Annotated in this window: 53 protein-coding genes and 2 tRNA genes (2 of these 55 cut by a window edge); 23 read left to right on the forward strand and 32 right to left on the reverse strand. The window is 58.5% G+C overall.

Features of this window, described 5'->3' with window-relative positions:
* Nucleotides 1-168, forward strand: the 3' end of a protein-coding gene (locus I9184_RS07390) for an AraC family transcriptional regulator (RefSeq protein ID WP_209833487.1). Its footprint begins 873 nt before the window's first position; 168 of the gene's 1,041 nt are visible here — the last part of the coding sequence; its start codon lies off the left edge, out of view; its stop codon occupies nt 166-168.
* Between the two features lie 161 nt (nt 169-329).
* Here I9184_RS07390 and rpoD read toward each other — a convergent pair whose 3' ends face one another.
* The 4 genes from rpoD to I9184_RS07410 all read right to left on the reverse strand — a co-directional run bounded on the left by rpoD (nt 330) and on the right by I9184_RS07410 (nt 6,305).
* The gene (gene rpoD, locus I9184_RS07395; RefSeq protein WP_171633431.1) at nt 330-2,318 is read right to left on the reverse strand and encodes an RNA polymerase sigma factor RpoD; all 1,989 of its coding nucleotides are present in this window, start codon (nt 2,316-2,318) and stop codon (nt 330-332) included.
* Between the two features lie 113 nt (nt 2,319-2,431).
* A complete protein-coding gene (gene dnaG, locus I9184_RS07400; RefSeq protein ID WP_209833489.1) occupies nt 2,432-4,378 on the reverse strand; it encodes a DNA primase in 1,947 nt (648 codons plus the stop codon).
* Between the two features lie 80 nt (nt 4,379-4,458).
* On the reverse strand, nt 4,459-4,755 hold the full coding sequence (locus I9184_RS07405) for a hypothetical protein (protein WP_152457544.1): 297 nt from the start codon (nt 4,753-4,755) through the stop codon (nt 4,459-4,461).
* Nucleotides 4,756-4,874: 119 nt separating this feature from the next.
* On the reverse strand, nt 4,875-6,305 hold the full coding sequence (locus I9184_RS07410) for a Glu/Leu/Phe/Val dehydrogenase (RefSeq protein ID WP_209833491.1): 1,431 nt from the start codon (nt 6,303-6,305) through the stop codon (nt 4,875-4,877).
* Nucleotides 6,306-6,640: 335 nt separating this feature from the next.
* Here I9184_RS07410 and I9184_RS07415 point away from each other — a divergent pair, with 335 nt between their 5' ends.
* The 3 genes from I9184_RS07415 to I9184_RS07425 are packed head-to-tail and all read left to right on the forward strand — an operon-like array spanning nt 6,641 to nt 9,406.
* Entirely contained in the window at nt 6,641-8,278 is a 1,638-nt protein-coding gene (locus tag I9184_RS07415) for a TadE/TadG family type IV pilus assembly protein (RefSeq protein ID WP_209833493.1), read from the forward strand.
* On the forward strand, nt 8,275-8,805 hold the full coding sequence (locus tag I9184_RS07420; protein WP_171723530.1) for a TadE/TadG family type IV pilus assembly protein: 531 nt from the start codon (nt 8,275-8,277) through the stop codon (nt 8,803-8,805). Before I9184_RS07415 ends, I9184_RS07420 begins: the two co-directional genes overlap by 4 nt.
* 4 nt (nt 8,806-8,809) lie before the next feature.
* Nucleotides 8,810-9,406 carry a pilus assembly protein gene (locus tag I9184_RS07425; RefSeq protein ID WP_171633443.1) on the forward strand — a complete coding sequence of 199 codons (597 nt, stop codon included), beginning with the start codon at nt 8,810-8,812 and terminating at the stop codon, nt 9,404-9,406.
* On the opposite strand, the gene I9184_RS07430 is transcribed toward I9184_RS07425, so the two are convergent.
* Nucleotides 9,368-9,847, reverse strand: a complete 480-nt coding sequence (locus tag I9184_RS07430; protein WP_171723532.1) for a hypothetical protein — start codon at nt 9,845-9,847, stop codon at nt 9,368-9,370. The genes I9184_RS07425 and I9184_RS07430 overlap by 39 nt on opposite strands.
* A 157-nt stretch (nt 9,848-10,004) precedes the next feature.
* Between I9184_RS07430 and I9184_RS07435 the strand changes: the two genes are divergently transcribed.
* Nucleotides 10,005-10,916, forward strand: coding sequence for a pirin family protein (locus I9184_RS07435; protein ID WP_209833495.1), 912 nt, complete (start codon nt 10,005-10,007; stop codon nt 10,914-10,916).
* A gap of 21 nt (nt 10,917-10,937) precedes the next feature.
* On the opposite strand, the gene I9184_RS07440 is transcribed toward I9184_RS07435, so the two are convergent.
* Nucleotides 10,938-11,525: a TetR/AcrR family transcriptional regulator gene (locus tag I9184_RS07440; RefSeq protein WP_171633449.1), complete on the reverse strand. Its 588-nt coding sequence runs from the start codon at nt 11,523-11,525 to the stop codon at nt 10,938-10,940.
* Between the two features lie 102 nt (nt 11,526-11,627).
* On the opposite strand from I9184_RS07440, the gene I9184_RS07445 reads away from it, so the two are divergent.
* The 6 genes from I9184_RS07445 (at nt 11,628) to I9184_RS07470 (ending at nt 16,451) form a co-directional block, all read left to right on the forward strand.
* Nucleotides 11,628-11,876, forward strand: coding sequence for a hypothetical protein (locus tag I9184_RS07445; RefSeq protein ID WP_171170524.1), 249 nt, complete (start codon nt 11,628-11,630; stop codon nt 11,874-11,876).
* Nucleotides 11,877-12,003: 127 nt separating this feature from the next.
* Entirely contained in the window at nt 12,004-13,290 is a 1,287-nt protein-coding gene (locus tag I9184_RS07450) for a homoserine dehydrogenase (protein WP_171633452.1), read from the forward strand.
* Between the two features lie 69 nt (nt 13,291-13,359).
* Nucleotides 13,360-14,343 (forward strand): class II fructose-bisphosphatase, encoded by a 984-nt coding sequence (gene glpX / locus I9184_RS07455; RefSeq protein WP_171633455.1) that lies wholly within the window; start codon nt 13,360-13,362, stop codon nt 14,341-14,343.
* 93 nt (nt 14,344-14,436) lie between these two features.
* Nucleotides 14,437-16,179: a single-stranded-DNA-specific exonuclease RecJ gene (gene recJ, locus I9184_RS07460; protein ID WP_209833497.1), complete on the forward strand. Its 1,743-nt coding sequence runs from the start codon at nt 14,437-14,439 to the stop codon at nt 16,177-16,179.
* Nucleotides 16,180-16,277: 98 nt separating this feature from the next.
* Nucleotides 16,278-16,352: transfer RNA gene (locus I9184_RS07465), tRNA-Glu, on the forward strand.
* A gap of 24 nt (nt 16,353-16,376) precedes the next feature.
* A tRNA-Glu gene (locus tag I9184_RS07470) sits at nt 16,377-16,451 on the forward strand.
* Between the two features lie 10 nt (nt 16,452-16,461).
* Here the strand turns inward: I9184_RS07470 and I9184_RS07475 are convergent.
* The 7 genes from I9184_RS07475 to I9184_RS07505 are packed head-to-tail and all read right to left on the reverse strand — an operon-like array spanning nt 16,462 to nt 23,848.
* Nucleotides 16,462-18,303, reverse strand: a complete 1,842-nt coding sequence (locus tag I9184_RS07475) for a V-type ATP synthase subunit A (protein ID WP_209833499.1) — start codon at nt 18,301-18,303, stop codon at nt 16,462-16,464.
* Complete coding sequence (locus I9184_RS07480) at nt 18,300-18,992, reverse strand: hypothetical protein (RefSeq protein ID WP_209833501.1); 693 nt, start codon at nt 18,990-18,992, stop codon at nt 18,300-18,302. Before I9184_RS07480 ends, I9184_RS07475 begins: the two co-directional genes overlap by 4 nt.
* Before the next feature lies 1 nt (nt 18,993).
* On the reverse strand, nt 18,994-19,671 hold the full coding sequence (locus I9184_RS07485; protein WP_209833503.1) for a hypothetical protein: 678 nt from the start codon (nt 19,669-19,671) through the stop codon (nt 18,994-18,996).
* Complete coding sequence (locus I9184_RS07490) at nt 19,671-20,114, reverse strand: ATP synthase subunit C (protein WP_152457528.1); 444 nt, start codon at nt 20,112-20,114, stop codon at nt 19,671-19,673. Before I9184_RS07490 ends, I9184_RS07485 begins: the two co-directional genes overlap by 1 nt.
* A complete protein-coding gene (locus I9184_RS07495; protein WP_209833505.1) occupies nt 20,111-21,907 on the reverse strand; it encodes a V-type ATP synthase subunit I in 1,797 nt (598 codons plus the stop codon). Before I9184_RS07495 ends, I9184_RS07490 begins: the two co-directional genes overlap by 4 nt.
* On the reverse strand, nt 21,904-22,509 hold the full coding sequence (locus I9184_RS07500) for a V-type ATP synthase subunit D (protein ID WP_209833507.1): 606 nt from the start codon (nt 22,507-22,509) through the stop codon (nt 21,904-21,906). The genes I9184_RS07495 and I9184_RS07500 overlap by 4 nt, the downstream gene beginning before the upstream one ends.
* On the reverse strand, nt 22,487-23,848 hold the full coding sequence (locus I9184_RS07505) for a V-type ATP synthase subunit B (protein WP_209833509.1): 1,362 nt from the start codon (nt 23,846-23,848) through the stop codon (nt 22,487-22,489). Before I9184_RS07505 ends, I9184_RS07500 begins: the two co-directional genes overlap by 23 nt.
* 245 nt (nt 23,849-24,093) lie before the next feature.
* Here I9184_RS07505 and I9184_RS07510 point away from each other — a divergent pair, with 245 nt between their 5' ends.
* From I9184_RS07510 to I9184_RS07545, 8 genes are all read left to right on the forward strand, one after another.
* On the forward strand, nt 24,094-25,833 hold the full coding sequence (locus I9184_RS07510; RefSeq protein ID WP_171633478.1) for an ABC transporter substrate-binding protein: 1,740 nt from the start codon (nt 24,094-24,096) through the stop codon (nt 25,831-25,833).
* Between the two features lie 82 nt (nt 25,834-25,915).
* On the forward strand, nt 25,916-26,965 hold the full coding sequence (locus I9184_RS07515; RefSeq protein WP_209833511.1) for an ABC transporter ATP-binding protein: 1,050 nt from the start codon (nt 25,916-25,918) through the stop codon (nt 26,963-26,965).
* Between the two features lies 1 nt (nt 26,966).
* Entirely contained in the window at nt 26,967-28,043 is a 1,077-nt protein-coding gene (locus tag I9184_RS07520) for an ABC transporter ATP-binding protein (protein ID WP_209833513.1), read from the forward strand.
* Nucleotides 28,040-28,903 carry a sugar ABC transporter permease gene (locus I9184_RS07525; RefSeq protein WP_152457521.1) on the forward strand — a complete coding sequence of 288 codons (864 nt, stop codon included), beginning with the start codon at nt 28,040-28,042 and terminating at the stop codon, nt 28,901-28,903. The genes I9184_RS07520 and I9184_RS07525 overlap by 4 nt, the downstream gene beginning before the upstream one ends.
* Nucleotides 28,900-29,697 (forward strand): carbohydrate ABC transporter permease, encoded by a 798-nt coding sequence (locus I9184_RS07530; protein ID WP_152457520.1) that lies wholly within the window; start codon nt 28,900-28,902, stop codon nt 29,695-29,697. Before I9184_RS07525 ends, I9184_RS07530 begins: the two co-directional genes overlap by 4 nt.
* A gap of 8 nt (nt 29,698-29,705) precedes the next feature.
* Nucleotides 29,706-30,107 carry a DUF2160 domain-containing protein gene (locus I9184_RS07535; RefSeq protein ID WP_171633483.1) on the forward strand — a complete coding sequence of 134 codons (402 nt, stop codon included), beginning with the start codon at nt 29,706-29,708 and terminating at the stop codon, nt 30,105-30,107.
* Nucleotides 30,108-30,172: 65 nt separating this feature from the next.
* Nucleotides 30,173-30,568 (forward strand): BlaI/MecI/CopY family transcriptional regulator, encoded by a 396-nt coding sequence (locus tag I9184_RS07540; protein WP_170346648.1) that lies wholly within the window; start codon nt 30,173-30,175, stop codon nt 30,566-30,568.
* Nucleotides 30,555-31,652, forward strand: a complete 1,098-nt coding sequence (locus tag I9184_RS07545; protein ID WP_171633486.1) for a M56 family metallopeptidase — start codon at nt 30,555-30,557, stop codon at nt 31,650-31,652. Before I9184_RS07540 ends, I9184_RS07545 begins: the two co-directional genes overlap by 14 nt.
* Before the next feature lie 10 nt (nt 31,653-31,662).
* Here I9184_RS07545 and I9184_RS07550 read toward each other — a convergent pair whose 3' ends face one another.
* From I9184_RS07550 to xylF, 5 genes are all read right to left on the reverse strand, one after another.
* Entirely contained in the window at nt 31,663-33,066 is a 1,404-nt protein-coding gene (locus I9184_RS07550; RefSeq protein WP_348539511.1) for an MATE family efflux transporter, read from the reverse strand.
* A gap of 150 nt (nt 33,067-33,216) precedes the next feature.
* The gene (gene xylA / locus I9184_RS07555; protein WP_209833515.1) at nt 33,217-34,524 is read right to left on the reverse strand and encodes a xylose isomerase; all 1,308 of its coding nucleotides are present in this window, start codon (nt 34,522-34,524) and stop codon (nt 33,217-33,219) included.
* A gap of 10 nt (nt 34,525-34,534) precedes the next feature.
* On the reverse strand, nt 34,535-35,332 hold the full coding sequence (locus I9184_RS07560; RefSeq protein ID WP_209833736.1) for an ATP-binding cassette domain-containing protein: 798 nt from the start codon (nt 35,330-35,332) through the stop codon (nt 34,535-34,537).
* The gene (locus tag I9184_RS07565) at nt 35,332-36,630 is read right to left on the reverse strand and encodes a sugar ABC transporter permease (protein ID WP_171633491.1); all 1,299 of its coding nucleotides are present in this window, start codon (nt 36,628-36,630) and stop codon (nt 35,332-35,334) included. The genes I9184_RS07560 and I9184_RS07565 overlap by 1 nt, the downstream gene beginning before the upstream one ends.
* 75 nt (nt 36,631-36,705) lie before the next feature.
* Nucleotides 36,706-37,725, reverse strand: coding sequence for a D-xylose ABC transporter substrate-binding protein (xylF, locus tag I9184_RS07570; protein ID WP_209833517.1), 1,020 nt, complete (start codon nt 37,723-37,725; stop codon nt 36,706-36,708).
* Between the two features lie 153 nt (nt 37,726-37,878).
* On the opposite strand from xylF, the gene I9184_RS07575 reads away from it, so the two are divergent.
* Complete coding sequence (locus I9184_RS07575) at nt 37,879-39,096, forward strand: ROK family transcriptional regulator (protein ID WP_209833519.1); 1,218 nt, start codon at nt 37,879-37,881, stop codon at nt 39,094-39,096.
* Between the two features lies 1 nt (nt 39,097).
* Complete coding sequence (locus I9184_RS07580) at nt 39,098-40,597, forward strand: CRTAC1 family protein (RefSeq protein WP_245217985.1); 1,500 nt, start codon at nt 39,098-39,100, stop codon at nt 40,595-40,597.
* Here the strand turns inward: I9184_RS07580 and I9184_RS07585 are convergent, their stop codons facing one another.
* The 3 genes from I9184_RS07585 to xylB are packed head-to-tail and all read right to left on the reverse strand — an operon-like array spanning nt 40,598 to nt 44,297.
* The gene (locus I9184_RS07585; RefSeq protein WP_209833738.1) at nt 40,598-41,857 is read right to left on the reverse strand and encodes a cytochrome c peroxidase; all 1,260 of its coding nucleotides are present in this window, start codon (nt 41,855-41,857) and stop codon (nt 40,598-40,600) included.
* Nucleotides 41,858-41,892: 35 nt separating this feature from the next.
* Complete coding sequence (locus tag I9184_RS07590; RefSeq protein ID WP_209833523.1) at nt 41,893-42,840, reverse strand: aldose epimerase family protein; 948 nt, start codon at nt 42,838-42,840, stop codon at nt 41,893-41,895.
* Entirely contained in the window at nt 42,840-44,297 is a 1,458-nt protein-coding gene (xylB, locus tag I9184_RS07595; RefSeq protein ID WP_171633504.1) for a xylulokinase, read from the reverse strand. Before xylB ends, I9184_RS07590 begins: the two co-directional genes overlap by 1 nt.
* A 323-nt stretch (nt 44,298-44,620) precedes the next feature.
* Here xylB and I9184_RS07600 point away from each other — a divergent pair, with 323 nt between their 5' ends.
* Entirely contained in the window at nt 44,621-47,050 is a 2,430-nt protein-coding gene (locus tag I9184_RS07600; RefSeq protein WP_209833525.1) for an FAD-dependent oxidoreductase, read from the forward strand.
* Between the two features lie 30 nt (nt 47,051-47,080).
* A complete protein-coding gene (locus I9184_RS07605; RefSeq protein ID WP_209833526.1) occupies nt 47,081-48,085 on the forward strand; it encodes an Ldh family oxidoreductase in 1,005 nt (334 codons plus the stop codon).
* 62 nt (nt 48,086-48,147) lie between these two features.
* Here I9184_RS07605 and I9184_RS07610 read toward each other — a convergent pair whose 3' ends face one another.
* The 11 genes from I9184_RS07610 to I9184_RS07660 form a co-directional block, all read right to left on the reverse strand.
* A complete protein-coding gene (locus I9184_RS07610; RefSeq protein WP_209833529.1) occupies nt 48,148-48,855 on the reverse strand; it encodes an ABC transporter ATP-binding protein in 708 nt (235 codons plus the stop codon).
* Nucleotides 48,855-49,586: an ATP-binding cassette domain-containing protein gene (locus I9184_RS07615; RefSeq protein WP_171119617.1), complete on the reverse strand. Its 732-nt coding sequence runs from the start codon at nt 49,584-49,586 to the stop codon at nt 48,855-48,857. Before I9184_RS07615 ends, I9184_RS07610 begins: the two co-directional genes overlap by 1 nt.
* Nucleotides 49,583-50,530: a branched-chain amino acid ABC transporter permease gene (locus I9184_RS07620; protein ID WP_171119494.1), complete on the reverse strand. Its 948-nt coding sequence runs from the start codon at nt 50,528-50,530 to the stop codon at nt 49,583-49,585. The genes I9184_RS07615 and I9184_RS07620 overlap by 4 nt, the downstream gene beginning before the upstream one ends.
* 1 nt (nt 50,531) lies before the next feature.
* Nucleotides 50,532-51,383 (reverse strand): branched-chain amino acid ABC transporter permease, encoded by an 852-nt coding sequence (locus tag I9184_RS07625; RefSeq protein ID WP_171633515.1) that lies wholly within the window; start codon nt 51,381-51,383, stop codon nt 50,532-50,534.
* 65 nt (nt 51,384-51,448) lie between these two features.
* Complete coding sequence (locus I9184_RS07630; protein ID WP_209833531.1) at nt 51,449-52,729, reverse strand: ABC transporter substrate-binding protein; 1,281 nt, start codon at nt 52,727-52,729, stop codon at nt 51,449-51,451.
* Between the two features lie 95 nt (nt 52,730-52,824).
* Nucleotides 52,825-53,235, reverse strand: coding sequence for a Rid family hydrolase (locus I9184_RS07635; RefSeq protein WP_171633517.1), 411 nt, complete (start codon nt 53,233-53,235; stop codon nt 52,825-52,827).
* Nucleotides 53,232-54,413 (reverse strand): malate dehydrogenase, encoded by a 1,182-nt coding sequence (locus I9184_RS07640; protein WP_209833533.1) that lies wholly within the window; start codon nt 54,411-54,413, stop codon nt 53,232-53,234. The genes I9184_RS07635 and I9184_RS07640 overlap by 4 nt, the downstream gene beginning before the upstream one ends.
* Entirely contained in the window at nt 54,413-55,036 is a 624-nt protein-coding gene (locus tag I9184_RS07645) for a BMC domain-containing protein (protein WP_152457501.1), read from the reverse strand. Before I9184_RS07645 ends, I9184_RS07640 begins: the two co-directional genes overlap by 1 nt.
* On the reverse strand, nt 55,033-56,412 hold the full coding sequence (locus I9184_RS07650; protein WP_209833535.1) for an aldehyde dehydrogenase family protein: 1,380 nt from the start codon (nt 56,410-56,412) through the stop codon (nt 55,033-55,035). The genes I9184_RS07645 and I9184_RS07650 overlap by 4 nt, the downstream gene beginning before the upstream one ends.
* A complete protein-coding gene (locus I9184_RS07655) occupies nt 56,412-57,596 on the reverse strand; it encodes a hypothetical protein (RefSeq protein WP_209833536.1) in 1,185 nt (394 codons plus the stop codon). Before I9184_RS07655 ends, I9184_RS07650 begins: the two co-directional genes overlap by 1 nt.
* A 22-nt stretch (nt 57,597-57,618) precedes the next feature.
* Nucleotides 57,619-57,671 carry the 3' portion of a BMC domain-containing protein gene (locus tag I9184_RS07660; protein ID WP_117869464.1) on the reverse strand. 256 nt of this gene lie beyond the right edge of the window, so the window shows 53 of its 309 coding nt (coding positions 257-309); its start codon lies beyond the right edge, outside the window; it ends in the stop codon at nt 57,619-57,621.

The following is a 57,671-nucleotide window of genomic DNA, read 5'->3' on the forward strand; positions in this document are numbered from 1 at the left end:
TTCATCACAAATGGCATGACTCTGTCTGAAATCTCATACGCGCTGGGGTATGCCGATCAGGCTGCTTTTTCGACCGCCTTCAAACGGTGGACAGGTCAGCCGCCCAGCGCCTTCAAGACCCGAGTGGAACATCCCATTCGGACAGCTGGCCGGGGGTCATCAGCCTGAAAAACCTCGCCCCGGCCTGTCCCATGAGTGGACAAGACCGATATAGAAAGGCACACCGCCACGGCCTTGTGCTATCGCGCCAACGTGATGCGAGAACCAGCCAATGTGAACAAAAAAAGGCGCCTCTGACGGGGCGCCTTTGTTCTGATAGATCTTTGTTCTTATTGATCCAGGAAAGACCGGAGTTTTCGTGAACGGCTGGGATGCTTCAGCTTCCGCAGCGCCTTGGCCTCGATCTGACGGATCCGTTCGCGGGTCACGCTGAACTGTTGGCCGACTTCTTCCAAAGTATGGTCGGTGTTCATACCGATGCCAAAACGCATCCGCAGAACCCGTTCTTCGCGCGGGGTGAGCGAGGCCAGAACCCTTGTGGTGGTTTCCTTGAGGTTTTCCTGAATGGCGCTGTCCAGGGGCAGCACGGCATTCTTGTCCTCGATGAAATCGCCCAGTTGGCTGTCTTCCTCGTCGCCGATGGGTGTTTCCAGAGAAATCGGCTCTTTGGCGATCTTCATCACCTTGCGCACCTTCTCGAGCGGCATCTGCAGCTTTTCGGCCAGTTCTTCCGGCGTCGGCTCGCGGCCGATTTCATGCAGCATCTGACGGCCCGTGCGCACCAGCTTGTTGATCGTTTCGATCATGTGAACCGGAATACGGATCGTGCGGGCCTGATCCGCGATCGAGCGGGTGATCGCCTGGCGGATCCACCAGGTCGCATAGGTCGAGAACTTATAGCCACGACGGTATTCGAACTTGTCCACCGCCTTCATCAGGCCGATGTTGCCTTCCTGAATAAGATCAAGGAATTGCAGGCCACGGTTGGTGTACTTTTTGGCGATCGAGATCACCAGGCGCAGGTTGGCTTCGACCATTTCCTTCTTGGCCTGCCGCGCCTCTTTCTCGCCCTTCTGAACCTGCTGCACGATACGGCGGAATTCCGAGATATCCAGACCGACATACTGGCCGACCTGAGCCATGTCGTTGCGCAGCTCTTCGACCTTCGCGGTCGAGCGTTCGATGAACATCTGCCATCCCCGGCCCGGCTTTTCGGCCATCTCGGCCAGCCAGTTCGGATCCAGTTCACGGCCCCGATACGCTTCGATGAACTCACGGCGGTTGATGCGTGCCTGATCGGCCAGCTTGACCATCGCGCTGTCCAGAGACATGACGCGGCGGTTGATGCCATAAAGCTGGTCGATCAGCGCCTCGATCCGGTTGTTGTGCAGGTGAAGGCCATTCACCAGTTCGACGATCTCAGCCCGCAGTTTCTGATAGGTTTCTTCATCCTTTTCACTGAACGTACCGTCTTCGTTCAGCGTGGCCGAAATCCGGCTGTCCTGCATTTCAGACAGCATCGAGAAGTCGGTCGAGATACGCTCCAACGTGGTCAAGACCTGATCCTTCAGCGCCGCTTCCATCGCGGCCAGCGACATGTTGGCCTGATCGTCGTCATCGTCATCGTCATCGTTGTTCAGCGGGTTGCCATCCGCATCCAGCTCGGGGCCGGTATCCTTGGCTGGCTTGTTCGCCTGCACGGCCGAGGTATCGACGACCGGCTCTTCAACGTCACCGTCTTCGTCCAACTGGTTTCCGAACGTGGTTTCCAGATCAATGACGTCCCGCAAAAGAATGTCTTCGGACAACAATTCGTCATGCCAGATTGTGATCGCCTGAAAGGTCAGCGGGCTTTCACACAGGCCCGCAATCATCGTGTTGCGACCGGCTTCGATCCGCTTGGCGATTGCGATCTCACCCTCGCGGCTCAGCAGTTCGACCGACCCCATCTCACGCAGATACATGCGCACAGGGTCGTCGGTGCGATCCAGCTTTTCTGTACCGGAACCGGCCAGCGCAACCTCACGGTTGCTTTCCGCGGCAACCAGTTCGGTCGATCCTTTGTTCTCTTCTTCTTCGGCCTCTTCATCTTCGATGATGTTGATGCCCATCTCGGACAGCATCGACATTACGTCTTCGATCTGTTCCGAACTGACCTGATCAGGCGGCAAGACCTGATTGAGCTGGTCGTAGGTAATGTAACCTTTCTCGCGAGCCTCGGCGATCATCTTCTTGACGTTCGCTTGGCTCATGTCCAGCGAGATTTCCTGTTCCTGCTCGTCGGATTTGCGGTCTTCGTTCGTATCCTTGGCGGCCATTCAATGCTCCTGCAGGGATGGGTGATTCGTCTCAGCCGAATCATTAGCGCGTATAAGTGATTCGGCCACCCGTTTACCCGTTTTTCTTTTCCAGTGCCTTACGAAAACACCACTTATCGGCGTTTCCGCTCGAATTTGATGCCAGACATGATCGCCGCAAACGCGTCTTTCTCGTCACGATTGATTCGCGCCCCATTGTCAGCAATGTCGAAAACGGCCCTATCCTCGTTCTGGCTTCGACTCGTGCGGTTGCGCTCTTCGGCGGCTTGCGCCAGCCGATATGTCAGCGCCTCATCGGCCAGATCAGACAACTCTTCTGCCGCTTCGGCAATCTCGGCATCCAACCCCCGGAGCGCTTTGATCTTTGCGAGTTCCTCGGCCAGTGTCATCTCGGCCTTTTCAACGTCGCCTGGCTTGGACACACAGGGGATGACTGCCACATGGCGAAGGGTCAGCAGGTTTTCAAGGGCGTCAGGCCCCATTGATGCGATAATGTGGTCTTTCAGGTTGTACGGGTCATCAATTGCGTGACGCAGGACAGCATCGCGCAATGCCGCATAGTCAGGATTGTGGCATTCCATTTCTTCCAACTGTTGCTCAAATTGGACAACAACCTTGGGATTCAGAATTGAGATCGCCAGAATAGCGGCTTCGCGCAGCTGGATATCCGCGTTTTCCGATGAGGCCAGAAACGAACTGCGCGCGCCCGGCGTCGCGGTCTGCTGCGGCTGCCATTTTCCCCGCGGTTGCCACGGACGGTTTTGAGGTTGTCGTCGCGGGCGGAACAGTTGCCAGCGCAGGTCTTTGATTTCCTGACCGTAATGCAAGCGGATCGAGGGATCTTGGATCAGCTTGATCTTGTCCCGCAGTGCCTTGTCCAGTGCTGCCTTGCGTTCCGGGCTGTCGAATACCTTTCCTTCGGTTTCGCGCTGCCACAACAGTTTGACCATCGGTATGGCCCCTTCCAGAACGGCCTGAACGGCGCCCGGGCCTTCTGTGCGCAACAGATCGTCCGGGTCCTTGCCTTCGGGCATCAAGGCAAAACGCAAGGATTTTCCGGCCTCCAGCAGCGGCAGTGCCAGATCAACCGCCCGCATGGCCGCCCGCAGACCCGCGGCATCCCCGTCTAGTGCAATGATCGGTTCATCCGCGATCCGCCAGAGCAGGAGCAACTGATGTTCAGTAATGGCCGTTCCCAAAGGTGCAACCGACGCGCTAAACCCCGCCTCGGCCAGCGCGATCACGTCCATATACCCTTCGGCAACGATCAGCGGCTGCCCTTTGCCCGCCGCCTGCCGCGCCGGACCTTGATTGTAAAGGCTGCGCCCCTTGTCGAACAACTCGGTCTCGGGCGAGTTAAGGTATTTCGCGTTGTCATTCGGATCCATCGCGCGGCCACCGAATGCAATGCAGCGCCCACGCGGATCCCGGATCGGGAACATGATCCGGTTGCGGAAGGTGTCATAGGGTTTTTTGCCTTTGTTTGAAGGCTTGGCCAGCCCGGCGCCAAGGATCAGTTCCTCTGGGATGCTCTTGCCGCGCAGGTGATCCCAAAGCGCCTGCCAACTGTCCGGCGCAAACCCGATCTCCCACCGATCCAGCGCGCTTTGATCCAAACCCCGGCGCGACAGGTAATCCCGTGCCTCTGCCCCCGCCGCTGTTTTCAGCTGCAAGCGGAAAAACTGCACCGCCTGTTCCATCACATCGGCAAGCTGACTGCGGCGATCCTGCTTTTCCTGTGCTTTCGGATCCCGCGCAGGCATCGGCATGCCAGCCTCTCGGGCGAGGATTTCAACCGCTTCGATGAACGAAACATTTTCCGTTTCTTTCACAAAGCTGATCGCGTCGCCCTTGGCGTGACAGCCGAAGCAGTAATAAAACCCCTTCTGATCATCGACATGGAATGAGGCCGTCTTTTCGTGATGAAACGGGCAAGGCGCCCACATGTCACCTTTGCCTTGATTGGATTTGCGCTGATCCCACATCACCTTGCGCCCGACGACCTGAGACAGGCTCAGGCGGGTGCGCAGTTCATCCAGAAATCCGGGGGGCAGTGACATATGTCAAACCTGACAGAAACAGGAACGCGCGCCAAGGGGATGGCGCGCGTTTGTCCACAGGGAAATGTCCGGGCTGTGGATTATTGCTGCAAACACAACTCAAGCCAAGCAGCGCCCAGATCCTTTTTGCGCACATCGCGCATCTTTTGTTCATAGACCCACGGCGTGATCAACGGAATCGCGGCATTGTAGTTCTCGGGCCATGTCGGGCCACTATCCGCCACGGCTTGCGCCACATCGCGTTCTTTCACGCGGTCCAGCCGCGCCTTTTGGATCGCGGCCACCACATCCGCCTGATATTTGCAGCTTTGTTCCTTAGTTTCCTGAGCGGCCAAAGGGGTGGCCAGTAGAGCCGCGACAATGGCTATACGCAACATGGAGGTCTCCGGGATTCGTTTCTCTGAGTGTCTACTATCCGTCAAACTAACGGGCCGCCATCGACATTCAAGCCGCAGCGCGAACCGGCGGGGCGAAATGATCACCCCGCCCGCCTGCTTTACAGCCCCTTGGCGCGATAGCTTTTGGCCACGCGGTCGATCGCCACGATATAGGCCGCAGTACGCAGGTCTTCGACATCGTCGCGGCTGTGCCACACTTCACGCATGGACTGGTAGGCGATCCGCATCGTGTCATCGAGGCCCGAGCGCACCAGTTCAAGCTCATCGGCACCCTTGAGGTATTTTGCTTTAAAGTCCGGAGACATCGACCACGCGTCACCCAGATACCTGTCCAGCCGCTCCAGTTCGCTGACGATCAGTTCATGTCGCGCCTCTTCCTGGCGGCGCTGCATCCGGCCGAAACGAATGTGGCTTAGATTCTTGACCCATTCAAAATAAGACACCGTCACACCACCCGCGTTGGCATACATATCCGGGATGATAACGGTGCCTTTCTTGCGAAGAATCTCATCCGCGCCAGCGGTGACCGGGCCATTCGCTGCCTCGATGATCAAAGGTGCCTTGATCCGCTCGGCGTTGGAAAGGTTGATGACACCCTCAAGGGCAGCCGGGATCAGAATGTCGCACTCAGCCTCCAGAACGCTTGCACCTTCCGCTGAATGAGTCGCGTCCGGATAATCCTTGACGCCGCCATGCTTGACGATCCACTGGCGGACGGCTTCGACGTCGATACCATCCGGGTTATAGAGCGCTCCGTCCCATTCAATGATACCTACAACGCGTGAACCGTCTTCCTCGCTCAGAAACTTCGCGGCGTGATACCCCACGTTGCCGAGCCCCTGCACCACAACACGCTTGCCGTCCAGCTTGCCCGACAGGCCGGCCGTCTTGACGTCTTCGGGGTGACGGAAAAATTCACGCAGAGCGTATTGAATGCCGCGTCCGGTCGCTTCGACCCGCCCGGCGATGCCACCTGCGTTCAATGGCTTGCCGGTCACACAGGCCCGTGCATTGATGTCGGTGGTGTTCATCCGCGCGTATTGGTCCGCCATCCAGGCCATCTCGCGTTCGCCCGTTCCCATGTCGGGCGCCGGAACGTTCTGCGACGGGTTGATCAGATCCCGCTTGGCAAGTTCATAGGCAAAGCGGCGCGTGATCTGTTCCAGTTCGTGTTCTTCGTATTTCCGCGGATCAATGCAAAGACCGCCTTTCGATCCGCCAAAAGGCGTTTCGACGAGGGCGCATTTGTACGTCATCAACGCAGCCAGCGCTTCGACCTCATCCTGATTCACCGCAGTGGCATAGCGAATGCCGCCTTTGACCGGCTCCATATGTTCGGAATGGACAGACCTGTACCCGGTGAAGGTGTGGATCTCACCGCGCAGACGCACACCGAACCGAACTGTGTAGGTCGCGTTGCAAACCCGGATTTTCTGCTCCAGCCCCGGCGGCAGTTCCATCAGGGCGGCCGCCCTGTTGAACATCAGGTCAACACTCTGGCGAAAGCTTGGTTCTTGGATGCCGGTCATAAAATCCTCCGTACCGCTGGATGACGAAACGTCATGACGTTTTGTCGCACCACTCAAGTCTGGCTGCAATCAAACAATGCACTTTTTTTCATCACCTACCTAACACAGACTTGAGTTTCTGATGGTGAGTCGCCCAATCCGGTCAATCGCTTAACGGATTGTTTTCATTTCATCGACAGACCATGGGAAAACGTGAAAATTATACCCCCTGAGCGCCCAAAAAGGCCAAAACCAAGCCTTTTTCGCCCAATTCACGCCACGTTTGAAAATTAACTTTGTCCCAAATCTCTTTTTCTTTGACGCACGAATTCGACGTGTGAAGCGGAGTAACCAGAATGCTGAATTCCTTGCTTTGTAACGACGGCTCGAAACCGAAGCGCAAAACGTTCAAATTAGAGCAGTTCGCTCGCAACGAAGATGGCGCCTTCACTATTTTCGTATTGTTTATGGTGGTCTTGATGCTGGCGATTACCGGCATGGCCATGGATGTCATGAAATATGAACGCGACCGTGCCAGCCTGCAATCCACACTGGATCGCGCTGTGCTTGCCGCCGCGGACCTCGACCAGGACCTTCCCGCCAAGGCGGTCGTCGATTCTTACATGGACAAGGCCGGGCTGGGCAATTTGAACGCCATTACGACGGTTGTTGAAGGTTTCGGCTCCAAAAAAGTAAGTGCTACAGCCGAAGCCGTTGTTCCAACCCGCTATCTGAGGTTCGGCAAAGTCACCGAACTGGGTCTCGTTGCGACCAGTGCAGCTGAAGAATCCATTGGCGCCGTTGAAATCTCATTGATTCTCGACATCTCCGGCTCAATGTCGCGCTCGTCTGCCACACCATCGAAGACAAAAATCGCAGTTTTGAGAGAAGCTGCGTCAGAATTTGTCAGGCTCATGCTGGACAAACCGAACGAAACGCAGATTTCAATCTCGATTGTTCCTTACGCAACGCAGGTCAACGCAGGAGCATCGATTCTGGACAAGTTCACGAATGTCACCCAAGAACACAGCTATTCGCACTGCGTAAACTTCATTCCAGAACAGTACAGCGATTCTGATCTGGAACGGGATGACACCCTCGAACGCACCGCGCACTTCGATCCTTTCACCTATTCTGAAGGGACTATCGACCTGCCCGTTTGTCCGGTCCGCGCAGGAAGTGCAATCACCCCTGTCACCGACAATATGAACAAACTGCTTGCCCAGATTGCGTCCCTCACCCCCGGTGGGAACACATCGATCGACATCGGGATGAAGTGGGGTACTGCCCTGCTGGACCCGAGCATGCGCGGAATTGTTCGCGACCTGTCGCTGGAACAGGATCCGTCCCATGCAGGTACAACAATTGTGCCATCAAAATTCTCGGTCCGTCCCTCGGACTATGGCACCGACGTTCTGAAGATCGCCATTGTTATGACCGATGGTCAGAACACCGATCAATACATGCTTAACCCATCGCTGCGCGAAGGTATGTCAGACGTCTGGTACAACCCGGAAGCTGATGAATACACCGTGTACCATTCTCAGGGTCGTCCGAATTTTTTCTGGCCTCAGCAAGACGTTTGGGCGGATCATCCCTACGGAAACCCGGAACCTGAGACGCAGCTGAACGAAGAACCTGGAACAGCCGTTAGGTTGTCATATCCTGAACTGTTTAACCGAGTATCTTTGGCATGGAACGCGCGGTACAACTATTACTGGCAGTCCAGCGGTTGGGCGGAATGGTATTCAAAGGCCTACGCGAAAGTTGAAACGTCGGCCAAGAACCAGCGCACCAAGCATATTTGTGATGCGGCCAAAGACCAGGGTATCATTGTTTACGGCATCGCTTTCGAAGCGCCCAGAAGCGGGTACAGGACCCTCAAAGACTGTGCCAGCTCTGACAGCCACGTCTATGACGTAAGTGGCCTGAACCTTGAAAAAGCCTTTGAATCCATCGCATCGTCGATCCGCAAACTGAGGCTAACCCAATGATCAGCGGAAAGCTGTCGCAACTCCGCCTGTTTCGGCAATCCGAGGCAGGGAATGCGACAATCGAGTTCATCATGCTCGTACCCTTCTTCCTGGCGCTTCTCGTGGCAGGAGCCGAACTGTCCATCATCACAATGCGGCATGCTGCTTTGGAGCGTGGGGTGGACCTGATCGTAAGGGATATTCGGCTGGGTACGGGTACGGACTGGAATCACGACGTGATCAGGGATCGGATTTGCGAAGTGTCCGGAATCAAGGATTGTACAGGGAATTTGCGACTACAAATGGTCAAGCAGGACGCGTTCGCTGGTATCGTGCTTTCAGACAGCATCCCCTGCACGGACAGTTCCGAAGATCCCAAGCCGGTTTTGGATTTCAAAAGCGGCCAATCCAATGAGTTGATGATCCTGCGAGCCTGCCTGCGCATAGATCCGGTTCTTGAGACCTCAGCCATTGCCAAGCTTGTCCCGGACGCTACCGGCCACTATGCGGTGACCGCAACAACGGCATTCGTACAGGAGCCAGAGTAAGATCATGTCTGTACTCCAATATCTGAAAAATCGCGTCAAAGTCTTCAAGAAAGACGAAAGCGGCATACTGACCGTTGAAGCCCTCATGATTTTTCCATTGATGTTATGGACGATCACGTTCACGTTCACTGCATTCGAGGGGTTTCGTCAAAGCGCCTCCAATCTAAAGGCAGCTTATACGATCAGCGATCTGATTTCGCGTGAAACGCGGGCCGTGACCGATGTGTATATCGACTCGCTGCACGATTTGGCAGGCAAGATGGTCAACAACCGGTCAGATGTGAAGATGCGTATTTCTCTGATTATTTACGATGAGGACGATGATCGCCACTACGTTCGCTGGTCGACCGTACGCGGCTTTGATCAGGAATGGGATGACAACAGGATCGATGAAATCGAAGACCGCCTGCCGCCAATGCCCAATCAGGACACCGTTATTCTGGTTGAAACGTCCAATGAATACATCCCCACGTTCAGACCGGGCTGGGATTTTGCGACAGGTATCACCTTTGAGAACTTCATCTTTACCCGTCCCCGCTTTACAAACGAAGTTGCTTGTAACTTAACTCAGACCCCGTTCGTCTGCACAAATAGCGGATAGAATTTCGGACATGAACTTGGCCTCGGCGGCAGATGTCATGCCGCCCACGCCAACCCGGCGACCGATCCGCCACCACAAGCCGGGGGCCCATTGGTTCGTATCTTTGAGCTTGGTGCGAACCAGAAAACCGTTTGACGGCTTGAACGCAAACACACCGCGATCCACCGATTCAATATCAGCCACCTTCGCGATCAATCGGCCTGACCCGGTACGCAACTCCGACTGTGTCAGTTCAATATGGTCCTGGGTCGCGTGCCATACACGATAGGCCAGCCAAAGCGACGCGCCCCCTACAGCAAAAAGAAATACTTGCCACGCCGGTTCGGGCGGCGATGCCAAAGCGACGTATGTGACCAGCATCCCAACCGTCGACAGCATCCCTACTCCGATCCACCGTCTGGGGGATGATGCCTGAATCGTTGCCAGCACTTCGTCCTGCATGGATGTCTCCTGTCCGTTCCGCTTCGACTTAGCGATTTTCCGGGGGAAACAACAGGGCTTTGGTTGCGCAGCAAATTTGCACAGCTCCGGTTAATTGACGCTGATTGACCGCATTCACGCAGGGGTTACATGCTGATCAAACGAACCGGAGGCGAATATGTCCCTTAGACCCACACTTGAAACACGCAGGGCCACCCCGACGATGGAAGGGGCTGGCGTGAAACTTCACCGCGCATTCGGGTTTCAGGACCCGTCCGAACTTGATCCATTCCTGCTGTTCGACGATTTCAGGAACGAACGCCCGCAGGACTATCAGGCCGGTTTTCCCTGGCATCCGCATCGCGGAATCGAGACGATCACCTATGTTCTGGCCGGATCGGTCGAGCACTCGGATTCGCTGGGCAACACCGGCACTTTGGGCGCGGGCGACGTGCAGTGGATGACGGCGGGGTCCGGAATCCTGCATCAGGAAATGCCGCAGGGAAACACCTCGGGGCAGATGCACGGGTTTCAGCTTTGGGGCAACCTGCCTTCGGATCAGAAGATGACTGCCCCGCGCTATCAGGATGTTCAAAGCAAGGATATCCCCGAAGTCACTGATGACGACGGCACCACCGTTCGGGTGATTGTCGGAGAGTTCTGGGGCAAAACCGGCCCCGTGGACGGCATCGCGGCAGATCCACAATATCTGGACATCTCGGTTCCCGCGGGTGTGAAGAAGACCTTCCGCATCGACACTTACCGCCGAGCCTTTGCCTATGTCTTTCAAGGTCAGGCAGCCTTTGCAGATGCGTCACGCCCGTCCGGTGTGCTGTTGGAAAAAGAGGTCGCCGGGCAAGAGGTGAATATCCGGGATATGTCGGGCGACCGCACGCTTGTCCGTTTCGGGACGGGGGACGAAATCACCGTTCAGGCTGGCCCCGAAGGCGTGCGGTTTCTGTTGATCTCGGGGGCTCCGATCAATGAGCCCGTCGCATGGCACGGGCCTATTGTGATGAACACGCGGGCCGAACTGGAACAAGCCTTTCGGGAGTTGCGTAACGGGACCTTCATTCGCCCTGCGCACTGACACAGTGACGGTCTGGCCCTGTCAGGCCGTCACCGCCTTATGCACCATGTTCCAATAAATCTGTTCGACCTCGTCCAGTGACAGTCGCCCTCCGGACCTGTACCAGGTCATCACACCGTTCAACATGGCAATCACCGCCAGCGTGGCGATCTTGGTGTCCGGTATCGCAAACTGACCAGCCTTCTGGCCAGAGTGAAGGATGTCTTCCAACGCGTTTTCATACTGACGCCGAAGATCTTCGATTTCGGCGAAGTTTTCGGGTGAGAGGTTGCGCAGTTCCATATAGGCGATGAACACCTCGTCCGGGCGTTGCAGGTGGAAACGTATGTGAAAACCGACAAATCGGCGCAACGCTTGCTGGCAGTCATCGCAGCGCTCCAGCGCGTTGAGCGCCGAAAGCAGATCCTGCATATGCTCTCGCATCAACCGATACAGCAAACTCTGCTTGTCCGGCGTGTAATTGTATAGCGCCCCCGCCTGAACGCCGACCTCTTTCGCGATCTGCCGCATCGAAACCGCCGCATAACCGTGGCGGGCAAACAGGTTCAGGGCCGCCTTTCGAATGCGCGGGCCTGTGATATCAGAGTGGGAGCCTTGAGTACGTGCCATCCGCCCACAGTATCTGAACAAATGTTCATATAGAACCCCGCTTGATCGGCGCCGGCAAAAGGTGCATCACGAAAGGACGAACGAAACCGAAAAGCGTGCCACATGAAACTGCTGCCTGTTCTGCCTATTATTCTTGTGTTTGCTGGGTGTTCAGACTTTCCCGAACTTGAAGGCAGTGAACCGGCCTCGGTCAAATCGGCCCCCTACCCGCGTCTTATTCCGGTGCAGGAAACGTTGGGGCCTTCGATTGATCCCGTCAGCCAGGCCGCAGAGGTGGAAGAAGACCTGACGCAGCGCAGCGAGGCGCTGGCGAAAAAGGCTCAGGCGTTGCAAAACGCGCAAACCAACTGAAGCGTGACATTTGACCTCGACAATCCCCCGGTGACGGATTGCACCCTTGGCCTGAACCCGATAAGGCAGCGCTGATCGGGCAGGCGTCCGAATTCAGACAAGTTTCGAGCGGAAAGGAACCCACGACATGACACAGGCACTGCGGCTGGGAATTGCGGGCTTGGGAACTGTCGGCGTGGGTGTCGTCAAGATTGTTCGCCGCCATGCAGATTTGCTGAAGGCGCGCACGGGCCGGTCGATTGAAATCGTGGCCGTATCGGCGCGGGATCCGAACAAGGACCGCGGTGTGAACCTGTCGGATTATGCCTGGGAAACCGACCCGGTTGCGCTGGCGAAACGTGACGATATCGATGTCTATGTCGAACTGATGGGCGGTGAAAACGGTCCGGCCAAGGCCTCGGTCGAAGCCGCGCTGGCCAGCGGCAAAGACGTCGTGACCGCCAACAAGGCATTGCTGGCCATTCACGGGCAGGAACTGGCCGAACAGGCCGAAGCTGCTGGCCGCGTCATCCGGTTTGAGGCCGCAGTCGCGGGCGGTATCCCCGTCATCAAATCCCTGACCGAGGGGCTGGCCGGAAACGAGATCACACGCGTGATGGGCGTGATGAACGGTACCTGCAACTACATTCTGACCCGGATGCAATCGCAGCGTCAGGGCTATAACGCCCTTTTCGATGAATGTGCAGAACTTGGGTATCTTGAGGCCGACCCCAATCTGGATGTCGGTGGCATCGACGCCGCGCACAAACTGGCTTTGCTGGCCTCGATCGCTTTTGGCACCAAGCCGAATTTTGACGGGATTGAGATCGAAGGCATTCAGCAAATCAGCCTCGACGATATCGACCAGGCCGAGGATATGGGCTTTCGCATCAAACTGCTGGGCGTGGCACAGCGCACCGCGCGCGGGCTGGAACAACGCATGCAGCCTTGCCTTGTGCCCAGCGACTCGCCCTTGGGGCAATTGGAAGGCGGCACCAACATGGTGGTGATCGAAGGCGACGCGGTTGAACAGGTTGTTCTGCGCGGCCCCGGTGCGGGTGAAGGCCCGACGGCCAGCGCCGTGATGGGCGACGTGTGCGATCTGGCACGCGGGCTGCAAATCCCGACCTTTGGCCGACCGGCCAAATCGCTTGAGGCTGCGGCGCCCGCCGTCACGGGCCTGCCAGCGCCTTATTATCTGCGGCTGGGTCTGCTGGATAAACCGGGCGCACTGGCCAAGGTTGCAGCCATTCTGGGCGATGCCGGTGTTTCCATAGACAGGATGCGCCAGTACGCCCATGCCGAAAGCACGGCGCCTGTGCTGATCGTTACCCACAAAACCACCCGCGCCGCGCTGGACGTTGCGCTGGACGGGTTCCTGGAAACGGATGTGGTTGCCGGTGCCCCCGTCGCGTTGCGGATTGAAGAGGTTTGAACTTGCGACCTGTACGAAACGCAAGCTATGCCGATAGAAACGGCTTAAATGACCAGAGGATACATGACAATGAGTGCTGCCAAAACCGATTTCAACGACCGCCTGCTGTCTCTGGGGCTGGCAAGGGTGGCGGAACAGGCTGCGCTGGCCTCGGCTTCGCTGGTGGGGCGTGGTGACGAGAAAGCCGCCGATCAGGCCGCCGTAAATGCGATGCGCGAACAGCTGAACCTGCTGGACATAGCTGGCGTCGTGGTGATCGGCGAAGGCGAACGCGACGAAGCTCCGATGCTTTATATTGGCGAAGAAGTCGGCACCGGAAACGGCCCCGGCGTAGACATCGCGCTGGATCCGCTGGAAGGCACAACACTGACCGCAAAGGATATGCCCAACGCGCTGACCGTGATTGCCATGGGCCCGCGCGGCTCGATGCTGCATGCGCCCGACGTCTACATGGACAAGCTGGCTGTTGGCCCGGGCCTGCCCGAGGGCGTCGTCAATCTGGACATGTCTCCTCGTGAACGGGTGGAAGCCTTGGCAAAGGCCAAGAACTGCAAGCCTGCGGACATCACCGTCTGCATTCTTGAACGTCCGCGTCACGAGGCGATGATCGCCGAAGTGCGCGAAACCGGAGCATCGATCCGCCTGATCACCGATGGTGACGTGGCAGGTGTCATGCATTGCGCAGAAAGCGAAGTGACCGGCATCGACATGTATATGGGCCAGGGTGGCGCCCCCGAAGGCGTGCTTGCCGCTGCCGCGCTGAAATGCATGGGCGGTCAGATCTTTGGTCGCCTGTTGTTCCGCAACGATGACGAGCGGGGCCGTGCTGCCAAGGCGGGCATCACCGATCTGGACCGGGTCTATTCGCGCGATGAAATGGTGACCGCGGATGTGATCTTTGCCGCAACGGGTGTAACCGGCGGCTCTCTGTTGCCGCGCATCAAGCGCGAGCCGGGTTGGGTGGAAACCACGACGTTGCTGATGCGTTCAAAGACCGGGTCCGTACGCCGCATGTCGTATCGCACCCCCACGTGGCCGCACGATAACGCCTAACGGCTTGCGCCGTTGCCTCCGGCGGGAGTATTTGGGAAAAGATGAAAAGGCCGGGTCCGAAAGGATCCGGCCTTGGTTCACAAGGGGCAGGCAATGGGTTTTCTTGGCGTAGAACAATCACTGACCGGGCGGCGCTGGGTTGGCCCGGAAGCCGAGCTGGAACGGGCTGCCGAGATGATGACACAACAGACCGACCTGCCGCGTGCGGTATGTCAGGTTCTGGCCCGTCGTGGCGTGCCGGTCATGGAGGCGCGCGGCTTTCTGGAGCCCAAGCTCAAAGAGCTGCTGCCAGATCCCCGCGATATGAAGGACATGGAAACGGCGGCGGCACGTTTTCTGGACGCCGTACGCCATCGCCAGAAAATCGCGGTGTTCGCGGATTACGATGTTGACGGCGGCTGTTCTGCCGCGCTGTTGCTGGTTTGGCTTCGGCAGATGGGGTTGCAGGCGACGCTTTATGTGCCGGATCGGATTGATGAGGGATATGGTCCGAATGTTCCGGCAATGCGGGAACTGGCAACCAGCCACGACCTGATCATTTGCGTCGATTGCGGCACGCTCAGCCATGAACCGATTGCCGCAGCCACGGGGGCGGACGTGATTGTTCTGGATCACCACCTCGGCGGCGAAACCCTGCCGGATTGCGTTGCAGTCGTGAATCCCAACCGGCAAGATGAAAGCGGTGATCTGGGCTATTTCTGCGCGGCGGGTGTCGTGTTTCTGATGCTGGTCGAAGCAGGCCGCCAGCTGCGCGCGGCAGGTGCAAAGGGGCCTGACCTGATATCGATGCTGGATCTGGTGGCCCTGGCAACCGTAGCTGACGTTGCGCCTTTGATCGGTGCCAATCGCGCCCTGGTTCGACAAGGCCTGAAAGTGATGGCGCAAAGGCTACGCCCCGGACTTGTCGCGTTGTCCGATGTCTCGCGCATGGACACGGCGCCCAACAGCTATCACCTGGGTTTTCTGCTTGGCCCCCGCGTGAACGCAGGTGGTCGCATCGGGCAGGCCGATCTGGGCGCCCGCCTGCTGAGCACGGATTCCCTGCACGAGGCACAGGCCCTGTCCGAACGTCTGGACGCGCTGAACACGGAACGCCGGGATATTGAAAACGCCGTGCGCGCCGCCGCGATGGAGCAGGCCGAGGGTCGCGGGCTCGACGCGCCCCTGGTCTGGGCCGCCGGTGAAGGCTGGCATCCGGGTGTGGTGGGCATCGTGGCGTCTCGTTTGAAGGAAACCGCCAACCGTCCGGCCATCGTGATCGGCTTTGACGGTGATGAGGGTAAAGGCTCGGGGCGTTCGGTCTCAGGCGTGGATCTGGGGGCGTCGATCCAGCGGCTCGCGGCCGAAGGGTTGCTGGTCAAGGGTGGCGGTCACAAGATGGCCGCTGGACTTACCGTCATGCGCGACAAACTGGAACCCGCCATGGAGCGCCTCAGCGAGCTGCTGGCAAAACAAGGCGCAGGTCAGGGCGGCCCTGCCGATATGAAGCTGGAAGGCGCCCTTATGCCGGGTGCCGCGACAGTGGACCTTGTCGAACAGATCGAACAGGCCGGACCGTTTGGCGCCGGAGCCCCTGCCCCGCGATACGCGCTTCCGGATCTTCAGGTGCGTTTTGCCAAACGTGTCGGGGAAACGCACCTGAAGTTGTCATTATCCGATGGCATGGGTGGTGGGCTGGATGCGATTGCCTTTGGTGCCTTTGACGGTCCGATGGGCGAGAGACTGTCAAATCATGGTGGCGCACGCTTTCATTTTGCAGGCCGGCTTGAGGTGAACACCTGGGGCGGGCGGCAATCCGTGCAGCTCAGGCTCGAGGACGCGGCAGAGGCAAATTGACGTCTCGCTCGGACGGCGTAAAAAACTTTCTCATCCCTGCGTTTTTCGGCTTGCGGGGGTCACGGTGAAACCGTAAAAGGCCCTCCACAAGCCAGCGTGGCCCGTTCGTCTATCGGTTAGGACGCCAGGTTTTCAACCTGGAAAGAGGGGTTCGATTCCCCTACGGGCTACCACTTGTGTTTGCGTCACTACCATGTGGCCCGTTCGTCTATCGGTTAGGACGCCAGGTTTTCAACCTGGAAAGAGGGGTTCGATTCCCCTACGGGCTACCATTTCTCCTGATCAAACCCCGAACTTTTCTCGGCACAGGTTCTCGATCTTTTGCCAGGTGGATTTGTATTCGGGTGTGTTTTCTGCCGCGTAGTGAAAGTTTTTCATCAGCCCGGTCAGTTGCGTAAACACCTGCCTTACCTCGGCCTTGTCGACAAAGACCGCCTTGGATTGCGTCACATCATACACAAGCTTGAACGTCTTTATCTGCCGTTCAAGCGGTACTGTCGCATCGACTGTGTCAAATGCGTCCTGCTGCAAGTAGACCATATCGACGAACAAGGCTTTCTGTTGGGTTACAAAGTCGTCATTTGTAACGCCCTCTTCCCCTGTGACCTGCATCATCTGATCGACCTGTTCGCCTTTTTTGATCAGGGTCAACAGGGTGCGCACTTTGGCTGTCCACCCCGGTTCGGCGTTCCTGTCATACCAGTCGGACAATTGGTCAGTATACCGAGACCAGCTGAGCATCGGATCGACCGCTGGATAAAATCGCTTGTAGGCGCGTTCGGATGACAACCCGAGGAAACACTTGACCGTCGACAAGGTCGACTGGGTTACCGGCTCGTCAAAATTGCCTCCAGCAGGCGAAACCGTTCCGATCAGCGTCAGGCTGCCAAGATCGCCGTCATTCGTTTTCAGCGCCCCGGCACGTTCATACAAACCCTTGATCGAGCTTTCCAGATAGGCCGGGAACCCCTCTTCGCCCGGGATCTCTTCGAGCTTGCCCGAGGTCTCGCGCATGGCTTGCGCCCACCGGCTGGTGCTGTCGGCGATCAACAAGACATCATAGCCCATCTGGCGGTAGTATTCCCCCAACGTGATCCCGGTGAAGATCGACGCCTCGCGCGCGGCAACCGGCATGGATGACGTGTTGCAGATGATGATCGTCCGATCCATCAGGCTGCCACCGGTGGTTGGATCGGTCATCTTCGGAAATTCCTCGATGGTCTCGACCACCTCACCTGCACGTTCGCCGCAGGCCACGACGATCACGATATCAACTTTCGCGTTCCGTGCGATCAGGTTTTGCAGCACGGTCTTGCCCGCACCGAACGGCCCGGGAATACAGGCGGTGCCGCCGCGTGCAATCGGAAAGAACGTGTCGATCAGCCGTTGCGACGTCAGAACCGGTTCCGTGGGATACAACCGCTCGGACAGTGCGCGCTTCAGTATGTTTTCCGGCAATGGTCGCCGAACCGGCCATTTCTGCAAAAGCGTCAGCGTATGCTCGCCACCGTCTTCGTCTTCCAGGCGGGCCACGATGTCATGGATCGTGGCCGCGCCTTTTTGCACCCAGACCACCTTGTACGCGCCGGTCCAGTTGAACGGCAGCATGATCTTGTGGCTGAAATGGCCTTCGGGCACCGTTCCGATACTGTCCCCGGCAGTGACCGTGTCGCCCACCTTAACGGACGGCGTAAAGGACCATTTCGCGTTTTCATCCAAGGGCGCGACATCTGCGCCGCGCGGCAGGAAGGTACCAAATGCTGCCGCCACCTTGGGCAAAGGCGACTGCAACCCGTCAAACACCTGCCCCAGCAGCCCCGGACCCAGCTTTACCGACAAGAGCTGACCTGATTGCTCCACCGGGTCGTCGACCGCCACCCCATCAGTGCTTTCATAGACCTGAACATCCGCCATATCCCCACGTACGCGCAGCACTTCGCCCTTGAGCCTTTCCTGACGCCCACCGGGACCGGAACGCGAAGGCAATATGTAAACCACTTCGTTTTTGACCAGTTGACCGGGGTGGCCGGTCGCGTCCGGATTGGCCTGTATCCGCACAAGCCCTTCCTGAACCAGGACGACGCGTGCGGTCGATGAATGTTTGGCTGAGATTGGGGCTGTCATGCGCCTGCTCCCTCAAAATCGACATCAGCAAAGTCGGCCATGGCCTGTTGTGCCAGTTTCTCAAATCTCTTGGCGGCTTCCGCAGCGCTGCTTTGCGCCCAGCGGTCGAAGATGTTCCAGATCAGAACGTAGATGGCGACCGCCTCGAAATCGAACATGTGACGAGCCGCGTGCCGCTTGAGCTGCTTGTGGCTTATCGACAAAAGCAGACGTTCCAGACCCAGCGGATCTTCGTTTTCCAGCAATTGGGTTGCCTCTTTGATCCAGGGCATGAGCCGTTCCAGCCGAAAGCTGGGATCACCCCAATTGGCGGGGATGTGGCGGCTCCATCGTCCGACTCCGAATGCGCCTGAAGGTGCTGGTTCTCCGCGTTTCCGCAATCGCAGCGCCGCGACCACAGAGCGTAGTTCCATGCGTTCCATGAGGAGTTTACGCAAGGTGGGCTGAGGGATGTCCACCATCGCTTGTTTGCAGCGCTGGATCGCCTGTGCGTCGGTGACATCCATGTCGTAGGCGTTCCAGCTCAACGCGTGCTCGAGGATCTTCAGAACTTTGCTGTCCTCCGGTGTCAAAGCCGTCAATCGACGGTCCAGCCTGATACGTGACAAGGGCGGCTGCCTGGCAACGAACAACCGTTCCGAACCCGGAAGGCTGCACATCAACGCGATATAGGCGTCCTGCTTTGACATCTCAGCGGATGACCCCTTCCAGAACGGCGCGGAACCGGGGCTGCAAATGCTCCATCAACAGCGACGCCACCGCGTTATCCGTCAGGTCCAGAACAACACCCTGATCTTCTGCGCGAACGCGGATGCCTTCCTGCACGTCATCGGCTGCGTGCAACTCGATATTCTCGCGCAGCATCTTCGCAGTCAGCCCAAGAACATATTTCGTCAGCTTGCCGGATTGAATGTCATCGGCGTTTTGCTTGATGTCTTCCTGCGTGGCGACCCGGGCAGGAAGAACGACGGAAACCCTGCCATTCAAATTTGCACCTTCCCCGGCCCGGCCTACCACCTCGAGGATCATCTGCCTCAGAAGCTCGGGATCGGACATCTCTTTGGTCACGAGGCGTTCGACGTCTGCCCTGAAACGATCCGTCAGACCCGCCTTCATGGTCAGCACGGCATCCCGCATCGCCGTGTTCAATGCTTCTTCGCCGGCGGCCCTGTAATTATCTGTCTCCGTGCGGGCTTTCTTTTTCAACTCATCGGCTTCGCGCTTTGCCTCTGCCACGATGCGCGCGGCTTCGGCCTTGGCGTCTGCGCGCAATTTCTCGGCTTCGGCCTGACCAGCGGCAACCCCATCGTTGCGCAATTTGTCGATCAGCGCGTCAACCCCATGCGCAATCGTTCTGTCTTGTGCCATCAGCTGATCCCCGCACTGATGACCAACGCAAACACGAACGCAAAAACACCAAACCCTTCGATGATCGCGGCAGGGGCCAGAGCAAGGCCAAAAATCTCGGGCTTTTCCTTGGTCGCATTGATCGCAGCTGCACAGGCCCGACCCTGCCAGATGCCGCAATACATCAGCGCGATACCCGACAGGATGCCAATTCCGAACAGACCGCCCGCGTTTTCAGGTGTCACGTCGCGGTTCAGGGTGAACATGATGACTATCCCATAGATGACCATCGTTGAGGGAAACGCGGATACACCCACGAAACGGCCATAGCCGCCCTCGGTTTCGGTCATGGCCCCGATACTGGCCATACCGGCGATCGAACACCCTATGGCGCTGGCCGCAGCCCCCAACGCCATTGGCGCATAGATACCCAGCCAACCCAGTGTAAGAACAAGCTCATTCATTCCTGAACCTCCTTGCGGGCAAATGGACGAAAGATGACACCTTCATCCGGCAGACCCCATTTAAAGAATTCGATGTAATTGAGACGCAAGCCGTGCACGACGCCGCTCATCATCGCGAGCGCGAAGTTTAATACATGACCTATGATCAATATCAGCAACCCAAACAGAATGCCCGGCCCCCTAAGGGCCTGCATGACCGACACCGCCAGATCATTGAACGTGATCGCCAGCGAGGCCGAAGCAAGGCCCAACGCGAAAAGACGCATATAGCTGAGAACATCCCCAAACGCGCCCATCGCCCCGGCAAGGCTTTTAACCCCTTCGAGCAAACGCCGGATCCAGTCCATCGGCCTCTGGATGACCCGCTCGCTAGAAAACAGGACAATCGCCACGATGCCGGCGGTCAGGATAGCTGCGCCCGGCACCGGCGACTTGCCGTTCATGTAGCCCAGCCAAAGGACAAACCCGCCGATCAGGGCCGCAATCCAGCCCAGATTGGCAACCGCCTTGCGTTGCCCCCACGCTGCGCGGGCCGCAAGTGCGTTGGCCAGGACAAGGTGGATAACGCCAACGACGATCGAGACCATCATCATCGCGCCGAAATCGTTCAAATCCAGCACCTTGAGCCTTGCCCAAATCGAGTCCGCAGCCGGTGATACCCCAAAATAGCTGCCCACCATGACCCCGTAAAATATCGTAACAGCCGAGATGATCAGGCCGAACAGACGCCAAGATCTTTGACCAGCGGTGCGGTCCATCCGTCTCCAAAAGGCCAGCACCGCCAGCAGGATGACAGCACCGTACCCGGCATCCGCCACGATCATGGCAAAGAAGATCGCGAAGGACGTCGAGACGATGACGCTGGGGTCCCAGTCCTGATATCCGGGCACTTGATAGAACAGCGCCAGATCGACAGCGGCCCTGCGGTTTTCAGGCTGCTCTAGCAAGGTCGGAGGCGCGTCGCCCGGCCCCGGATCTTCAATCAGGACGGCCGAGCCCTTGGCGTTTGCCATGGCAAGAACAGCATCCACCTGATCCACGGGAACCCACCCCTGCAAAGCAAATAGTGCCTCTTCGTCGCGTACTTTCTGCGTTGCATGGGCAAGCTCAGCGGCACTTTCGGCGACGGACAGGTTCCGGCGCATCAATGTCAGATAGCGCGTCAGCGCCACGCGTTCGGCTTCCAACGCCTCGAGGGCGATCTCGGCCTCTTCCAACTGGGCCTCAAGCTCGTGTACCGGCAGCGAACCGACATGGGTTCGCGGAACAGGAAGAACACCATCATCGGGTTCGTCAGGTGAAATCAGAACGGCGTAAAGGTACCGGTGATCTTCCTCCAATATTGCCCAAGGAAGCTTGACCTCGGACATGGCATCCCGGTGCTTCAGCGGCAGCTGATAGAACCACAGCCTGTTGCCAGCCAGCGCATCGGTCGGCGGAAAATCCAAATCACCCCAGGGTCGCACCTGGGCGATGCGATGCGCCAGAAAGTCACGCCGGTCCATCGTATCCCGAACGCGCTGCATGAGGTCGGTCACCTCGCGCACGAAACGATCCATGTCGAAATCAGGCGCACGCTGGACCTGGCGGCGCGGGTCAGGCACTTCTGCAAGGAAACGCAATGCCTTATACGCCTCTCTTGCACCGCGCTCACTGATCTTTTCCGGCTCTTTCGGTGCGGGAACAAGCGGCAAAACATGCATGCAGCCAAGGGCCTGAAGCGCCTCAAGCGTTTCCGCCTTTCGGGCAGCAGGCCCGATCAGAGACATCTTTTTCAGACGCGCAACGCTCATGTCAAAGCCTCCTGCGCGTGTTTGCTTTTTGAGATTTTCGACCGCACGACGGCCTGCATCTGTTCGTCGCTCAGGTAGATGCGGATCTTCTTGATGTTGGCTTTGGCGCGCGGGATCAGAACCTTTTCGAACAGGTTGACCCGCTGGGTAATGGTGGCCACCGCCTTGTCGAAGATGCGAACGCGTTCTTCGGCAATCTTCACCCGCACCCGCGCTTCGATGACGTCGTGCAGCAAAAGCGCAGCGGCATCGACCCAATGGGGCTTGGCCAAAACGGAATACGGGCGTACCACCAACTCGATCCGATCAAGGTCAGGCAGTTTGACCCCTACCACATTGACCTCTTTGACCTTGTAGTCCTTGAGTTTGACCAGCCCATCCAGCGCGACACCCTGCTGGGCCAGCATCGGCAGCTTTTCGCCAACCTGCTGCACCAACGCCTGCACATTTTGCTCAAGGCGGTCGACCTCTTCCCGGGCCCGGACCCGTTCAGCCATCAACTGTTGTCTCTTCAGGTCCAGCGACGGCAGGAACCGCTCATAGCTTTTCAGCTGCGTCTGCTCGCGCGCAAGCGACGATTTATTCAGCTGCAACCGCGCCATTGGCATCCTTCGGGAAATACTTGTCGATCAATGCTTGCTTCATCAGCAACTGTTCCGGCGCAAAACACTCTGCCAGTGTCTTCCAGCCCAGATCCAGCGCCTCTTCCAGCGGGATCGAAACATTGATGTCCATGAACCGAGACCGGAACAGGCCGCCGAATTTCAGCAATTGGTGATCATAGTCTGACAGGTCGAAGGCCATCGCCTGTTTTTGCGCGGCATCGCGGCTTTCAGAATAGAAACGGATCATCGTGTTCATGATCTGCCCGTGATCTTCACGGGTGCTCTTGCCGATCACGTTCTGCTTGAGGCGCGACAGGCTGCCGAACGGATCGATCACGCCGGAATGCAGATAGAACTGCCCTTCGGTGATATAGCCGGTGTTGTCAGGCACCGGGTGGGTTACGTCGTTGCCGGGCATGGTCGTGACGGTCAGAACCGTGACCGACCCGCCTTTGGCATAGTCACAGGCTTTTTCGTATCGGCGCGCAAGCTGCGAATACAGGTCCCCCATATAGCCGCGCTGAGATGGCACCCTCTCCTGACTGATGCCTACCTCTTTCATCGCGTCAGCATAGGCGGTCATGTCCGTCAGCAGGACCAGCACGCGTTTGCCCTCTTCCACAGCGAACTTCTCGGCCACTGCCAATGCCATGTCCGGCACCAGCAGACGTTCGACCAAAGGATCCATCGCCTGATTGACGAACATGACGGTGCGCGAAAACACACCCGCATCTTCGAAAGAGGTGCGAAACGTGTGGTAGTCGTCAAAAATCAGCCCCAGCCCGCCAAAGATCACGATATCCGCGTCGGCCTGAATACCGATTCGGCTGAGGAACGCGTTGAATGGCTCGCCTGAAACCGAGAAGATCGGAATTTTCTGGCTCTCGACCAATGTGTTGAACACGTCGATCATCGGCACATCCGTGCGGATCATTCTGTGTGGAACCGCGCGTTCCGCCGGGTTGACGGTTGGTCCGCCAATATCGATGTGCGGTTCCGCAGACAGGTCGGGGCCTCCATCAATGGCCACACCGGCGCCATCAAAAACGCGGCCCAGAATGTTGGCCGAATAAGGTGTCTGCATCGGGTGACCGAGAAAGGTTGCCGTTGCTTCGGTCGATATGCCCTTGGTGCCGGAAAACACCTGCAACGTGACGACATCCCGGTCGATGAAGATCGTCTGGGCCAATGTTTTTCGGCCATCCACCGTCTCGATCACAGCGAGGTCGTTGAACCGGACAGCCGGCCTCCCCTTGTTTTGGATCGGAACCCGGACCTTGATTGTGTCCCCGACGATTTCCAGAACACGCGTGTACTTCAACAGACTTCGGGACATTGCTTATCCTCACTGTTCCAAGTCGTTTTTCGTAATTCGCGCCGCACGTCTCAGCGGTAATTTTTGTAATGACAATCCTAGCTTACAACGAATTCAATAATTGGCAAACGAGTTCGGCCCCGCCCCTTTCGAAATGCCTGAACGTCAATTACTAAATTTTTAGTTTGACACATACGCAAGAAATCGCTGATGCTGTGCGTCATCCGGTTTCCGCCGGAGAACCATAAATTTTTGGGAGGAGACAGATGCGGAGACATCTACTTTCCGCAGTGGCGGCGGCTGCCGTCATTGCGGGGCACGGTCCTGCTTGGGCCGACGAAGCCGCAGCACAACGTTGGATCGACGACGAATTCCAGCCATCGACCTTGTCGAAAGACGAACAAATGGCCGAGATGCAGTGGTTCATCGAAGCTGCACAGCCTTACGCAGGTATGGAAATCAACGTCCTGTCCGAAGGTATTCCAACGCATTCCTACGAGTCGGAGGTTCTGACCAAGGCGTTCGAGGAAATCACCGGCATCAAGGTCAACCACCAGATTCTGGGTGAAGGTGAAGTGGTTCAGGCCGTTCAAACCCAAATGCAAACGGGTCGGAACCTGTATGACGGCTATGTCAACGACAGTGACCTGATCGGCACCCATTCGCGTTTGCAGCTGGCCTATCCGCTGACGGACATGATGGGCGGTGACTGGGCCGCGACGACTTCGCCGACGCTGGATCTGGATGACTTCATGGGCATTCAGTTCACCACCGGACCGGACGGCAAGCTGTATCAGCTGCCCGATCAGCAGTTTGCGAACCTTTACTGGTTCCGCAAGGACTGGTTCGATGATGAGGCGAACAAAGCCGCGTTCAAAGAAAAGTACGGCTATGATCTGGGCGTTCCGGTCAACTGGTCCGCGTATGAAGATATCGCCGAGTTCTTCACAAATGATGTGAAAGAAGTCGATGGTACCACGATCTACGGCCACATGGATTACGGCAAGCGCGCGCCCGACCTCGGATGGCGCATGACCGATGCCTGGCTGTCGATGGCCGGTGCCGGCGACAAGGGCGAACCGAACGGTGTGCCTGTCGACGAATGGGGCATCCGCATGGAAGCGGGCACCTGTAACCCTGTTGGCGCTTCGGTGTCGCGTGGTGGTGCTGCAAACGGTCCGGCTGCGGTCTATGCGATCCGGAAATGGGATGAATGGCTGCGGGCCTATGCGCCTCCGGGTGCCGCGTCTTATGACTTCTACCAGTCACTGCCGGCACTCAGCCAGGGCAATGTGGCCCAGCAGATCTTCTGGTACACGGCCTTCACCGCCGACATGGTCAAGCCGAAGTCCGAAGGCAACAACACCGTGGATGACGAAGGCACGCCGCTGTGGCGGATGGCACCCAGCCCGCACGGCCCCTATTGGGAAGAAGGCCAGAAGGTTGGCTACCAAGACGTGGGGTCCTGGACGTTCCTCAAATCGACCCCCTCGGATCGTGCCCAGGCAGCCTGGCTTTATGCCCAGTTCGTGACCTCCAAAACTGTCGACGTGAAGAAGTCCCATGTGGGTCTGACCTTCATCCGCGACAGCTCGGTCAACCACGAGTCGTTCACCGAACGCGCACCCAAGCTGGGTGGTCTGGTCGAGTTCTACCGCTCGCCTGACCGCGTGGCATGGTCGCCGACTGGCATCAACGTGCCGGATTATCCGAAGCTGGCCCAGATCTGGTGGCAGCAGATCGGTGACGTGAACTCGGGCGCCTTCACCCCGCAAGAGGCGATGGATCGTCTGGCCGAAGAGATGGACATCACCATGGCCCGTATGCAGGCCGCGGATGAAAGCGCCGGTGTCTACGGCGGCTGCGGTCCACGCCTGAACGAGCCGCAGGATCCGTCCTTCTGGTTGGAAAAAGCAGGTTCGCCCAAGGCCAAGCTTGAGAACGAAAAGCCGCAAGGCCAGACTGTCAACTATGACGAACTGGTTCAGCGCTGGCAGTCTCAGTAAGCCGTTGAAACCCGGGGGTGCCGCATCAGGCACCCCCACTTCAAGACCAGTGCATTGCACTGAAGGACCGGAACCCACGGACATGATCGAACTTAAAGACGCGACCAAAAGGGTCGGCAACGTCATACATATCAAGCCCACAAACCTGACCCTTCAAACAGGCCACTTCAACGTGCTGCTGGGCGCGACGGGCTCGGGCAAGACCTCTCTGATCAAGATGATGGCCGGGCTGGACCCGATCGCCTCGGGCAAGGTCCTGATGGATGGGCAAGACGTCACACGGCTGAATACGCAGAAGCGAAAAATCAGCCTCGTGCACCAGTTCTTCGTGAACTACCCGCATATGACCGTATTCGACAACATCGCCTCGCCCCTGCGCGTGGCAGGCATGGCGCAATCCGAGATCGAAGGTCGCGTGGAAGAGGCCGCCGACCTGCTGCAACTGCGACCGATGCTGCACCGCCGCCCGCACGAGCTGTCGGGTGGGCAACAACAACGCACAGCGCTGGCGCGTGCCATTGCCAAAGAAAGCCGCGCCGTGTTCCTTGACGAACCGCTGGCCAACCTTGACTACAAACTGCGTGAAGAACTGCGCGAGCAGCTGCCCGACCTGTTCGCAGGTCGCGGGGCCGTGGTGGTCTATGCCACGTCCGAGCCCGAAGAGGCGCTGCTGCTGGGCGGCTACACCGCCCTGATGGAAGATGGCCGCGTGACCCAGTTCGGGCCAACCGCTGACATCTATCGCAACCCCGAGAACATCGCCGCCGCGCGGGTCTTTTCGGACCCGCCGATCAATGTCGCACGCATCACCGTTTCCGCTGCGCAGGCGCAACTGGCTGGTGGAGGTGGCTGGGCCGTAACCGACATGGCCGACGGAGATTACATGGTCGCGGTGCGGCCGCATCGCGTGACGCCGTTCCGTACGTCTGACGCGGACGTGGAACTGACCGGCCGCGTGATCGTGACCGAGCTTTCGGGCTCGGATTCCAGCGCGCATTTCCAGCATGGCGAAGACGCTTGGGTGTCGCTGGCCGCCGGGGTCCACCCCTATCAGGTGGGCGAGGACCACACATTCTTCATGAACCCGGCCCATTGCCGGTATTTCGGCCAAGACGGCAAAAGGGTGGCCTGACATGGCACAGATCAAACTTTCAAACCTCCGCCACAGCTACATGCCGTCGCCAAAAGGCCCCGAGGATTATGCGCTGAAGGAAATCGACGTGACCTGGCGTGATGGCGGGGCCTATGCGCTGCTGGGGCCGTCAGGCTGCGGCAAGTCCACGCTGCTGAACATCATCTCGGGCCTGCTGACCCCGTCCGAAGGGCAGATCCTGTTCGACGACCGTGACGTGACCGCTCTGCCCCCTGATCAGCGCAACATCGCACAGGTGTTCCAGTTTCCGGTGATTTACGACACGATGACCGTGGGCGAGAACCTGGCCTTTCCGCTGAAGAATCGCGGCGTCGATCCGGCGTCGATCAAGCGCCGCGTCGATGCGATCGCTGAGATGCTGGATGTCACCGACATGCTAAACACCCGTGCCAGCGGCCTCAGCCCGGACAACAAGCAGAAAATCTCGATGGGTCGCGGCCTGGTCCGCGACGACGTGAACGCGGTGATGTTCGATGAACCTCTGACCGTGATCGACCCGCATCTGAAATGGAAGCTTCGGTCCAAGCTGAAAGAACTGCACCAGCGCGTCAAGGCGACGATGATCTATGTCACCCACGACCAGACCGAGGCCCTGACCTTCGCGGACGAGGTCGTGGTGATGCAAGAGGGCGAAGTGGTGCAGATCGGCACCCCGGTAGAATTGTTCGAGCGCCCGCAGCACACGTTCGTGGGCCATTTCATCGGCTCGCCCGGCATGAACGTGCTGCCCTGCGAAGCGCGCGGCGACCGCGCCCTGTTCGAAGGGCACGAAGTCATGCTGGAAGGTCCCATTCATGGTGATGGCGGCCGCACCGATCTGGGTATTCGCCCGGAATATGTCGGCTTCGGCGAGACCGGCATCCCGGCGCATGTGACTAAGGTTTCCGACATCGGTCGCCACTTTGTGGTCAGCGCGATGGTCGGCAATACCGCCTTAAAGGCCGTGACCGAACACAGCGCGCCCGAACCCGGATCACAGGTCTTCCTGCAATTCAAACCCAAACAATCCCGCGTCTACCGCGACGGCTGGATCGCAACCGAGGAGCGGGCCCAATGAGAACAGAAAATCAAAAAGCGTGGTTCTTTGTCCTACCCGTGCTGGCACTGGTCGCGTTCAACGCGTTGGTGCCGATGATGACAGTGGTCAACTATTCGGTGCAGGAAACCTTTGGCAATAACCAGTTTTTCTGGGAAGGCCTGGGTTGGTTCGAACAGATCCTGCGGTCGGACCGGTTTCAGGCAGCACTTGGACGACAGTTCCTGTTTACTTTCCTGATCCTGATCATCGAAGTGCCTCTTGGCATCATCGTGGCCCTGTCGATGCCGCGCAAAGGTTTCTGGGTGCCTGTCTGTCTGGTGCTGATGGCCCTGCCGATGCTGATCCCGTGGAACGTCGTTGGGTCCATGTGGAACATCTTCACCCTGCCCAAAATCGGTCTGTTGGGATATTTCCTGAATGACGTTCTGGGCATCAACTATGACATGACGCAACAGCCGCTTTCGGCCTGGATCACCGTCATCGTCATGGATGTCTGGCACTGGACGTCGCTGGTCGTGTTGCTGTGCTATGCAGGCCTCGTGTCGATCCCGGACGCCTACTATCAGGCGGCCAAGATCGACGGCGCAAGCCCATGGTCGGTGTTCCGCTACATCCAGCTGCCCAAGATGAAGACGGTTCTGACCATCGCGGTCCTGCTGCGGTTCATGGACAGTTTCAACATCTATACCGAGCCCTTCGTGCTGACCGGGGGTGGGCCCGGTAACTCGACCACCCTGCTGTCGATCGACCTTGTGAAGATCGCGCTGGGGCAGTTCGACCTTGGCCCTGCGGCTGCGATGAGCCTGATCTATTTCGCCATCACGCTGCTGGTTTCGTGGCTCTTCTACACCCTCATGACAAAGGATGACGCGCAATGAAGAAGCGGTCTCTCATCCCGATCCTCTATATCGCGTTCCTAATGCTGCCGATCTATTGGCTGGTGGCGATGTCCTTCAAGACTACGAACGAGATCCTGTCGGGCTTTTCCCTGTTCCCCCAGACCTTTACGCTGGAGAATTACATCACCATCTTCACGGACCCGACGTGGTACTGGGGCTATATCAACTCGATCACCTATGTGACGTTGAACACGGTGCTTTCGGTCAGCGTTGCCTTGCCCGCTGCCTATGCGTTTTCGCGGTATCGGTTTTTGGGCGACAAGCAGCTGTTCTTCTGGCTGCTGACCAACCGGATGGCCCCGGCAGCGGTCTTCGCCTTGCCGTTCTTCCAGCTCTATTCTTCGATCGGCCTGTTCGACACGCATCTGGCTGTGGCACTGGCGCATACATTGTTCAACGTGCCGCTGGCAGTTTGGATTTTGGAAGGCTTCATGCGGGGAATTCCAAAAGAGCTGGATGAAACCGCCTATGTCGACGGCTATTCCTTCCCGCGTTTCTTCGTGACGATCTTCCTGCCCAATATCAAAGCGGGCGTGGGCGTGGCGGCCTTCTTCTGCTTCATGTTCTCGTGGGTGGAAATGCTGCTGGCCAAGACACTTACGGCGGTCGAGGCCAAACCCATCGCCGCCGTGATGACCCGCACCGCGTCCAGCGCGGGCTATGAATTGGGCCTGCTGGCCGCCGCCGGCACCCTGACCATCATCCCCGGCGCCATCGTCATCTGGTTTGTCCGCAACTACATCGCGCGTGGTTTCGCGATGGGACGTGTGTGAGGTTCGATATGCGTAAACTTCTTCTCACCCTTCTTTTTCTGCCTTCCGCGACCTTTGCCCAGCAGGCCGGATGGGGCAGCGTCGGCCAGCCAGAGGAAAAAGGCTTTTCCTGGACTGCGCCACTGTGGCCCGACTTCTGGATGGCCTGGACCCCGGCGACACTTGCCGTATTTGTCGGCATCTTTTCGGCCATCGCACTGATTGGCATTCTTGAGGGCTTCAAGTATCGCGATGGCATAGAACGGCGCGGTGTACTGGGGCTGACAACCACATTGGGCGATCGGCTCTTCATCACCCTTCTGGGGTCCGCCTATATCTTCCTCGCCTGGCTGGGCCTTGTCGGGCAGCCGGTATGGACACCTCTTTTCCTGTCTATCGGCTGGGGCGTTTTTGTGTTCTGGAAAGTTTAGACTTTGAGAAATCGCGAAAGGATGCTTGTCTGTCAGGCATACTAAACATGACAACACCGAGATCGATGCGAAAGAAAAAGACAACAAATCTGCTGACCGAGGTTGAACTGGAGTTCATGAACGAGCTCTGGGCCCTCGGGCAAGGCTCGGTGCGAGATGTCCTGGACCGCCTGCCTTCGGAGCGCAATCTGGCCTATACATCCGGTGCCACGATCCTGCGTATTCTGGACGAGAAAGGTTTTGTGGAAAGCCGCAAGACAGGAAAGACCCTGATCTATACGCCGCTTCTGGAAAAGGACAGATATCAGGCCCGGTCTTTGCAAAACCTGTCCCGCACTCTGTTCGACGACACACCCGCCACACTGGTGGCCCGGCTTGTCGATGATGCGGGGCTGAGCGAAGCCGACCTGGAGGAAATTCGAGCACTGGTAGAAAGGAGACTGCAAAATGACAGCGGTTAGACCGGTTCTCGACACGTTTATCGAACTCAACATCGTGCTGGCCTTGTCAGCCGTCATCTGGCTGGCGGCCCGCGCAGCCCTGACCCGAACAGCCCTGCGCCACAGCTATGTCGCGCAGTTGCGTGCGCTCAAGGCGCTGTGCGTGTGCGTCCTGATCAGCCCGTTTCTTGCGTTGGGCGTGTCATCATTCGCCTCTTACGCATGGCCGGGCAGCGCCATGGCGCTTGGCGACATCGCCGTTGCCGCCTATCTGCGCGGCGATATCGCCATGCCCGCCACCCAGTTCGAGGCCTTGCTGAACACCCGTGAACGGTGGGTGGACCTTGCATTGTCAGGGCAACAGCCGGTGATCACTGCCCTTGCAACGCTGCTTGTTTTGGTCGCCGCCCTGTTTGCGGCCCGCGCTCTGAGGGACGCGGCGATGATCCGTCAGACAGTCAAATCCAGCTTTCTTTGGCGGCAGTCGGCCAAGGTAGACATTCGTCTTTCGGATCGCATCACCGTACCGTTCGCTGTGCGCGGATTGCGCCGTCGCCATGTCGTTCTGCCAAGCCATCTGCTGGATACCCCGCACGAACTGCGCTTTGCTTTGGCGCACGAGCTTCAGCATGTTCGGGCCGGTGACGTGGAATGGGAACTGGGCTTTGAAATGCTGCGCCCGTTGTTGTTCTGGAACCCAGCCTATCTGATGCTCAAGTATCAGTTCGGCCGCTTGCGTGAACTGGCATGCGACCAGTCCGTGGTGGCCCGCAAACGGATCGATGCGCGCGAATACACTTCCTGCCTGCTGGATTATTGCGCGCGTACAATCTCGGCAAACAATCCTCGCGTTCTGAATGTTGCGTTTGTGACGGGCGGCAAGGCCAAGCGCGTGCTGCGTCAGCGCGTGCTTGCATTGACCGATGCACAGCCGGCGGTGCCCACCCTGCCCGCTCTGTTCCTGGGGATGGCATTGACCTTCGCCACCCTTCTTGCATTGGGGTCTGCGTCGATCCAGCAAACGCAGGACTGGAGCCATGACCGCCTGATGCTGTCAACCGTGGTCAATCTGGAACGGCTGGAAGCACGCAATCAGGGGAACTGATCCGACCTGATCACCAGCCGCGACGCCCGAACAGCGAATGAAGCCGACCCTGATCTGAAAAAGGCTCGAGCGCTTGCGAGCGCTCCAACCGCGCCACGACCCGCGCGACCATAACCCAGCCTATGACTGCAAAGATGACGCCTCCAAACGCCTGCCCCAGCAGAACGCCGGATGCGCCGGCGATCTGTGAACCAATCGTCGCGAAAACCCAAGTGCCGATAGTGTGACGACCCCAGTTTATCCATGTGGAATAGACCGGATGCCCCAGATTGTTGAAGCTGGCATTTGTCACGAAGATCACGCCATTGAAGAACGAAGCCAAAGCCAACGGACCGCAGAACAGATAGATCAGACTTCGGGTTTCGCCCTCGGCTGCGAACAAATCTGCAATCGGGGCGCGCAGCAAAAACAAAATGGCCGACATGCAAACGACATAAAGGGCCGTGAACTTGATCCCTGCCAGAAAGGCAGCGCGCACACGATCGAATTTTTCGGCCCCGAAATTCTGCCCGATGATTGGCCCTATCGCGCCTGACAGAGCGAAGATGACCGAAAACGCCACCGGCAAAAGGCGCCCGATCACGGCCATGCCCGCAACCGCATCCGTTCCATATTGCGCGATTTCCCGCACAACGATTGCATTGCCGATCGGCGTGGCGACATTTGTCAGCACCGCTGGAATTGCAATCGCCCGCACGGGTCGCAAATCCTTTGCAACCTGCTTCAGTGAAGGGTGCGCAAATCCCCGATGCACCCGAAGCGCTGGCCACAACGCCGCCCCCAACATGCACAGCCGCGCCAGGACCGAGGCGATAGCGGCCCCATCCAGCCCCAGCCCGACCGCAAAGATCAGTATCGGGTCCAGAACCGCATTCACCACTCCGCCGTAGATCGTGGCCATCATTGACCTCCGCGCATCGCCATGGGCGCGCAGCACGGCCATCGCCGTCATCGCAATGGACATCACGAACATGGTCGGAAGGATGATCGACACATAACGCGTCGCCAGCCTCAGAACCTCTCCTTCCGCGCCAAGCAAGGACAGCAAGTAGCTGAGATTCAACAAGACCAGTCCCGAGGTCGTCAGCCCGGCAATCAGCCCGATAACGGCCACGCTGGACGCGTAATGCCTTGCTTGTTCAGCCCGCCCGGCCCCCAGTTCGCGCGCAACCAGCGCCCCGGCGGAAATCGACAATCCGATATTGATCGCGTTGGTGAAAAACAGCAGCGTCCCGGCATAGCCCACCGCCGCCGCCAGCGCATCGTTGCCCAACATCGAGATGAAGATCATATCGACAAAGTCGACGGCAAAAATGGCCATCAGGCCAATGCTGGTGGTCAATGACATGCGTGTCACATGCAGCATCAGACTGCCGCTCAGAAACACCGCTTTGCCTGCCGATTGATCCGCCAAAACCCTGCTCGCCCCACTTGTTCGACCCCGACGGGCCTTTGATGCCGTTGCGCCCAGCAAGGGAAAGCCCCGGGCAACGCTGAAGCAAACTCACGCGTTTCCGGGGCATTGTACACAAGTTATTTTAAGGACCGGCTGATCCCACGGGGATCAAACAAATCGGTTCACGTAGTTCTCGAGGATTTCCTGACGCCCCGAGCGCGGATCTGGATTGAGATCCTCGGCCAGCACCCGCGCTGCAATCTCGTCAAGACCAGAGGTCAGCATTGCCTGCGCCTCGGGCGTATTCCAGCCCGTGTACCGATCAGCCAGCGCTTGTTCCAATCCGCCATCTTCGATCATCGCTGCCGCTGCTTTCAGGCCCCGGGCACAGATATCCATCCCGCCCACATGCGCGGCGATCAGATCTTCGGCGTCGATCGACTGCCTGCGCAGCTTGGCATCGAAATTGGTACCGCCGGTGGTAAATCCACCCGCTTTCAGGATGTGGTAATAGGCCAGCGCAACCTCGGGAGTGTTGTTGGGGAACTGATCCGTATCCCACCCGGATTGATAATCGTTCCGGTTCATGTCGATGGAGCCCAGCATCCCTTCGGCTGCGGCTACGGCAATCTCATGTTCAAAACTGTGCCCCGCCAGAATCGCGTGACCCTGTTCGAGGTTCAGTTTGACCTCATTCTCAAGCCCGTATTTGCGCAGGAAACCGATGCAGGTCGCGGCATCGAAATCATATTGGTGCTTTGATGGCTCCTGCGGTTTGGGTTCGACAAGGATCGCACCTTTGAACCCGATCTTGTGCTTGTACTCGACCACCATGTTCAGGAACCGGCCCATATGATCCAGCTCGGTTTTCATGTCAGTGTTGAGCAGCGTCTCGTACCCTTCGCGCCCGCCCCACAGCACATAGTTTTCGCCGCCCAGTTTGTGGGTGGCATCCATGCAGGATTTCACCGTGGCGGCAGCAAAGGCAAAGACGTCGGGGTCGGGATTGGTGCTGGCACCGCCCATCCAGCGGCGATGGCTGAACATGTTGGCCGTACCCCACAACAGCTTGGTGCCGGACACTTGCATCTTTTCACCGATATAGTCGGTGATCTCGTTCAACGTGTGGAGATTTTCGGCGAAGTTCCCCTGTTCAGGTCGGATATCGGCATCATGCCAGCAGAAATAGGGCTGTCCCAGAATCTGGAACATCTCGAACGCGATATCGGCCTTCATCTTGGCGCGGCCCATGTCATCCTGTGGGTGCCAGGGGCGCTCGAAAGTGGGGCCGCCAAACGGATCTCCACCCTCCCACGCGAAGGAATGCCACCACGCCACGGCAAAACGCAGGTGATCTTCCATGCGCATGTCCAAGATGATCTCGTCCGGGTTGTAGTGGCGGAATGCGAGCGGGTTCTTGCTGTCCTCGCCTTCAAATTGGACTTCTTCAATTCCCTGAAAAAAACCGCTCGTCATTTCGCTTACCTCATTCCGTCTTTTCGCCGGGCTTTTTGCCCAGAATAATCATCGACAACAGATCGTCATCGGTGACGTCTGCGATATCGACCGTTCCAACCAATTGCCCGTTCTTCATGACCGAGGCCCGGTCACACAGCTCCATCACCGCGTGTACATCGTGGTCGATCAGGAAAATCCCGATCCCCTGCGCCTTAAGCTGTTGGATCAGGTCCGCCACCATCTGTGTTTCGTGCGGACCAAGTGCGGCCGTGGGCTCGTCCATGATCAGGATACGCGCGTTGAAATACACCGCCCGTGCAATGGCCACCGATTGACGCTGACCGCCCGACAGGGCCGAGACCGGATCATTGAACTTCTGAAAGTTCGGGTTCAGCTGCGCCATGATCTTGCGGCATTCCGCCTCCATCGCGGCGTCGTTGACCAGGCCAAAGGGCGTGACCATTTCGCGGCCCAGAAACAGGTTTGAACTTGCATCCAGGTTGTCCGCCAGCGCCAGCGTCTGATAGATCGTCTCGATATTGTTGGCGCGCGCGTCGCGGGGGTTGTTGATCTCGACCTTTTTGCCGTCGATCAGGATTTCGCCATGGTCCATCTGATAGGCGCCCGAAAGAACCTTGATCAGGGTGGATTTACCGGCCCCGTTGTGGCCCAGAAGGCCCACGACCTCGCCCGGGTAGAGATCTACCGACACATGGTCTACCGCCTTGATACCCCCGAAGGAAATCGAGATATCGCACATTTCCACCAGCGGAGGCTGGCCGGACCCACGGCCCGAAGCTTGGTTCTGTGTTTCTTGAGCTTGCATCATTTCGCCCCCAGACGTTTGCGATAGACGATGTCGATATAGACGGCCAGAACCAGGACGGTGCCGACGACGATATTCTGGAACGGCGCATCCACGCCAACCATGGCCATGCCCGATTGCAGCGCCTGCATGATCAACGCGCCAAGGATTGCGCCGTAGATCGTTCCGATGCCGCCGGACAGCGCGGTTCCACCAATCACGGCAGCGGCAATCACGCGAAGCTCATCCAGCGTTCCGATATCATTCGAGTGATTGGCCAGCCGGGCCGAGGCCACAACCGCCGACAGCGCGCACAGGAACCCCATCAGGGCAAAGATCTTGACGGTCATCAAACGGGTGTTGATACCCGACAACTCGGCCGCGTCCGGGTTGCCGCCGGTGGCAAAGATGTAGCGGCCAAAGCGGGTTTTGCGGGCCACGACGGTCAATGTCACCGCCACAATGATCAGGATCAGGACCGAGATCGGAATGCCGTATCCCACAACCAACCCTTCCGGCATGGTCTCGCCGCGCGCTTCGAACATGCGTTCAAGACGACGGGTCGGGATCGCATAGCTGTTGACGATCAACACGTACCCCATGATGGCAAGGCCGATGATCCCGGCCAGCGTTGTTTCAGCCCAGACCGGCTTAACAGGGAAACCATGAGCGGCTTTGGACCGGCGACCGCTCCACAACGCCCAGATCGCAACAGCCGTGGCGGCAAGGCCGAACAGGAGGCTGACGGTTGTTCCCAAGGTTCCGTTTGTCCCCCCGAACATCAGAAACGTGCTGTCCAGCGGGCCGATCGTCTGGCCGTCGGTCATGTACCAGGCGACGTTGCGCCAGACCAGAAAACCGCCAAGCGTCACGATAAAGGCTGGGATGGTCAGATACCCCACCATCCAACCGTGGAACGCGCCGATCAATGTGCCGACCACAAGGCCCACAACCAAAGTGATCGCCCAGGTCGCCGGGTGGTTCAAACCCATTCCCAATACGTTGGGCAACAGCTCGGTCTGGGTCATCGCCATCACGGCAGATGTGGTCGCCAGCAGCGCCCCAACCGACAGGTCAATGTGGCGCATGACTATGATGAACACCATGCCGCAGGCCATGATCGCAACCGAGACGGTCTGGATCGACAGGTTGAACAGGTTTCTAGGCGTCAGAAAGCGGCCATCCGTCACGATGTTGAAGCCAATGCACAGGATGATGAAGGCGCCGATCATGCCCAATAGCCGCATATCCAGTTCCAGTTGCTGAAACAGGTTGGCCTTTGCTTTTTGGGGTACCGGCTGAGACGAAGTTTCGGTCATATCCGATCTTTCATGTTCAGCTATGATCTCTGGCCCACCCTTGCGGGCCAGAGATATTATGGTTTGGAACCTGGTTTAGTTACAGGGTGCAGGGCCGCTTTCGACGCCCTGACACAGGTCTTCCAACGGAATCCAGCCAGCATCGACCACGACGGACAGGTTGTCTTTGGTGATCGGTACGGGCGCAAGGAAGACCGAATTCATCTCGGTTCCGCCGGGCGAAGTCCATTTGATGGCACCTTCAATGTCCTCGGGACTTGTTCCATTGCTCAACGCAACTGCAATTTCACCGGCAGCTTTGCCCAGCTCACGCGCATCTTTCCAGACAGAAACGGTCTGCGTACCCTTGGCAACCCGGTTCAGCGCCGCGTGATCGCCATCCTGACCCGAGACCGGAATGCCTTCCATGCCCTGCGCGGTCAGGGCTGCAACAACGCCGCCGGCAGTACCGTCATTCGAGGCCACGACGGCATCAACCTTGTTTTCATTCGCGGTAAGGATCTGTTCCATGTTGCGCTGTGCGTTCGCAGGCAGCCAACCGTCGGTGTAAGCTTCACCCACGATGACGATATCGCCGCTGTCAACGGCGGCCTGAATGATCTCTTGCTGACCGCCGCGCAGGAAGTCCGCGTTCGGATCCGTGGGCGAGCCCTTGATCATCACATAGTTGCCTTTCGGCATCGCCTCGAACACCGCGCGGGCCTGCATCCGGCCAACTTCAACGTTATCGAATGTCAGATAGAAGGCACGGTCATCTTCGATCAGACGGTCATACGCGATGACCGGAATGCCTTCGTCTGCCGCGGCCTGCACTGCCGGGCCGATGGCCTGGGAATCCTGCGCCAGAATGATCAGCGCATCAACGCCCTGGGCGATCAGACTTTCAATATCCGACAATTGCTTGGCAGAAGAAGATTGGGCATCAGACGAGATGTATTCCGCACCGCCCGCTTCCAGTGCAGCCTTGATCGCCGCTTCGTCGGTCTTCCAACGCTCTTCCTGGAAATTCGACCAGCTTACGCCGACCGTGGGCTCTGCGAATGCGGCTGTCCCCATCAGGACCGCCACGACAGAGGCGCTGAGAATTCGTTTCATGATTTCCTCCCGGTTTCATTGGGCCATCGTTTCATGATTCGTGGCCCCGATAATTCTGAGTAGCATATTTATTTCAGTCGGTAAAATATTTATGCTATCGGTAACTGAAAAAACCACCTAGGTTGAAACAGGGATCAGATTCGCGAGGGCAAGATGCTGAAAAGCAAAGCTTCTTCAAATGCCACGGACCAAAGGAACGTCACTCGCTTGCGCGTTCTGGAAAAAATCCGGGCCACAGGCACCATTTCGCGAATCGACATCGCCAGCGCGTTGGAGACCAGCCCAGCGACCATCACGACCGCCACTGCCGATCTGCTGTCTGCCGGTCTGATTGAGGAAATAGAAAGCGAAACATCTTCCAAATCAGCGCGCCGCGGCAGACCGCGGGTACAATTGAAACTGAATGGCGCGTCACATCTGATTGCGGGCGTGAAAGTCGCCCGCCAGCAGGTTTCAGTCATTCTCGTGGATTTCGAAGGAACCGAGATCACTTCGTACACGCATCCGCTGGACCAAGCCCGCATGGCCCCGGATGCGTTTGCCAAAAAGATCCGCGCCGTGCTTGATCAGGCCTGCGCCTCGGCAAACCGATCCCTTGCCGATTTGTCAGGTGTCTGCATCGGCATCGCTGGCCTTATCGATGCAAATCAGAACTTCGTGCATTGGTCATCTTCGCTGACGGAACGAAATGTGGATTTGAGCCCGCTGTTGTCCGAGGTGCTCCCCTGCCCTGCCTTCATCGAAAACGACGCCAATCTGGTCGCAAAGGCAGAACAGCTTTTCGGATTGGGAAAGGGGCTGAAGAATTTTTTGGTTGTTACGATCGAACACGGCATCGGCCTGGGCATCGTTCTTGATGGCAAGCTTTATCGCGGTGAACGCGGATGCGGCGCAGAATTCGGGCACCTCAAAGTTCAGTTGGACGGCGCCTTGTGTCAGTGCGGGCAGCGCGGATGCCTCGAGGCCTATGTGGGGGAATACGCCCTGATCCGCGAAGCCACGATCGCCAGTGAAGCAACGGATCCCCGCACTCTTGTCGATATACTCGCTGCAGCAAAAGCCGGCGACGCCCGATCCATTTCCGTTCTGGCCCGCGCGGGCCAAATGTTCGGGATGGGGGTTTCGAACCTGATCAATCTGTTCGACCCCGAATGCATTATCCTGTCCGGCGCCAGAGGTCGCTTTGATTACCTGCATTCGGACGAGGTGATGGCACGTGTCCAAAACGGCGTCGTCAGCGTCGACGCGCCGTTGCCGGAAATCAAGGTCAACCACTGGGGCGATTCAATGTGGGCAAAAGGGGCAGCGGCTTATGGGATTGAACAAGTCTCTATCCTGAAGGTCAGGGAACTGGCGGCTCATGCGAACTAAGATGGCAATCTTGCTTGCGGTAGGTTCCGCTGCCGCTGCGGACATCGCTCCACCCCGCTTTCAAAAGGTGGAAACCCCCGGCCATGTTTACGATGGCGGCTGGGAACATTTCGTCGGCGGGGGTGTCGCGGTCTTCGACTGCAATGATGACGACCGCCCTGAAATGTTCGTGGCTGGCGGATCAAACCCAGCACAATTGTTCATCAACACATCCGACACAGATGTCAGTTTTCTTCCGGATGCGCCAGGTCAGTTATCCTTGACCCGTGTGACCGGCGCATACCCGGTAGACATTGATGGCGATGGGATCCTGGACCTTGCGGTCTTACGCGTAGGCAAAGACCTGTTGCTGCGCGGCAAACCGAACTGCGCGTTCGAGCCGTTCACGGCACTGGGTTTTCAGCCTCAGGACCATTGGACCACCGGCTTTTCCGCCACTTGGGAACGCGGGCAAACCCTGCCAACGCTGGCCTTTGGAACCTATGTCGATCGAAGCAATCCGGACGGACCTTTTGAGGCTTGCGGGCCGACGCTTCTGTACCGACCCCAAGGCGAAAAGTATGGCGATCCTGTCCGTTTGGAACCCGGTCACTGTTCCCTTTCGATCCTGTTTTCCGATTGGGCGCGCACGGGCCGCGCGGATCTGCGTGTCAGCAATGACCGCCACTACTATGTGCGTGGCGGGCAAGAGCAACTGTGGGCTATGGAAGACACCCCGCGCCTGTACAGCAAGGCCGATGGATGGCTGCCCTATTCGATCTGGGGCATGGGGATCGCCTCGCGGGATCTGACCGGTGACGGTTTTTCCGATGTTTACCTGACGTCCATGGGGGACCAGAAATTCCAGGTTTTTGATCCTGCATCAGATGGGCCAACATGGCGGGATGCAACCTACGACCGTGGAACAACGGCACACAGGCCACATGCAGGAGGTGACGGCCGCCCCTCGACCGGCTGGCATGCACAGTTCGGGGACGTCAACAATGACGGGCTGGACGACATTTTCGTCGCCAAAGGCAATGTCGAGCAGATGCCCGACGCGGCGCAGAACGACCCCAACAACCTGTTGATGCAGACCGCCGACGGTCAGTTTGTCGAAACAGCATCACAAGCTGGTGTCGCGTCCATGGCAAAGTCCCGCGGCGGGGCGCTGGCGGATTTCAACGGGGATGGGTGGTTGGATTTGGTGGTGGTCAATCGCGGCTCGGACCTTGAGGTTTTCCAGAATGAACCGACGACCGGCAACTGGCTCATGATTGATCTCGGCCAGAGCCACCCCAACAGACAGGCAGTCGGCGGTTTTATCGAGGTCAGGACGCCCGAGGGCGTTCAAACCCGTGAAGTGACCATTGGCGGGGGGCACGCCAGCGGAATTGCCGGGTTCAACCACTTTGGTCTAGGAAACTTCGAAACTGCGGAAACAAGGGTGATTTGGCCTGATGGTGAACATGGAGATTGGCAGAAGGTAGATGCCAATCAGGTAATCCGCCTCGGCCGTTGATCATTGATCGACGGGCAATCCGCTGGGAACCGTTTGGGGAACACCCAGCCGCACAGCCGGATCTTCCAGCGTGCCCAGAAAACTCAAGATGGCATCGACCTCGTCATCACTCAGGTCGATGGGCGCCAGATCGTTCGACGCTGCTATGGCTTCGACATGCTGGGGGTCAAGCAAAGCCTTTTGATCCTCTGCCCCGAAAAACTCTGGCAGGTCAGCCATTTCGATGGCGTAGTTCCGCAACGCGGAAACCGGATCCAGATGATGGCGCACGACATCTTCAAGCCGTGCGTAGGCACCGCTGTGGCCATATGGCGCCGTCAGGGTCACGTTGCGCAGCGAAGGCGTGCGGAATGCGAAGGCATCATCCTTGTCGCCCGTGACGCGCAGTCGCCCGTCATCCCGCACATGATTTTCGAAACGGGCTGATTTTCCGGGGCCGATCTGAGGCATGGCGATGGAATGGAACCCGTGATCGGTCTGGAACCAGCCGGAATGGCAGGCACTGCATCCAGCCTTTCCGTAGAACAGCGCCATCCCCAGCTGCGCTTGTTCGGGCAGCCTTTCTTCGCCTCGCATCGCACGATCAAACAGGCTGTTGTCAGCCCGCCACTCAAACGCGATGAAATCGGCAATGACATTGGCGATTGCGGTAAAGGAGATGTCTTCTCCGGGCGCAATGTCATCAAATCGCCTTTGATACTCTGGTATCGCCGCCACGCGCGCGGCGATCAGATCCCAGGCGCCACCCTCTTGGGTCAGCAAGCCGAGTCGTACGGCCTTGCTCACCTCGTTTTCAGAATAATGCCCCGCCATTTCGTCAGGCGACAGCACCGGAAACATCGCCTGCGCTGCCAAAGCCGATTTGAACCCCGGCCTCATATGCGTCCCCAACGGCGTTCTAATGCCATTGGGCTGTGACGGATCCGCCTCGAGGCGACCGTCATGAAAAAACGTCGTGAATTCCAGCGCCCCGAGATTCCACATCGCGGGCGAGTTCCGGGGAATGCGCTGTTCGGGTCTGTTGTCTTGTGTGACCTTGCGCTGACCACCCAGCCCGACCCCACCTTCGCCGATACCCAGTGAAAACCCGTCGGACGTTCCCAGCTTCGGATGATGACAGGTTGCGCAGCTTATGTTCTTGTTGCCCGACAGGATCGGATCGTAGAACAGCAGTTGCCCCAACTCTGCGTTAGCAAAGTCAGGTTCGATGAATTCCGGTTTCGGACCAAAGTCTTGCGCCTGAGCAATTGAAAGCGACATCCAGATGCCTACGGCAGTTGCTGCAATCTGAAGTCTCATGATCGTTCCTCGGAAATCTCAAGTGTCAGAGTTTGTCGATACGGGTTGTCCGGCGTATGGATGACGGACGGGAACGCAGGGACATTCACGGCGTTCGGATATCCTGACGGCTCAATGCACAGCCCCGCACACGGGCTAAATCGGCCTGACAGATGTGCCCCGGCATAGACCTGTGCGCCGGGTTGATCTGAATACAGGTTCATCCTCAATCCCGAAGGTGCCGTGACCTCTGCCACCGGATGATCATGGGTTCCACTTTCATCAAACACAAAATAATGGTCCAGCTCGCGCCCCTCTGCCCCGACGGTGCGGGACAACGCGAAATCTGGCACATTATCGCCGGCGGCGGAGATATCTCCGAAAGGAACGGAACGCGCGTCCAGCTCCAGCACCCGGTTCGATCTTAGCCTGAGCCGGCAGTCCATGATATCCTCTGGACAGCCCAGAGTGTAATAATTGTGCTGCGCGATGCTGATCGGCGTTGGGCGATCCGGGCGCGCCCTGATTGTATAGATCAGACGCGGACAGGTCAGTTCGACATGCACCTCGAAATTGACCGCTCCGGGAAAACCGCCTTCACCTTTAGGTGAAGTCAAGGACAGAACCGACTGATTTGGAGAGGTTTTCACGATATCCCAGTATTTGCGTGACAGCCCGCTCGGACCACCATGCAGCGTGGTCGGCCCTTCGTTTGCTGTCAGGTGATGAACACGCCCCTGCAATGCAAACTGTGCCCCGCCGATGCGGTTGGCCACTCGCCCGACCATCGCGCCAAGGTAGAACGGGTCCGACAGGTAATCCTGCGGGTTTTCGTAGCCCAATATCAAAGGTGTTTCGCCAAGCCACCAGCCTTGCGTGATTGCGCCATAGTTCAACAGGGAAACGGACATGTTTCCGTCTTCCAGAAGGACCTGCTCGACAGGCATGCGTTTGGGATCAGCCATCAGCGCGCGGCCAAAGGGGACAAAGCAGCATAGTATTCGCGATACCGCTGATATTCCGCCTCATATGCGCCGGTCAGTTCGAGACGTGGTTCAACACGCTCAGCGACTTCCGGGGACAGCATGACATCCTTGGGGTCGGCGCCGTCCACCGCACATGCAGCAAGACGCGCTGCGCCTATGGCTGCGCCAAACCCACTTCCATCGGGCACAGCAAGCGGCGTGTTCAAAACCGTGGCCAGCGTTTCCAGCCAAAACCGCGACCGCGCCCCGCCACCGACGACCAGCAGACTTTCGGGATTGGTGCCCGTGCTTTTGAGCGCCTCCAAGCAATCGCGCATGGCAAAGGAAACCCCCTCTGTCACGGATTGCGTCAGGTCAGCGGGTTCCGATGCGATATCCAGCCCCAGGAATGCCCCGCGTATGTCACTGTCGTTATGGGGCGTCCGTTCACCGGACAGGTACGGAAGGAAGGTGATCTTTGACGGCCCCTTCACCGAATCCGGCAGGGTCGACGCCAGCGCACCGACGGGTTGACCGAGGTGACGCGACAGCCAGTTGAGACTGTTGGTGGCCGACAGGATCACACCCATTTGAATCCAGCGATCCGGAACCGCATGACAAAAGCAATGAACAGCTGTTTCCGGCGCGGGCGCATAGCTTTCCTTTGCGACCAGCAGCACACCCGAAGTGCCCAAGGAAAGAAATCCGCTGCCCTCACCAATACTTCCGATACCGCAGGCCGCTGCCGCATTGTCACCGGCCCCGCCGGCAACCACGACGGGCCCGGTCAAGCCCCACTGCCCGAGGATCTCTGACCGCAGTTCTCCGCCTGCCGAACTGCCTTCAACCAGGTCTGGCATTTGGTCCCAGCGCATGTGGCTTTGATCCAACGCGGTGACTGACCATTCTCGCTTTCCAACGTCCAGCCACGCCGTACCGGCGCTGTCGGATATGTCGCTGACATAGGAACCGGTGAGCCAGAAACGCAGATAATCCTTCGGAAGCAACACTTTGGATGTCTTTTCAAACACGTCGCGCTCGTGTCTGCGCACCCATTCCAGCTTGGGTGCGGTGAAACCCGGAAAAACGATGTTCCCGGTGATCGCGCGCATCGATGGCAGACCATCCAGCTCCGCAGCTTCCTGCGCTGATCTCGTGTCGTTCCAAAGGATACAGGGCCGCAGCACTTTGCCATCCCGATCCAGCAACGTGGCACCGTGCATGTGGCCGCTCAGACCAACGCCGCGCACCGCAGAAAATGCAGCACCATTCAACGCGCGCAATTGGGCAACGACGTTTTGGCAGGCTTCCACCCAATCGGACGGATCTTGTTCCGACCAGCCGGGATGCAACGTCGATGTCTCAACACCTGCTTCGGCTTCGGCGACGACTTTGCCCTCTTCGCTGACCACAATTCCCCGAAGACCTGACGTCCCCAAATCCAGACCGAGATACACGCGATTTTCCCCCTTCGTATGCCGCACGGATCGCGGGCGCAACAAAGCGCACCCCAAGCCGATGTCAGACCTTACCAGCACAGTTTGCGCTAACACAACAATCCGAAACAAAAGATGGCCGGTATTTTTGCGGGCCGCCTCACAGACCGCGTGAGATCACCGGCAAACCTGATCATGGTTTAACTGAACTCAGCTGGACCGGAAAATTTTTCGAATTGCCTGACGCAGATTTCACGTAAACAGTTCAACCAGTTCTCAGCCCGCTGATTTCGTTTTGAATGACCCTCTGGAAACGAAAACAGCCTCACGAAGGAATGCGTCGAATGCAGTCACATGCCAAGGTTGTCGTCGTAGGAGGCGGATGCGTTGGGGCTTCGGTTCTTTATGGGCTGACGCAGCACGGGTGCACAGATGCAGTCATGCTGGAGAGAACGACGCTGACCTCCGGCTCTACCTGGCATGCGGCGGGTCTGCTGGTCACCTTCGTGCGATCCCACAACGTTTCGAAGATGACGATGGAGACCATCCGCATCTATTCCGAAGTCGAAAAGAAGATCGGCGCCTCGGTCGGACTGCGCCAGGTGGGCCAGTTGCGCGTTGCCAATACGCAGGAACGCTGGGACGAGTTCCTGTCCTATGTCTCGATTGCCGAAGCTGCCGGTGTGCCCTGCAAACTGCTGACGCCAGAAGAAATCGCCGAACTGCACCCTCTGCTCAACCAATCGGAACATATTCGCGGCGGCATCCTGCATACCGAGGACGGCTATGTGAACCCTGCTGACATCACCATGGCAATGGCCAGGCTGGCGCGCGAGAAAGGCGCCAAAGTGTTTCAGAACACCGAAGCGCTGGCTTATGAAAAACTGGAAAACGGTCATTGGAAGGTGGCAACCAATCAAGGTGAGATCACTTGCGAACATCTTGTCTTCGCGACCGGAAACTATGCCCGCGAAAACGCGCGCCGTGTTGGTCTGGATCTGCCTTGCATTCCAATCGTTCACCAATATTGGACGACCGAAACCGTTCCGCTGCTGAAAGAACGCCGCGCGCAAGGGTTGCCCGAGTTCCCGATCCTGCGGGATGAAGATTACGGTGCCTATCTGCGCGAAGATGTGGGCGGCATTCAGTTCGGCCCATATGAGTTCACCAAAGACCTCAAGCTATTTGCCGAAGATCGCGTGCCGCCTGACTTTGGCGCCGACCTCTTGCCCGAAGATTTCGACGCGGTCCAAGCGCAGTGGGAACGTGCCATCGAGAGGGTTCCGACACTTGCAGAGGTAGGTATCAAGGCCAACACCCGAGGTCCGTTCCAGATGACACCGGACGAGTTGCCGCTTGCGGGACCCGCACCGGGGCATGAAAACCTGTGGCTGGCCGAAGGCATGCCCGGCGGCATATTGTGGGGTGGAACCGTTGGTGAACGTCTGGCCCGCTGGATTGTCGATGGGGATCCGGGCATGGACATGTCCGAACTCGACCCCCGCCGTTTTTCGGATTACGCATCCAAGCGGTGGACCATGGACAAGGTGCGCGAAACGTGGGGAACCCACATGAACGCGCACATCCCCGGAGAGGATTTTCCCGGCGCGCGCCCGATGAAAACGATGGGGTCCTACGATCTGCTGAGCGCGCATGGCGCCGTCTGGACCAGCTTCAACGGATATGAGTTTCCGCGCTGGTTCGCCAAATCGCGCGAGGACGCTGTTCCGGAACATTCCTTCCGTCGCACCAACCACATGGAACGCGTTCAGAAAGAGGTACTCACCACCCGTGACGTGGCCGGATTCATCGAGATGTCGCCGATGACCAAGTTCACCCTGCGCGGACCCGGGGCCGCCAAATGGCTGGATGGCGTTATGGCGAACAGGCTGCCCAAAGTGGGGCGAATGACCCTGTCGGTTTTGTTGAACCCAAAGGGTGGCATGGATGCGGAATACACGGTCGTCCGCTATGCCGAGAATGATTTTTACCTGGTCTCCACCCCGAATTGGCGCGCCTACAACTGGGATCAACTGCGACGTTTGCTGCCCAATGACAGCTCTGTCCTTCTTGAAGATGTTTCAGAACAACTGGGCGTGATTGCACTGGCAGGCCCCAAGGCACGAGAGATCCTGCAACCATTGACCGACAATGATCTGTCGAACGAAACCTTCCCCTGGCTTTCTGCGCAAATGGGTGAAGTGGGCTACGCCAAGGGCGTTCATCTGCTTCGCGTGTCCTATACCGGCGAGCTGGGGTGGGAACTGCATCACCCGGTCGGTTACAACCGCCATCTTGTCGACCTGCTGCTGAAGGCCGATGTGAAACCTTTCGGGCTTGAGGCACTGGAATCCATGCGTCTTGAAAAGTCTTATCGCGCCATCAATCGCGAAATCTGCAAGGACATGACGCCATACGAGGCCGGCCTTGATCGGTTCGTGGTAACAGATGGTCGCGACTTCATAGGCAAGGCCGCTCTTTTGAAACAGAAAAAGGATGGCGCGTACCGGCGGTTGGTCACGCTGAAACTGCCCTTCGGCGAAACATCGGTGATGTTTGACGAGGGTGTCTATGCTCAGGGCAAGCTGATCGGCCGTGTTACCTCGGGCGGGTTCTCTTATTATTGCAACCACGACATTGCGATGGCACTAGTGCCACAGAACATGACGGCGCCCGGAACGAAAATGCAGGTGCTGGTCCACAATGAGATGCGCGACGCCGTGGTCATCGACACATGTGCTGTCGATCCCGCAAACACACGCCCGCGCGCTTGAGTGCGAAACAGAAAGACGGGACTCGAACGGATGACCGAACAACCGACAAAAACGCTTTCTCTTGCCGAAGTTCGGGACTTGGCCAAATCGGTTCTTGTTTCTGCCGGAGCGGACACGCGCAGCAGTGATGTACTTGCCGATATCGTCACCCGGTCTGAACGGGACGGCCCGCGCAGCCACGGGTTGCGCATGTTGCCGGTCTATGTCCAAAGCTTCACGTCCGGCTATGCCAACGGGCACGCGAAGCCCAAAACCGAAAAGGTTGCCCCGGGCGTTTTGCGCTGTGATGCCGACAACGGGTACTATCAGGTTGCAGCGACAGCAGCCCGCGAGGATCTGATCGCGATGGCCCGGGAAAACGGGATTGCCGCGTTCACCTGCGCGAACTGCCACCATCTGGGTGCGTTACGGTTTGACACAGAACCTTTGGCCGAAGCCGGATTGGTGGCCTTTGCCGTGATCAACTCGTTGTCCATGGTGGTTCCGCAAGGTGGGGTTCGCCCGGTTTTTGGCACCAACCCCATGTCTTTTGCCTGCCCGCGTGATGGCGATGCGCCCGTGGTCTGGGATCAGGCCTCGTCCATGGTGGCCCTCATGGATATCCGCATGGCCGCCGCCGAGGGGCACGACCTGCCCCGCCCTGCCGGTCTTGATCCCCAAGGCGAGCCCTCGACAGACCCAAATGCCATCCTTGAAACCCGCAGCCTATTGCCGTTCGGAGAGCATAAAGGGGCCGCGATCGCCTTCATGGTAGAGGTGTTGGGCGCCGCGCTGGCGGGAGGAACCCTGTCCGTGGACAACAAAGAGCGCGAATCCTTCGGTGCCCTGAACATCAAAGGTGGAGCGACCCTGATTGCCATCGATCCCACCCGGTTCGGCAACGCGGCCTTCAACGAATATGTCGCCCGCATCTGCGCCGAGATTTCCGGCAACGGGTCCGCCCGGGTTCCGGGCGACGGTCGCCTTGCAAAACGGGCAGCCGCCGAAGCCCATGGCATCGACGTGAGTACCGAGGTTCTGGCCGCACTTGGCTGAAACTGAAATCACCCGCCATCGAATGGCCGGACGGCACCTGCCCGGCTTACCAACCACGCCACTCAATGGCCGCCGAAATAGGCCTCGAGCAAGCGTTTGTCATTTCTCAGTTCGTCAGCCGTGCCCGACGTCTGCATCCGCCCGGACTCCAGCACATAGATGCGGCTGGCAAGCGACAGGGCAAAATTGGCATTCTGTTCCGTGATGACGACGGTCAGCCCGTATTCCTTGTTCAGCTGACGGACGACTTCGGCAATCTCGTGACAGATCTTCGGGGCAAGACCGATCGTCGGCTCATCGACAAGCAGCAGTTCCGGGCTGGTCATCAAGGCCCTGCCAAAGGACACCATCTGCCTTTCCCCGCCGGATTGGGTCGACGTCTCCTGCCCTTCACGTTCTTGCAGACGTGGGAAAAGCCTGTGCACCATCTCAAGGTTGTTTTCGATGTCGTCTCGTGCGGTGAAGGCCCCCACCATCAGGTTGTCGCGCACCGACATATAGGGAAACAGGTTGAACCGCTCGGGCGCATAGCCCACCCCGTGACGCACGATTTCCGAAGGGCTTCGACCGGCAAGGCTGTGCCCGCGCAACCGGATGTCGCCTTCGATTTTCACAAGGCCCATGATGCTGTCCAACAAGGTGGATTTACCTGCACCGTTCGGGCCGACCACGGCGACAATCTCACCGGGCTGCACCGTGATCGATATATCGGTCAACGCCTGGGCCTTGCCGTAAAACGCGGACAGGTTCTCGATTTCCAGATAGGACATCAGACGCTCCCCAGATACGAGGCTTGAACGGCCGTGTCGTTCATCACATCGCTGAACGCGCCTTCGGCAATCATGGTGCCCCGCTCGATGGCGATGGCGCGGTCGATCAGCGGTTCCAGCGCCGGCAAATCATGGCTGACGATCAAAAAGGTCATCCCGTCCTTGCGCATGGATTGTATGAGATCGGAAATCTGCGCGATTTCACCGACTGTCAGACCTGCAAACACCTCGTCCAGCAACATGACACGCGGTGCGGTGGCCATGGTTCGGGCCATTTCAAGCTTGCGCAGATCACCCATGGCCAGTTCGGCGGGTGAGCGGCTCAGATCCGTTTCCGTGAACCCGACACTCAGCGCGAGCTCTTTTTCCCTGTCCGTATCCGGCGGCGAAACGATCATGCGCCAGATGTCGTCCGGCATCAGGCCCACCCTGATGTTTTCTGCAACACTCATGTCGCCGAACGGCCGAGGTATCTGATAGGTTCTACTGACCCCGGCCCGGATACGCTGAGGCGTCGACAGCGCCGAAATCTCATTGCCGAACAGCTCGATCGTACCGCTGTTCTGCCGCAATTCGCCCATGATCTGGCTGAATACCGTCGTCTTTCCCGCGCCATTCGGACCGATCAGGCCCAGCGACTCTCCTTCTTGCAGGGAAAAGGACAGATCATTCGTGGCCACCAGCCCGCCGAACCGTTTGACGAGACCGGAAACTTTCAGCGCAACGGTCATGCCAGCCCCCCTTTCCGCAGTCTTTGAAAGCCGCGTTGCACAAGTTCAACCAATCCTTTTGGCTGATACATGTAGAGAAGCAGTGCGATGGCACCGTAGACGAAATACCGTTCAGCCCCGGGAAGCACGGGGCGCAGGTATTCCAGAAGGAACGTCATGAAGAACGCACCGATCATGGGGCCGATGATGGTCGATGTTCCGCCCAGCAAGGCCGCCACGATGATGGTGAAAAGAAAGTTGATGTCAAACAGCGCGCGGGGCGCAAGTGAGCCCAGATAATGGACATAGAACGCTCCGCCCAGACCTGCGATGAACGCGCTGGTCAGAAACGCAAAGGCCTTCAACCGCGTGGTGCTGAGGCCCGAACCGCGCACGCTTTCTTCATTCATCCCGATGGCGGCCAGTGCAGTGCCCAGCCGGGTTTTCATCAGCAGCCACATGCTGACCGCCACGCTGAGCATCAAGGCCGTGGACAGGTAGTAGCCGTTTGCCGCGCCTCGTGTCAGGGTTTGAATTCCCGACATCCCGCGTGTGCCGCCGGTCAGATCCGGACGGATCACCTGAACCAGCTGATAGAGCAGCTCCATGAAAGCCAGTGTGACCAGCGCGAAGTAGCTGCCGCGAATGCGCAGAGCGGGCAACAACACAATCAGGCCTGCGATCATCGTAACCAACACGGCCACAGGGATTGAGATTTCGACTGGCACGTCAAACCGTTTGGTCAGGATGGCAGTCGTATAGGCCCCGATACCGATCAGGAAGGGATGCCCGAAACTCACATACCCGGTCCTGCCCGACAGCACATCCCAGCTGATGGCGAAGATGGCCAGATAGTTGGCAAAGATCATCGTGCGCAGCGTCCCGTTCGAGACGACCTGGGGCAACAGCAGCATCCCCGCAATCAGGCCGCCCCAAAGGACAAAGTGAAACCAGCGCAGACCCATGTTACAACTCCTCGCGGCCGAACAGGCCCTGCGGTCGCGTCACCAGCACGCCGATGATCAGCAGCATGGTGAAGACACCGCGCAGTTCCGGCGCCAGGGTGGCGACAACGATGACTTCGAGAAAGCCGACGATATGAGCAACGACCAGCGTGCCGATGATCGACCCGATGCCGCCCACAATGACGACGGCCACCGAGATGATCAGAGGTGCAACCCACATTGACGGCGAAAGCTGCGTATAGCTGGCGAAAAATACGCCGCCCAGCGCACCCAGTGCCCCTGAGATACCCCATGTGATCAGGTTGATCCGATCCGGGTCGATCCCTGAAATCGCGGCCCCCTTGGCGTCCATCGACACCGCCTGCATCGCCCGCCCCGTATGTGTCAGGCGGACAAAAGCATACAGGCCCAGCAAAATGGCCCAACTGATCATCGTTGCGATCAGGATATTATAGGTGACGGACGCTCCGGCCACGTTGATCACGCCCGGCACGATCGGCAGCAGGATCTTGCTGCTGTCGCCAAAGACAAGAACGATCCCGGCCTGAATCACGACCGCCAGGATCAGCGTCGATATTTCGACGGCCACGTGATCCCCTTTCAGGGTCTTGACGATCAGGCGGTATTTCAGCACCCCCATCAGAACGCCCAGAACCACGGCCACTGCGACGCCCATCAGCTTTGGCATTCCCAGCGTCTGGGACACCCAGAAATACATATACCCGCCGACCATCAGATAGGCACCATAGGCCAGGTTCAGGACCCGACCGATGCTGAAGATCAGCGTGAAACCCATTGCGATAAGCGCATAGAGACCGCTGAGCAAAAGCCCCTGGATCAGTATCTGCAACATGTAAGGATCCCTGGCTGCGGGTGCGCGCGCCCGCGCACCCATTTCAAGCTAAGCGAACGGACAGGTTACTGTTTGACCCAGCTTGGCAAAGTGAATTCACCCGTCGCGTATTTCTCGGGATAGACAACGGCGGCGGTGCCGTCCTCGTACCACTGGACCACGACCATTGACGGCGCGGCATCGTCGAACGGCTCGGACAGATCAAAACGGATATTGTGCGGGTAAGTACGGCCAGTCACGGGCTCTACCTCGTCATCGCCCCAGAATGCGTAACGCAGCCACAACTGGCCATCCAGTTCTAGAACCAGATCCTGTTTCTTCATCGCATCGGCCCAGCCTTCGACATTGTCGAAACCGCCAGCCTCTTCGGCTGCGGCCATCGCCTGTTTCAGCCCATGATAGGCGTTGAACCCGTTGAAATGCGGCAGCAGCGGGCGGCTGTCATACTTCGCCTGATAGGTATCGACAAACTCCTGGCTGGCCGGATCGAGCCGAAACCCGACCGAAGGGATCGGAGACAGGGTCGAGATACCGCCACCGGCACCACCCGTATCTTCCCAATATTCCATACCCAGCGCAGCGACGTTCACGCCCGTCATCGCCATCGGCACCTGGAGTTTCACGTATTGCGATGACACAACCTGCGAATTCACCGACGAGACCTGATAGATGAAGTCCGCCCCGGTATCCTGCGCACGGCTGAAGATCGGAGCAAAATCGACGGTGGCGACGTCATACGTGATGATGTCCTTGACCTCGATACCCGCAACCGGTGCAAGCGCTTCGGTGACAAGGCCGGTGATCGCCTCGCCAAAGGCCGTATCTTCCGCCAGAATGACGACGGAATCCCACCCCATTTTTTCCTTCAGAACATCCGCGCCAAAGTTGATGTACAACGTGGCCAGCGCCTCATCCGAGGCGATGTTCATGAAATAGGGCGCCATGCTTTCAGGGTCTTCGACCACCATGTCGATGATGCCGATGTAGGATGTCCAGGTGTCCAGCGTCGGAATCCGGTATTCCTGCATGCGGGGCAGCCATCCCAGCGACACATCGTCAATCGAGCCCGAGATGATGAAATCAACCTCTTCCGTTTCCGCAAGGTATTCATAGGCCCGGATGCCCTCGGTCGGGTCCTGTCCGGTATCCGCCGAGACCAGGGTGATCTGTTCGCCCATCACGCCGCCATTTGTGTTGAGCTCTTCAATCGCAATCTCGGCCCCGCGCAGCGTCGACAATCCGGTGTCCGAGGAAAGCGACCCAATGAATCCTACCTTGATTTCCGCTCCGGCCGCCGAGGCCATGAGCGCGATGCATGTTCCGCTGAGCAGCGCTGTCTTGATCATCACATTAGCTCCCTGTGTCTCATTATGCCTTCTTGTATTCTGTATACAGTACACAAGACGATGGTTCGATCAATTCCTTTCTTGAAGACTCATGTTCAGAATCCGCTGATTTCGCCGTTTTCATGGTGGATCACGGCATCCACGTCGATTTCCACCATCAGCCCCGGCTGAGTCAGCCCAGCCTGAACAGCCGTCAGAACCGGATCGATCCCCTTAAAAACTTCGCCATGCGCCTGCGCGAACGCGCCCGCTTGGGAGAGATCGGTCAGATAGGCGCGAACCCGCCCCACATGTCGCAGTTCGGCGCCAACCTCTTTCAGTGCGTCATCGATGCGAGACAGGATGTAAAAGGTCTGCGCACCAACGTCCCCGGGCGCGTGGATGCGGCCCGTCGGCTCGATGGCCGTTGTTCCGGCAACCCAGACAAAGGGGCCGATGCGCTTGGCCCGAGAGTACGAGGCCACCTCTTCAAACCGTCCGCCGGATTTCCAAAAACGCAGGGTCACAGGCCCAGCCTCACCCGGATCGCTTCGGCCGCGTTTTGCAATGCCGCGTTTTCTTCGGCGGTTAACCGCAACTCCTCGACCTCAACCAATCCGCCTGCACCCAGATGGGCTGGCACGCCCAGCACGACACCGTCGATGCCGTATTCCCCGTGCAGCATGACCGAAACCGGAACCGGGCCTGTACGCGCGCCCCGAATGTGATCAATCAATTCGATCGAGGCATGAGCCGGAGCTATCGTTGCAGAACCTGATTTCCGAAGCGCGACCACCTGACCGCCCCCGGTGATCGCATCCTGAACACAGGCTTCGATCTGTTCGCGGGACAGAAATACATCCAGCGGACGGCCTTTGATCCTGGCGCGGCTGGGGATCGGGGCCATTTCGTCCCCATGACTGCCAAGCGTGAAGGCTTCGACGTCCGCAGGCGTGACACCCGCAGCCATTGCCAGCGCGTTGCGAAACCGGCTGCTGTCCAGCGTTCCTGCCATACCCAAAACCTGTTCGCGGGGGAAACCTGTTGCACGCAGCATCTCGACCGTCATTTCGTCCAGCGGGTTGGTCACCACGATCACGATGGCATTTGGTGCGGCTGACCGGATCGCTTCGGCCGACTGACGGATCACGCGGGCATTCACATCGATCAGATCGGCACGTGTCATGCCCGGACGGCGGGCTCGTCCGGCCGTGACGACGACCACATCCGCCTCGGCCACCAGATCCATCGCTTCGCCACCGACACATCGGGCCCGCGCACCGGTGATCCCGGACGTATGATTTAGGTCCAGCGCAGTCGAAGCCGCCAAACCCGGAGTGATGTCGATCAGCGCGATTTCATCCGCCATGTCCGCCATTGCCGCCAGATGCGCGATATTGCCGCCAACACCCCCCGCCCCGATCAAGGCAAGTTTGCCCAGCCTGCGGGCTTTGCGCGGCGCACGCGAAGGGGCAACCCATTTGGGTGAACGGCGATACAGCACCCGGCGCATGGAAACAGCACCATCCGTACGCGGCGGTTTCGGTCGCTCGAGCGGGCCATCCACCAAGGAGATACCAACACGCTCTGCGGTTTCACGCGCAAGGGCCGTCACGATGTCACCCGGCAAAACCTCGAATACGATCCTGCCCCGACGGCGCGCATCCTCGACCGCATCCGAGCCTATGACGCGTGGTGTTGCCATCAGCCGTCCTGCCCGTCCACCGCCTCGATTGCACGCGTCGCGGCCTCGACGGCGGTTTTGACCGAATTTTCAGACCCCGAGATGAACAAGCGACCAAACCGCCCCACCGCACGCACCTCGACGATGTCAATCTCGGCGGCCTTTTCGGCCTCATTCGCGGCAATCGAGATATAGGCGGCCGGCGCGCATTCCACGATCCCCAACGTCTGCCCCGGCACGATCAATGCGCCCTTGCGCCATTTGTTCAAAAGCTGCGCCTGATAGGGCTCGACACTTGTGATGATTTGCGTGGAACTGATGGCAGGCTTCAATCGATCCGTCATGGAAGCCCCAAGTTCGGCCAGCATCGCGTCCCGTGCAGCGGACACTTCGGCGTTTGAAGGCGAGCGGAGGATGAAGAATCCGAACTCGCGCTCGACCATCTGCGTCGTCGCTTCGACCGAGGACGCCTTGAGCGCCCGGTCGATCAGCGAGAATACACCATTGCCCGGCGCGAACTCTCCGATCAGCACGGTGTCACCGGACAAAGGCACTGACCCTTGCACCGTCGCGCCGTTGTAGGCGGCGAATTTCGGTTGCAGGTTGTCGATCTGCATCAGCGCCCGGATCGTGATCTCGCTCATGCGCCATACTCCTCGTAAATGTCGCGCCAGGGTCTGCTTTCATACGCGACCCGCTTGATGTTGATGAGATGCAGGGCGGTGACGTTGTCCGAGGTGATCGACCCCGACCACGTACCGGTACCCAGCATAAAGGATGGTTCAAGGTCGGTGGAATACCCCATGCCGCCCATGATCCCCGGCGTATTCACCAGGACCCGCCCCGTGGGCACGGTGGAAAACCGAGCGACTACCTCGGGGTCATCGGCATGGATGACCGAGGAATGTCCCCAACCTTCGAATTTGGCAATGGATTGCGCCAGTTCGATGCCGTGATCGGTGGACTTCGCCTCGTAAAAGGCCAGCACCGGGTTCAGCTTTTCAGCCGAAAGCGGGCGTTGCCACCCCACTTCGGTCTCTTCCGACACCAGGCAGCGCGTGCGCGGCGGAATCGAGAACCCCGCAGCATCGGCCAGCGCCTGAGGGCTTTGGCCGACGCGTTCGGGATCCATTGCCTGAACACCCTTGAAGATGACCCGAGCCAGCCGATCGGCCTCGGCCGGGGTACAGAAATAAGCGCCTTTGAGTTTCAGTTCATGGCGCAGATCGCGTGCAATTTCAGGATCGGCGACCACGGCCTGTTCACTGACACAAGCCGTGCCATAGTCGAAGCTTTTTGACGTCACAATCATCTCGGCAACTTCGGACAGATCGCGCGCCTTGGACTTGTGCACGTAACACGGCACGTTCCCCGCCCCGACCGCAAGCGTCGGTTTGCCGCTGGAATAGGCAGCCTTGACCATGGCAGGGCCACCTGTCGCCATGACAACCGACGTGCGGCGATGCTTCATCAACTCGGCGGTGCCCTGAATGGTCACGGCGTCCAGGCATTGTATCAACCCTTTGGGCGCGCCCATCTGTTCGGCAACGCGCGCCATGATGCGGACGGTTTCCTTCCCGCATTCCACGCCGCGCGGATGCGGGGCACAGACGACGGCATTTCCCGCCTTCACCGCAGACAGAACCTTGTAGATGATCGTGGAGGTCGGATTTGTCACCGGGATAAGCGCCGCGACCACACCCATCGGCTCTCCGAAAGCCGCGATCTTTGTCGCATCGTCCCGCCACAGCAGACCCAGCGTCGTGACATCCCGCAGGTAATCGGCGACCGACAAGGCGTTAAACAGATTCTTGACCCGCTTGTCTGCTACGTTGCCGTACCCGGTTTCCTCGACCGCCAATTGCCCCAAACGTTCGGCTTCAGGTTCGATCGCCCTAGCCATGGCATCGACGATGGCATCCACCTGTGTCGGGTCGGTACCGAGAAAGGCGCGATAGGCTTCGAAAGCCGTTTCAGCAGCGCGCCGTGCGGCGGCGATGGATTTCAGATCAGCGTCCATCACGAGGCTCCGGTGGCAATGGTGTCAAAGATACGGCGGGCCTGATCGACATCGCCTGCGGAAATTCCGATGGTTTCCAGCCTGCGCCCGGACGCGGCCACGTCAGCGCCCAGGATGCGATCCGTCATGCAGATCAGGCTTTCCGTCAGAGGCGCAGTCAAACCTGCGAGCTTTGCGGCGGAAACAAGGGGCACCAATGATCCCAAGACGCCGTCGCGCATCAATTGGCGCGCGGCCTGCCGATCCGGGACCGGACGCGCGCCCGCCCCCCGCTCGGCGCCAGCATAGGTCGCGATCCAGTCATCGGTCTCGGGCAGGTTTCGAACGCCAAAGGCCTTAGCGACCTGCCGCCTTTCGCCAGCCAACCCGTGGATCACCTCATGCTGTTCCGGCCCTATGAGCGCAGAGAATGTCCGGTTGCCTTCCAGCGGCACCCCGCCCATCGGCACATCCGGTCCACCGGCCCCCAGCCCCGCGCCACCAAGGATCAACGCCGGAATCTCGACCGCTGCGGAAAGATCGGCAAAGCCTGAGGCCAGAACCGAATCCAGCGGCTGGATGTTCGAAAGATAGGGTTGCAGCGCTTCAAGAACGTCCGCGCGGCCTCGGGGCAATGTCGCAGCAGCCATCGGTGCCGCCTGCGTCAGGGTCAGGCCCGCACCTTCGGCCTGGTACCAGTATGGCAGGCCCTGCGCCTCGACCAGAGTGACGTCGGCAGTGCAGCCGCCTATTCGCAGCATCCAGACCGCTTCGACCGCGCCCAAAGAGCGACCGGGCGCCAAAACAAGAACCTGCCCATCGTGCAGATGATCGGCCAGCACCATCGCATAGGTGCGCTGTTTGTGGATCGGCCCGGTCAGAAAGATCGCCTGTGCGTCCCGCACTGCTGCATCCAACTCTGCCGTGGTGCGGATCGAAGGCCCGTCGCGATCCACCTGATACGTGCCCACAGGCCCTTCGCCGCGAATGCCGATTCCCGAGGATTGGGCAAGCAGTGACAGTTCCGCCCCATAGGCCGAAAACAGTGTAACCTCAGCCCCTTCCGCCAGACACAGCGCTGCCAGAAGACGGGCATCCGGGCCGCCACCCAATACTGCAATGCGCTCAAACCTTTGGGCAACAGGTGCATCCCGTGTCGCGCCACGTGTCACCGCGCGCGTGAAATCCTCGAAACCGGCTGACATGGTACCTCCTCAAAGGGGTTGATCAGGCCGACGACCCGGCACCCAGCCCGTCGATGATTGCCTCAAGCTCGTCAT

The sequence above is a fragment of the Ruegeria sp. HKCCE3926 genome, from assembly GCF_017872515.1.
In the GTDB taxonomy this organism is placed as follows: Bacteria; Pseudomonadota; Alphaproteobacteria; order Rhodobacterales; family Rhodobacteraceae; genus Ruegeria.

Excerpts from the sequence above, each read along its gene's own strand:
- rpoD (WP_171633431.1), bottom strand. The coding sequence starts at position 2,318 with ATGGCCGCCAAGGATACGAACGAAGACCGCAAATCCGACGAGCAGGAA.
- dnaG (WP_209833489.1), bottom strand. The coding sequence starts at position 4,378 with ATGTCACTGCCCCCCGGATTTCTGGATGAACTGCGCACCCGCCTGAGC.
- I9184_RS07405 (WP_152457544.1), bottom strand. The coding sequence starts at position 4,755 with ATGTTGCGTATAGCCATTGTCGCGGCTCTACTGGCCACCCCTTTGGCC.
- I9184_RS07410 (WP_209833491.1), bottom strand. The coding sequence starts at position 6,305 with ATGACCGGCATCCAAGAACCAAGCTTTCGCCAGAGTGTTGACCTGATG.
- I9184_RS07415 (WP_209833493.1), top strand. The coding sequence starts at position 6,641 with ATGCTGAATTCCTTGCTTTGTAACGACGGCTCGAAACCGAAGCGCAAA.
- I9184_RS07420 (WP_171723530.1), top strand. The coding sequence starts at position 8,275 with ATGATCAGCGGAAAGCTGTCGCAACTCCGCCTGTTTCGGCAATCCGAG.
- I9184_RS07425 (WP_171633443.1), top strand. The coding sequence starts at position 8,810 with ATGTCTGTACTCCAATATCTGAAAAATCGCGTCAAAGTCTTCAAGAAA.
- I9184_RS07430 (WP_171723532.1), bottom strand. The coding sequence starts at position 9,847 with ATGCAGGACGAAGTGCTGGCAACGATTCAGGCATCATCCCCCAGACGG.
- I9184_RS07435 (WP_209833495.1), top strand. The coding sequence starts at position 10,005 with ATGTCCCTTAGACCCACACTTGAAACACGCAGGGCCACCCCGACGATG.
- I9184_RS07440 (WP_171633449.1), bottom strand. The coding sequence starts at position 11,525 with ATGGCACGTACTCAAGGCTCCCACTCTGATATCACAGGCCCGCGCATT.
- I9184_RS07445 (WP_171170524.1), top strand. The coding sequence starts at position 11,628 with ATGAAACTGCTGCCTGTTCTGCCTATTATTCTTGTGTTTGCTGGGTGT.
- I9184_RS07450 (WP_171633452.1), top strand. The coding sequence starts at position 12,004 with ATGACACAGGCACTGCGGCTGGGAATTGCGGGCTTGGGAACTGTCGGC.
- glpX (WP_171633455.1), top strand. The coding sequence starts at position 13,360 with ATGAGTGCTGCCAAAACCGATTTCAACGACCGCCTGCTGTCTCTGGGG.
- recJ (WP_209833497.1), top strand. The coding sequence starts at position 14,437 with ATGGGTTTTCTTGGCGTAGAACAATCACTGACCGGGCGGCGCTGGGTT.
- I9184_RS07475 (WP_209833499.1), bottom strand. The coding sequence starts at position 18,303 with ATGACAGCCCCAATCTCAGCCAAACATTCATCGACCGCACGCGTCGTC.
- I9184_RS07480 (WP_209833501.1), bottom strand. The coding sequence starts at position 18,992 with ATGTCAAAGCAGGACGCCTATATCGCGTTGATGTGCAGCCTTCCGGGT.
- I9184_RS07485 (WP_209833503.1), bottom strand. The coding sequence starts at position 19,671 with ATGGCACAAGACAGAACGATTGCGCATGGGGTTGACGCGCTGATCGAC.
- I9184_RS07490 (WP_152457528.1), bottom strand. The coding sequence starts at position 20,114 with ATGAATGAGCTTGTTCTTACACTGGGTTGGCTGGGTATCTATGCGCCA.
- I9184_RS07495 (WP_209833505.1), bottom strand. The coding sequence starts at position 21,907 with ATGAGCGTTGCGCGTCTGAAAAAGATGTCTCTGATCGGGCCTGCTGCC.
- I9184_RS07500 (WP_209833507.1), bottom strand. The coding sequence starts at position 22,509 with ATGGCGCGGTTGCAGCTGAATAAATCGTCGCTTGCGCGCGAGCAGACG.
- I9184_RS07505 (WP_209833509.1), bottom strand. The coding sequence starts at position 23,848 with ATGTCCCGAAGTCTGTTGAAGTACACGCGTGTTCTGGAAATCGTCGGG.
- I9184_RS07510 (WP_171633478.1), top strand. The coding sequence starts at position 24,094 with ATGCGGAGACATCTACTTTCCGCAGTGGCGGCGGCTGCCGTCATTGCG.
- I9184_RS07515 (WP_209833511.1), top strand. The coding sequence starts at position 25,916 with ATGATCGAACTTAAAGACGCGACCAAAAGGGTCGGCAACGTCATACAT.
- I9184_RS07520 (WP_209833513.1), top strand. The coding sequence starts at position 26,967 with ATGGCACAGATCAAACTTTCAAACCTCCGCCACAGCTACATGCCGTCG.
- I9184_RS07525 (WP_152457521.1), top strand. The coding sequence starts at position 28,040 with ATGAGAACAGAAAATCAAAAAGCGTGGTTCTTTGTCCTACCCGTGCTG.
- I9184_RS07530 (WP_152457520.1), top strand. The coding sequence starts at position 28,900 with ATGAAGAAGCGGTCTCTCATCCCGATCCTCTATATCGCGTTCCTAATG.
- I9184_RS07535 (WP_171633483.1), top strand. The coding sequence starts at position 29,706 with ATGCGTAAACTTCTTCTCACCCTTCTTTTTCTGCCTTCCGCGACCTTT.
- I9184_RS07540 (WP_170346648.1), top strand. The coding sequence starts at position 30,173 with ATGCGAAAGAAAAAGACAACAAATCTGCTGACCGAGGTTGAACTGGAG.
- I9184_RS07545 (WP_171633486.1), top strand. The coding sequence starts at position 30,555 with ATGACAGCGGTTAGACCGGTTCTCGACACGTTTATCGAACTCAACATC.
- xylA (WP_209833515.1), bottom strand. The coding sequence starts at position 34,524 with ATGACGAGCGGTTTTTTTCAGGGAATTGAAGAAGTCCAATTTGAAGGC.
- I9184_RS07560 (WP_209833736.1), bottom strand. The coding sequence starts at position 35,332 with ATGCAAGCTCAAGAAACACAGAACCAAGCTTCGGGCCGTGGGTCCGGC.
- I9184_RS07565 (WP_171633491.1), bottom strand. The coding sequence starts at position 36,630 with ATGACCGAAACTTCGTCTCAGCCGGTACCCCAAAAAGCAAAGGCCAAC.
- xylF (WP_209833517.1), bottom strand. The coding sequence starts at position 37,725 with ATGAAACGAATTCTCAGCGCCTCTGTCGTGGCGGTCCTGATGGGGACA.
- I9184_RS07575 (WP_209833519.1), top strand. The coding sequence starts at position 37,879 with ATGCTGAAAAGCAAAGCTTCTTCAAATGCCACGGACCAAAGGAACGTC.
- I9184_RS07580 (WP_245217985.1), top strand. The coding sequence starts at position 39,098 with ATGGCAATCTTGCTTGCGGTAGGTTCCGCTGCCGCTGCGGACATCGCT.
- I9184_RS07585 (WP_209833738.1), bottom strand. The coding sequence starts at position 41,857 with ATGTCGCTTTCAATTGCTCAGGCGCAAGACTTTGGTCCGAAACCGGAA.
- I9184_RS07590 (WP_209833523.1), bottom strand. The coding sequence starts at position 42,840 with ATGGCTGATCCCAAACGCATGCCTGTCGAGCAGGTCCTTCTGGAAGAC.
- I9184_RS07600 (WP_209833525.1), top strand. The coding sequence starts at position 44,621 with ATGCAGTCACATGCCAAGGTTGTCGTCGTAGGAGGCGGATGCGTTGGG.
- I9184_RS07605 (WP_209833526.1), top strand. The coding sequence starts at position 47,081 with ATGACCGAACAACCGACAAAAACGCTTTCTCTTGCCGAAGTTCGGGAC.
- I9184_RS07610 (WP_209833529.1), bottom strand. The coding sequence starts at position 48,855 with ATGTCCTATCTGGAAATCGAGAACCTGTCCGCGTTTTACGGCAAGGCC.
- I9184_RS07615 (WP_171119617.1), bottom strand. The coding sequence starts at position 49,586 with ATGACCGTTGCGCTGAAAGTTTCCGGTCTCGTCAAACGGTTCGGCGGG.
- I9184_RS07620 (WP_171119494.1), bottom strand. The coding sequence starts at position 50,530 with ATGGGTCTGCGCTGGTTTCACTTTGTCCTTTGGGGCGGCCTGATTGCG.
- I9184_RS07625 (WP_171633515.1), bottom strand. The coding sequence starts at position 51,383 with ATGTTGCAGATACTGATCCAGGGGCTTTTGCTCAGCGGTCTCTATGCG.
- I9184_RS07630 (WP_209833531.1), bottom strand. The coding sequence starts at position 52,729 with ATGATCAAGACAGCGCTGCTCAGCGGAACATGCATCGCGCTCATGGCC.
- I9184_RS07640 (WP_209833533.1), bottom strand. The coding sequence starts at position 54,413 with ATGGCAACACCACGCGTCATAGGCTCGGATGCGGTCGAGGATGCGCGC.
- I9184_RS07645 (WP_152457501.1), bottom strand. The coding sequence starts at position 55,036 with ATGAGCGAGATCACGATCCGGGCGCTGATGCAGATCGACAACCTGCAA.
- I9184_RS07650 (WP_209833535.1), bottom strand. The coding sequence starts at position 56,412 with ATGGACGCTGATCTGAAATCCATCGCCGCCGCACGGCGCGCTGCTGAA.
- I9184_RS07655 (WP_209833536.1), bottom strand. The coding sequence starts at position 57,596 with ATGTCAGCCGGTTTCGAGGATTTCACGCGCGCGGTGACACGTGGCGCG.